General features: G+C 60.5%; 53 protein-coding genes and 1 pseudogene (1 of these 54 running past the window's edge). 27 read left to right on the forward strand and 27 right to left on the reverse strand.

Annotation, left to right across the window (positions count from 1 at the left end):
• Window positions 1-325 precede the first annotated feature (325 nt).
• From IB254_RS00005 to msrA, 4 genes are all read left to right on the forward strand, one after another.
• Window positions 326-1144, forward strand: coding sequence for a hypothetical protein (locus tag IB254_RS00005; RefSeq protein WP_192415559.1), 819 nt, complete (start codon window positions 326-328; stop codon window positions 1142-1144).
• 404 nt (window positions 1145-1548) lie between these two features.
• On the forward strand, window positions 1549-1860 hold the full coding sequence (locus tag IB254_RS00010) for a DUF6124 family protein (protein WP_192415561.1): 312 nt from the start codon (window positions 1549-1551) through the stop codon (window positions 1858-1860).
• Window positions 1861-2054: 194 nt separating this feature from the next.
• On the forward strand, window positions 2055-2420 hold the full coding sequence (locus tag IB254_RS00015) for a hypothetical protein (protein ID WP_192415563.1): 366 nt from the start codon (window positions 2055-2057) through the stop codon (window positions 2418-2420).
• A 114-nt stretch (window positions 2421-2534) separates the two neighbouring features.
• Window positions 2535-3041 (forward strand): peptide-methionine (S)-S-oxide reductase MsrA, encoded by a 507-nt coding sequence (gene msrA, locus IB254_RS00020; protein WP_008042771.1) that lies wholly within the window; start codon window positions 2535-2537, stop codon window positions 3039-3041.
• 56 nt (window positions 3042-3097) lie between these two features.
• On the opposite strand, the gene IB254_RS00025 is transcribed toward msrA, so the two are convergent.
• Window positions 3098-4537: a DHA2 family efflux MFS transporter permease subunit gene (locus IB254_RS00025; protein ID WP_192415565.1), complete on the reverse strand. Its 1440-nt coding sequence runs from the start codon at window positions 4535-4537 to the stop codon at window positions 3098-3100.
• 76 nt (window positions 4538-4613) lie between these two features.
• The gene (locus tag IB254_RS00030) at window positions 4614-5462 is read right to left on the reverse strand and encodes a type 1 glutamine amidotransferase domain-containing protein (protein WP_192415567.1); all 849 of its coding nucleotides are present in this window, start codon (window positions 5460-5462) and stop codon (window positions 4614-4616) included.
• Between the two features lie 121 nt (window positions 5463-5583).
• Between IB254_RS00030 and IB254_RS00035 the strand changes: the two genes are divergently transcribed.
• The gene (locus tag IB254_RS00035) at window positions 5584-6510 is read left to right on the forward strand and encodes a LysR family transcriptional regulator (protein WP_192415569.1); all 927 of its coding nucleotides are present in this window, start codon (window positions 5584-5586) and stop codon (window positions 6508-6510) included.
• A gap of 779 nt (window positions 6511-7289) precedes the next feature.
• Here IB254_RS00035 and katG read toward each other — a convergent pair.
• The gene (katG, locus tag IB254_RS00040) at window positions 7290-9542 is read right to left on the reverse strand and encodes a catalase/peroxidase HPI (protein WP_192415571.1); all 2253 of its coding nucleotides are present in this window, start codon (window positions 9540-9542) and stop codon (window positions 7290-7292) included.
• A gap of 422 nt (window positions 9543-9964) precedes the next feature.
• On the opposite strand from katG, the gene IB254_RS00045 reads away from it, so the two are divergent.
• Window positions 9965-11092 (forward strand): sensor domain-containing diguanylate cyclase, encoded by a 1128-nt coding sequence (locus IB254_RS00045; protein WP_008042064.1) that lies wholly within the window; start codon window positions 9965-9967, stop codon window positions 11090-11092.
• Window positions 11093-11431: 339 nt separating this feature from the next.
• Here IB254_RS00045 and IB254_RS00050 read toward each other — a convergent pair whose 3' ends face one another.
• The 11 genes from IB254_RS00050 to IB254_RS00100 form a co-directional block, all read right to left on the reverse strand.
• Window positions 11432-12739, reverse strand: a complete 1308-nt coding sequence (locus IB254_RS00050; protein ID WP_192415573.1) for an OprD family porin — start codon at window positions 12737-12739, stop codon at window positions 11432-11434.
• A 79-nt stretch (window positions 12740-12818) separates the two neighbouring features.
• A complete protein-coding gene (locus IB254_RS00055) occupies window positions 12819-13391 on the reverse strand; it encodes a PPC domain-containing DNA-binding protein (protein ID WP_008043099.1) in 573 nt (190 codons plus the stop codon).
• Window positions 13392-13516: 125 nt separating this feature from the next.
• Window positions 13517-15094: an aldehyde dehydrogenase (NADP(+)) gene (locus IB254_RS00060; RefSeq protein ID WP_192415576.1), complete on the reverse strand. Its 1578-nt coding sequence runs from the start codon at window positions 15092-15094 to the stop codon at window positions 13517-13519.
• A 31-nt stretch (window positions 15095-15125) separates the two neighbouring features.
• Complete coding sequence (locus IB254_RS00065; RefSeq protein WP_192415578.1) at window positions 15126-16085, reverse strand: amidohydrolase family protein; 960 nt, start codon at window positions 16083-16085, stop codon at window positions 15126-15128.
• A complete protein-coding gene (locus tag IB254_RS00070; protein WP_192415580.1) occupies window positions 16078-17037 on the reverse strand; it encodes an amidohydrolase family protein in 960 nt (319 codons plus the stop codon). Before IB254_RS00070 ends, IB254_RS00065 begins: the two co-directional genes overlap by 8 nt.
• Window positions 17038-17052: 15 nt before the next feature.
• The gene (locus IB254_RS00075) at window positions 17053-17511 is read right to left on the reverse strand and encodes a thioesterase family protein (protein WP_008033805.1); all 459 of its coding nucleotides are present in this window, start codon (window positions 17509-17511) and stop codon (window positions 17053-17055) included.
• Between the two features lie 40 nt (window positions 17512-17551).
• Window positions 17552-19450, reverse strand: coding sequence for a TRAP transporter large permease subunit (locus IB254_RS00080; RefSeq protein WP_008033807.1), 1899 nt, complete (start codon window positions 19448-19450; stop codon window positions 17552-17554).
• Between the two features lie 15 nt (window positions 19451-19465).
• Entirely contained in the window at window positions 19466-20509 is a 1044-nt protein-coding gene (locus tag IB254_RS00085; protein WP_192415583.1) for a TRAP transporter substrate-binding protein, read from the reverse strand.
• Window positions 20510-20664: 155 nt separating this feature from the next.
• Window positions 20665-21873: a CaiB/BaiF CoA transferase family protein gene (locus IB254_RS00090; protein WP_008033811.1), complete on the reverse strand. Its 1209-nt coding sequence runs from the start codon at window positions 21871-21873 to the stop codon at window positions 20665-20667.
• 1 nt (window position 21874) lies between these two features.
• Window positions 21875-22654: an enoyl-CoA hydratase-related protein gene (locus IB254_RS00095; RefSeq protein WP_192415585.1), complete on the reverse strand. Its 780-nt coding sequence runs from the start codon at window positions 22652-22654 to the stop codon at window positions 21875-21877.
• 73 nt (window positions 22655-22727) lie between these two features.
• Entirely contained in the window at window positions 22728-23867 is a 1140-nt protein-coding gene (locus IB254_RS00100; RefSeq protein WP_008033814.1) for an iron-containing alcohol dehydrogenase, read from the reverse strand.
• A 175-nt stretch (window positions 23868-24042) separates the two neighbouring features.
• On the opposite strand from IB254_RS00100, the gene IB254_RS00105 reads away from it, so the two are divergent.
• On the forward strand, window positions 24043-24966 hold the full coding sequence (locus IB254_RS00105) for a LysR family transcriptional regulator (RefSeq protein WP_008033815.1): 924 nt from the start codon (window positions 24043-24045) through the stop codon (window positions 24964-24966).
• A gap of 888 nt (window positions 24967-25854) precedes the next feature.
• Entirely contained in the window at window positions 25855-27201 is a 1347-nt protein-coding gene (locus tag IB254_RS00110) for a PQQ-dependent sugar dehydrogenase (RefSeq protein WP_192415586.1), read from the forward strand.
• A 50-nt stretch (window positions 27202-27251) separates the two neighbouring features.
• On the opposite strand, the gene IB254_RS00115 is transcribed toward IB254_RS00110, so the two are convergent.
• Window positions 27252-27761 (reverse strand): Lrp/AsnC family transcriptional regulator, encoded by a 510-nt coding sequence (locus IB254_RS00115; protein ID WP_192415587.1) that lies wholly within the window; start codon window positions 27759-27761, stop codon window positions 27252-27254.
• Window positions 27762-27961: 200 nt separating this feature from the next.
• On the opposite strand from IB254_RS00115, the gene IB254_RS00120 reads away from it, so the two are divergent.
• The 10 genes from IB254_RS00120 to IB254_RS00165 all read left to right on the forward strand — a co-directional run bounded on the left by IB254_RS00120 (window position 27962) and on the right by IB254_RS00165 (window position 37773).
• Window positions 27962-28978 carry a 1-aminocyclopropane-1-carboxylate deaminase gene (locus IB254_RS00120; protein ID WP_008045265.1) on the forward strand — a complete coding sequence of 339 codons (1017 nt, stop codon included), beginning with the start codon at window positions 27962-27964 and terminating at the stop codon, window positions 28976-28978.
• 510 nt (window positions 28979-29488) lie between these two features.
• Window positions 29489-29938 carry a transketolase gene (locus IB254_RS00125; protein WP_192415588.1) on the forward strand — a complete coding sequence of 150 codons (450 nt, stop codon included), beginning with the start codon at window positions 29489-29491 and terminating at the stop codon, window positions 29936-29938.
• A 52-nt stretch (window positions 29939-29990) separates the two neighbouring features.
• Window positions 29991-30410, forward strand: coding sequence for a hypothetical protein (locus IB254_RS00130; protein WP_225602216.1), 420 nt, complete (start codon window positions 29991-29993; stop codon window positions 30408-30410).
• On the forward strand, window positions 30407-33106 hold the full coding sequence (gene mdeB, locus IB254_RS00135; protein ID WP_192415589.1) for an alpha-ketoglutarate dehydrogenase: 2700 nt from the start codon (window positions 30407-30409) through the stop codon (window positions 33104-33106). The genes IB254_RS00130 and mdeB overlap by 4 nt, the downstream gene beginning before the upstream one ends.
• A gap of 40 nt (window positions 33107-33146) precedes the next feature.
• On the forward strand, window positions 33147-34391 hold the full coding sequence (locus tag IB254_RS00140; RefSeq protein WP_192415590.1) for a dihydrolipoyllysine-residue acetyltransferase: 1245 nt from the start codon (window positions 33147-33149) through the stop codon (window positions 34389-34391).
• A 125-nt stretch (window positions 34392-34516) separates the two neighbouring features.
• Window positions 34517-34717, forward strand: a complete 201-nt coding sequence (locus tag IB254_RS00145) for a YbdD/YjiX family protein (RefSeq protein ID WP_008033844.1) — start codon at window positions 34517-34519, stop codon at window positions 34715-34717.
• A gap of 156 nt (window positions 34718-34873) precedes the next feature.
• Window positions 34874-35380 carry a GNAT family N-acetyltransferase gene (locus IB254_RS00150; protein WP_192415591.1) on the forward strand — a complete coding sequence of 169 codons (507 nt, stop codon included), beginning with the start codon at window positions 34874-34876 and terminating at the stop codon, window positions 35378-35380.
• Window positions 35371-35775 (forward strand): NUDIX hydrolase, encoded by a 405-nt coding sequence (locus IB254_RS00155; RefSeq protein WP_192415592.1) that lies wholly within the window; start codon window positions 35371-35373, stop codon window positions 35773-35775. The genes IB254_RS00150 and IB254_RS00155 overlap by 10 nt, the downstream gene beginning before the upstream one ends.
• Window positions 35776-35884: 109 nt before the next feature.
• A complete protein-coding gene (locus IB254_RS00160; protein WP_192415594.1) occupies window positions 35885-37105 on the forward strand; it encodes a helix-turn-helix domain-containing protein in 1221 nt (406 codons plus the stop codon).
• Between the two features lie 35 nt (window positions 37106-37140).
• Complete coding sequence (locus tag IB254_RS00165; RefSeq protein ID WP_192415596.1) at window positions 37141-37773, forward strand: glutaminyl-peptide cyclotransferase; 633 nt, start codon at window positions 37141-37143, stop codon at window positions 37771-37773.
• Between the two features lie 30 nt (window positions 37774-37803).
• Here IB254_RS00165 and IB254_RS00170 read toward each other — a convergent pair whose 3' ends face one another.
• Together IB254_RS00170 and IB254_RS00175 are read right to left on the reverse strand one after the other, a co-directional pair.
• On the reverse strand, window positions 37804-38664 hold the full coding sequence (locus IB254_RS00170) for a CAP domain-containing protein (RefSeq protein WP_192415598.1): 861 nt from the start codon (window positions 38662-38664) through the stop codon (window positions 37804-37806).
• A 135-nt stretch (window positions 38665-38799) separates the two neighbouring features.
• Window positions 38800-39702 (reverse strand): LysR substrate-binding domain-containing protein, encoded by a 903-nt coding sequence (locus tag IB254_RS00175; RefSeq protein WP_192415600.1) that lies wholly within the window; start codon window positions 39700-39702, stop codon window positions 38800-38802.
• A gap of 107 nt (window positions 39703-39809) precedes the next feature.
• Here IB254_RS00175 and IB254_RS00180 point away from each other — a divergent pair, with 107 nt between their 5' ends.
• Together IB254_RS00180 and IB254_RS00185 are read left to right on the forward strand one after the other, a co-directional pair.
• A complete protein-coding gene (locus IB254_RS00180) occupies window positions 39810-41207 on the forward strand; it encodes an MFS transporter (RefSeq protein WP_192415601.1) in 1398 nt (465 codons plus the stop codon).
• A complete protein-coding gene (locus IB254_RS00185) occupies window positions 41204-42478 on the forward strand; it encodes a glucarate dehydratase family protein (RefSeq protein ID WP_192415602.1) in 1275 nt (424 codons plus the stop codon). The genes IB254_RS00180 and IB254_RS00185 overlap by 4 nt, the downstream gene beginning before the upstream one ends.
• On the opposite strand, the gene IB254_RS00190 is transcribed toward IB254_RS00185, so the two are convergent.
• The 3 genes from IB254_RS00190 to IB254_RS00200 all read right to left on the reverse strand — a co-directional run bounded on the left by IB254_RS00190 (window position 42462) and on the right by IB254_RS00200 (window position 44947).
• The gene (locus tag IB254_RS00190) at window positions 42462-42770 is read right to left on the reverse strand and encodes a hypothetical protein (RefSeq protein ID WP_192415603.1); all 309 of its coding nucleotides are present in this window, start codon (window positions 42768-42770) and stop codon (window positions 42462-42464) included. The genes IB254_RS00185 and IB254_RS00190 overlap by 17 nt on opposite strands.
• A 156-nt stretch (window positions 42771-42926) precedes the next feature.
• Complete coding sequence (locus IB254_RS00195; protein WP_017339266.1) at window positions 42927-43559, reverse strand: response regulator; 633 nt, start codon at window positions 43557-43559, stop codon at window positions 42927-42929.
• A 26-nt stretch (window positions 43560-43585) separates the two neighbouring features.
• Window positions 43586-44947, reverse strand: coding sequence for a cache domain-containing protein (locus tag IB254_RS00200; RefSeq protein WP_008024711.1), 1362 nt, complete (start codon window positions 44945-44947; stop codon window positions 43586-43588).
• Between the two features lie 352 nt (window positions 44948-45299).
• Between IB254_RS00200 and IB254_RS00205 the strand changes: the two genes are divergently transcribed.
• Window positions 45300-47357 (forward strand): carbon starvation CstA family protein, encoded by a 2058-nt coding sequence (locus tag IB254_RS00205; RefSeq protein WP_192415604.1) that lies wholly within the window; start codon window positions 45300-45302, stop codon window positions 47355-47357.
• Between the two features lie 14 nt (window positions 47358-47371).
• On the forward strand, window positions 47372-47569 hold the full coding sequence (locus IB254_RS00210) for a YbdD/YjiX family protein (protein WP_007900300.1): 198 nt from the start codon (window positions 47372-47374) through the stop codon (window positions 47567-47569).
• 136 nt (window positions 47570-47705) lie between these two features.
• On the opposite strand, the gene IB254_RS29410 is transcribed toward IB254_RS00210, so the two are convergent.
• The gene (locus tag IB254_RS29410) at window positions 47706-48146 is read right to left on the reverse strand and encodes a hypothetical protein (protein ID WP_225602217.1); all 441 of its coding nucleotides are present in this window, start codon (window positions 48144-48146) and stop codon (window positions 47706-47708) included.
• Between the two features lie 48 nt (window positions 48147-48194).
• The gene (locus IB254_RS00220) at window positions 48195-48434 is read right to left on the reverse strand and encodes a hypothetical protein (RefSeq protein WP_192416624.1); all 240 of its coding nucleotides are present in this window, start codon (window positions 48432-48434) and stop codon (window positions 48195-48197) included.
• 233 nt (window positions 48435-48667) lie between these two features.
• Here IB254_RS00220 and IB254_RS00225 point away from each other — a divergent pair, with 233 nt between their 5' ends.
• The gene (locus IB254_RS00225) at window positions 48668-49399 is read left to right on the forward strand and encodes a CPBP family intramembrane glutamic endopeptidase (RefSeq protein WP_192415605.1); all 732 of its coding nucleotides are present in this window, start codon (window positions 48668-48670) and stop codon (window positions 49397-49399) included.
• 112 nt (window positions 49400-49511) lie between these two features.
• Here IB254_RS00225 and chrA read toward each other — a convergent pair whose 3' ends face one another.
• The 3 genes and pseudogenes from chrA to IB254_RS00235 form a co-directional block, all read right to left on the reverse strand.
• Window positions 49512-50870, reverse strand: coding sequence for a chromate efflux transporter (gene chrA / locus IB254_RS00230; RefSeq protein WP_192415606.1), 1359 nt, complete (start codon window positions 50868-50870; stop codon window positions 49512-49514).
• Window positions 50863-50970: pseudogene (locus tag IB254_RS29415) on the reverse strand (chromate resistance protein); the annotation flags it as partial. The gene chrA and the pseudogene IB254_RS29415, both read right to left, overlap by 8 nt.
• A complete protein-coding gene (locus IB254_RS00235; protein WP_192416605.1) occupies window positions 50971-51888 on the reverse strand; it encodes a LysR family transcriptional regulator in 918 nt (305 codons plus the stop codon).
• Between the two features lie 356 nt (window positions 51889-52244).
• On the opposite strand from IB254_RS00235, the gene IB254_RS00240 reads away from it, so the two are divergent.
• The 3 genes from IB254_RS00240 to IB254_RS00250 all read left to right on the forward strand — a co-directional run bounded on the left by IB254_RS00240 (window position 52245) and on the right by IB254_RS00250 (window position 53845).
• On the forward strand, window positions 52245-52685 hold the full coding sequence (locus tag IB254_RS00240; protein WP_192415609.1) for a DoxX family protein: 441 nt from the start codon (window positions 52245-52247) through the stop codon (window positions 52683-52685).
• Between the two features lie 149 nt (window positions 52686-52834).
• Complete coding sequence (locus tag IB254_RS00245) at window positions 52835-53572, forward strand: SDR family oxidoreductase (RefSeq protein ID WP_192415611.1); 738 nt, start codon at window positions 52835-52837, stop codon at window positions 53570-53572.
• 15 nt (window positions 53573-53587) lie between these two features.
• Window positions 53588-53845, forward strand: a complete 258-nt coding sequence (locus tag IB254_RS00250; RefSeq protein WP_008039090.1) for an Atu4866 domain-containing protein — start codon at window positions 53588-53590, stop codon at window positions 53843-53845.
• A gap of 185 nt (window positions 53846-54030) precedes the next feature.
• Here the strand turns inward: IB254_RS00250 and IB254_RS00255 are convergent, their stop codons facing one another.
• Window positions 54031-55422: an aldehyde dehydrogenase family protein gene (locus IB254_RS00255; protein ID WP_192415613.1), complete on the reverse strand. Its 1392-nt coding sequence runs from the start codon at window positions 55420-55422 to the stop codon at window positions 54031-54033.
• A gap of 100 nt (window positions 55423-55522) precedes the next feature.
• On the opposite strand from IB254_RS00255, the gene ptrR reads away from it, so the two are divergent.
• A complete protein-coding gene (gene ptrR, locus IB254_RS00260) occupies window positions 55523-56404 on the forward strand; it encodes a putrescine utilization regulator PtrR (RefSeq protein ID WP_192415615.1) in 882 nt (293 codons plus the stop codon).
• A gap of 66 nt (window positions 56405-56470) precedes the next feature.
• Here the strand turns inward: ptrR and IB254_RS00265 are convergent, their stop codons facing one another.
• A protein-coding gene (locus tag IB254_RS00265) for an IlvD/Edd family dehydratase (protein ID WP_008024776.1) crosses the window boundary here: on the reverse strand, window positions 56471-57671 show its 3' portion. It continues 587 nt past the right edge of the window; the window shows 1201 of its 1788 coding nt (coding positions 588-1788); its start codon lies beyond the right edge, outside the window; the stop codon is at window positions 56471-56473.

Below are 57671 nucleotides of genomic sequence, written 5' to 3' on the forward strand. Positions count from 1 at the left end.
TTGAACGAGTAAAACAGTCGCTCCTGCCCACTCGATAACTGTCCCATCATGCTGCGTGCTTCCCTGCTGGCCAATGCAGATATTTTGCCGCAGGCCAGATAGGGGAGCTACTTTTTCAACAGAATCGGCCGAAAGCCGACCTAGCCAATGCTGTATGTAACTAGGCGTTTTTCGGCCGGAAATTGTCACGTACTGCCCAACATGATATCGCCGGATTTTTACATACAATCGAAGACCGCATAGGGGCGGATCCCCCTGAAAGAAGCCACCTTGGATGGCCAAGCTAGCTGCCAACAATTGAGATCTGGAACCTAAGGAGCGTCAGATGACTAGAACTACAGTTAACATCGTGCTTGATGGTCACGTCGATGATCTGTACGCACTCAGCTTGCTTTTTCCTAAGGGTGCGCATCCTAGTTTCCACATTGTGACTAAGCTGACCGGCGTGAAAGACGGACTGCTCGATCGTGTTCAAAACGCAGACTGTCGAGACACATTCCTGACGGGCGACGGTTGTTTGTCTCTGATCGAGGTAAAAGGGCCGCAAGAAATGGAGTGGGTTGCGAGTGAAATTCTTGCGGCACTTAACGGTTATGCCGTTCTCGCGGACAGTAATTATTGTCCCGTTATACCAGTCTCTGTGTCATGGGATGGGGCCACGTCTTCTGGCTGCGCGACCTTTGGATCAGCCAATGTAAACCGGCCTACTCGATGCATCAGTACCAACCGACATGATTTGATTCACCAACTAATGCATAGCCGTGTCGACTTCATGCAAAACAATCCGCTTGCCGCATACGCGGCCACAGTTATCGCTGGCCAGCCTTCTTGGGCTGATTACTATCGCTTGCTCGAAGATATCGCGGGGCATCGAGGAACGACGCTTGATAAGCTCACGAGAAGTGGCATTGCGGAACGGCGACCACTGGATGGATTCAAGATGGCAGCGAACAATCGCTTGTCCGGCCGCCATGGTGCATCAAAGCGGGATACGAGCCTTAAGCAAGATGACTTGATGACTTTAACGGAGGCACGAGAGTTCGTTCGTTCCGTTGTCACAGCATGGCTCGACCTCGAATGCGGTGGGCGATTGCCTAGAGATCGTGTCGATGGAGGACCGCTGCGTTTCGGCCTTGATGAATAGCTCGCTAGTCTGCGACTCCATCTTTGTTAAATGGGCTAGGTCGCCTTTTTTACTTTGCAAATCGAAACCGATTGCAGAGTTTTACACACTCTGGCCCGATAGAAGCTGAGAACTTACATCGGCCTTCGGGGATTTTCGACGGGCCAATGTACTTGCTCTTCGGAACACACCTCGCTAACCTGCCCCCGTCGCTGCCAATTCAGCGAACGGGTGTGGTAGCCCGGTTACTTCATAGACCCAGAACGCCTCAGGGCGTTTTTTTGTGCTGGCTGCTTTGTGGCGGCTGTGCATGGGAGGCTTCGGCCTGCCGGGTTTCTATGACCGGTCTACCACCCTGTGTACAGCCGTCTCCTTATTTTGCGTGGTAGCAAATTTGGAGAGGTCCACTTCATAGAGGCTCCACAATGATCAAAGAAACCCCGAATCCCCCCTATACGGATGACTGCACAGAAGTCGATTCCGAATCCCCACCCCGCAAACCCGCCGAGGCCGAGCGCCGCCCAAACCCGATCTTCGCCGTCGTCCCCACCGCAAGCACTGAAACCTTGTTGGTTCACGCGTGCGAAACACTCGCTTCTGCAAGCGTTATGGCCAGTGAGCTGGCGTTCATACTCGAAGGTCCCAAATGCAATTTGGCACTGGGCATTCAGCAAATGATTGCGTTAGCGGAATTGACGGTGAATCGGGTGCTGGATCAGGTTGACCCGCAGGAGTAGGCGAGGGCGTTGATGTAACGTGATGCGCCAACAGAAGCTCTGCCCCAATTAGTCGGGGCAGGGCTTTTTTTGTTTTTGGATTGAAGCCGCAGCATCAGAGATCGCCAACCCAGTGCCTTCATCCCTCGGAAAAGATTGAGTTAGGATCATCAAAGCCTAAAAACGGAACCTCTCAACCAAAGGACGCGACACTCATGGAAACCCCCTTTTCTCAAATCAGCGAGCGTTTGAACAATCGCCGATTTACCGTCGCGAATAACACTCAAGGGCTGTCCGGTGCAGGCACCGTGTTTCACTACCACGTCGAGGGGAATGCCATTTCGAGCACTTACCAGGGCGGACGGATACGCATCGGTCATCAAGTCGGGCGTGTGACAGGTCCCGATACCATTGAGCTGCTTTTTCAGTGTTTGACGGCGGATGGCGAGATGCTTGCCGGCTGGTCTCGTGGCACGGTGGGCGTTGATCACGCCGGGCGTACCACTCTGGCCTTTGTTTGGGGTTGGTTGTCGGGCGCGACGGGTGGAGGGGAGTCGAGCTACGTCGAGCTTACGGCGTAGCGGTTAAGGTTTATGATCATTGCGTCGACACCTGTGCGGCAGTTACTCCGACTCGTTCAACAGTCCGATCCGTAATCAATAACGCGCTACTTTCATTGAGGAGAATGACCGTTCATGACGACGCAAACCGAAACCGCCATCCTGGCCGGTGGTTGCTTCTGGGGTATGCAGGATTTGCTGCGACGTTACCCCGGCGTGCTGTCCACACGGGTGGGTTACTCGGGAGGCGATGTGCCGAACGCGACTTATCGCAACCACGGCAATCACGCAGAAGCCATCGAGATCGTGTTCGATCCGCAACAAATCAGCTATCGCCAGATTCTCGAGTTCTTTTTCCAGATTCATGACCCCACCACCCAAAATCGCCAAGGCAACGATGTCGGCGCGAGCTACCGTTCTGCGTTGTTCTACCTCAGCGATGAGCAGAAAGAGGTTGCCGAAGACACCGTGGCCGACGTCGAAGCTTCCGGCCTTTGGCCCGGCAAGGTGGTCACCGAAATCACCCCGGCCGGGCCGTTCTGGGAAGCGGAACCGGAACACCAGGATTACCTCGAACGGCTTCCCGACGGTTATACCTGCCACTTCATCCGACCCAACTGGAAATTGCCCAAACGCGGGTAATCAAGTACAGCGGCGGCTCGAATGAGCCGTCTCTGTTCAGCCGCTTTGAGGCAGGCTCAAACCCGCTTCAACACACTATCCCCCGCATCCTTGGGCAACCTGATCACATCAACCAACGCCAACAATCCCAACACCGCCACACCCACAAACGCCACTCGAAAGTCAGCCACCTGCGCCTGCAACTCATGGCCTTGCACCGACATCGACGCTCGCAACAACAACGCAGCAACCGTCACCCCCAACCCCATGGCCAGTTGAAAAAACAGGCTGAACAACGCCGACGCTTCGCTCATCCGCGCCTTGGGCACGTCGGCAAAGCCGATGGAGTTGTAGCAGGTGAATTGCATGGATCGCGACAAGCCGCCGATAAATAGCACGGCGGCAATCACGGCGAAGGGTGTCTGTGGGGTGAAGAAGGCACAGGCGACAATCGAGATAACGCCGATGACACCGTTGACCAGCAGGACTTGGCGAAAGCCATAACGCTGCATGATCGCCGTGGTGAACGGCTTCATCGCCAGGTTGCCGGCGAACACCGCGAGCACCAGCAGGCCGGCGTCGACGGGCGATAAGCCGAAGCCGACCTGGAACAGCAGCGGCAGCAAAAACGGCAAGGCGCTGATGGCCAGGCGAAAGAGTGATCCGCCGAAGAGGCTGACCCGGAAGGTGTTGATGGACACGGTGCCGAGCGGCAAAAGCGGGTGGGTGTGATGTCGGCAGTGGTGCACGGCCCACACGGCGAGGATCATGCCGGCGATCACTAGCGCGAATCCTGAGTACATGGCGTTGCCGTGCTGGCTGCCCAGCCATTCCAGACCGCCCAGCAGCGAGGCGCAGGCGCCGGCCAGCAGGGCGAAGCCTTTGCCGTCGAACGGGCGGACGTGTTCTTCGCGTCCTTCGGGCACCAGCCACAGTGCGGCAAATAACGCCAACGCACCGAGCGGCAGGTTGACGTAAAAGATCCACGGCCATGATGCGTGGGTGACGATCAGGCCGCCCACGATTGGCCCGAGAATGGGCGCTACCAGGCCGGGCCAGGTAATCACCGCGATCATTTTTACCAGGTCTTTTTTGTCGGTGTTGCGCAGCACGGCCAGGCGTCCCACCGGCACCATCAACGCGCCGCCGATGCCCTGGAGCACGCGGGCGAAAACGAACATTTCGATGTTCTGGCTGAGCCCGCACAGGAGCGAGGCGAGGGTGAAGACGATGATTGCGCCGGCAAACACCTTTCGCGCACCAAAGCGGTCGGCGATCCAGCTGGACAGCGGGATAAAGATCGCCACGGCAAGAATGTAGGCAGTGATGCCGACGTTCATGTCGACCGGCGTAATGCCGAATGCGCTGGCCATGGTGGGCAGCGCGGTGGCGATGACCGTCGCGTCGAGGTTTTCCATGAAAAAGGTCACCGCCACCACCAGCGCGATCAGCCGGGTTTGCAGGCGCAGGCCAGACTCGGCTGTGACACTTGAATCTGGCGTGGCGGGTGACTTCACCGATGTGATCCTTTTTCGAGGTCATTCAAACAAAAAACAACGCCACGAGTTTTACCATTCCGAGACCACTCAGTCTCTAGCTCCGAGGCTTGAGACGCTCGACGATGGCCTTGCCCACGTCCAGCGCGGAACCTGGGTTCTGGCCGGTCACCAGTTCGCGGTCGATGACGACGTTGGAGGTCCACGGCGAAGTGTTGCTGCGATAGACGCCGCCCGCTTGCTCCAGCGCCGTTTGCGGATAGAACTTCATCGCGCCGCCATTCAACAAGCCCTTGGCCAATTCCTCTTCCTGATTGCTGATGACGGTGAATTTGTAGCCGGCGTAGGTCCAGCCTTTGGTGGAGGCTTTGCCGCCGGTTTCGAGTTGTCGGGTGAACGCGACGGGATCGGCCAGAGTCGACAGCAGGGCAATCGGACCGTGGCAGACGAGGGCGGTGGTCTTGCCGTTGTCATGGAAGTTGTTCAGCAGTTTCCCCAGCGCGGCGCTGTGCAGCAGGTCTTGCATTGGCGCGTGGCCGCCGGGGACGTAGACGGCATCGAAATGCTCGTAGCCGATCTGTTCGACCCGCGCCAGGCTGATGACCGGCGACTCGCCTTTTGAAGTGACTTTTAGCTGATCCAGCAGCGCCTTGTGCGCCTGTAAGGCCGCCACGTCATTGTTGAAATACATCTTGTCGTTGGACGACTGGTCCAGTGTCGGCGCCTTGCCAGTCGGCGTGGCGAAGGTGACCGAGTGCCCGGCATCGAGCAGCAGTTTCACCGGTTGCATCAGTTCGTTCAGGTAGAAACCGGTGGCGAATACCTTCTGGTCCTTGAGGTCGAGGTGGTCGGAATCGGACAGCACGATCAGGACATTGCTGGCCTGTGCGTTGAAGGCAGCCGCGGAAATGGTCATGGCGAGGGCGAGTCGGGCGATAGGGCGCATGGGAGCTTCCGAACAGTGAGGTGATCGATCGGCGGTCGCCGGATCGTTGATTCACTATATTCATGCCTGTGTGGGCGATAAACTCGCTGCGAAGGAAAGCACTTGTTCTTTGGAGGTAAGAGTGACCCGCCGATTCGATTATCTCGCGGACGTTGAAGTGTTCGTCACCGTGGTGGAAAAGGGCTCGTTGAGCGCCGGGGCGGTGTTTCTGGCGACCACGCCGTCGGTGGTCAGCCGGGCGATTTCACGCCTGGAAGCGCGTCTCGGCGTCCAGCTGTTGCGGCGCACGACCCGGCGTCTGAGCCTGACCGAGGCGGGCCTGCTTTACCTTGAACAATCCCGCGCGGCGTTCGGGTTGATCGATGATGCCGAACGAACGATCCAGGGGCAGGAAGGCGAGTTGACCGGGCGTGTGCGACTGAGTGTGCCGACGACCTACGGGCATTACCGCTTGCCGCCATTGCTGTGCCGTTTTACCCGGCAGTACCCGCAAGTGCGCATCGAGTTGAGCATCAGCAATCGCAATGTGGACCTGGTGGCGGAAGGGTATGACCTGGCGATTCGTCTTGGGCAATTGCCGGACAGCGGCCTGATCGGACGCAAGCTGGAGGACGCAGGTTTGTGCCTGGTCGCCGCGCCGGACTACCTGAAACGTGCCGGCACGCCGCGCAGTGTCGACGAGCTGGCGGCGCATGCCTGCCTGCCGTTTGTGATGCCCAGCAGCGGCCGCGTCGGGCCCTGGCTGTTCCGTGAGCAGGGGGTTGATCGGGAGTGGATACCTGAGGCGAATGTGCAGGTGTCCGACGATGTGTTGGGTATTGTGTCCCTGGCCGAGCATGGGATGGGGATTTGCCAGAGCTACGATTTCATCGTCCGCGAGCGCATTCAAAGTGGACGCCTGGTGCCGCTGCTTGAACAGTCGGGCGGACGCTCCCGACCGTTCTCGGTGATCTATCCGCCCCATCGCCAATTGTCAGCGACCGCGCGGGCCTTGATCGACTTTCTGACCCGGGAAGTGGCCGAGCCAGCCGGCGAGCCGTCCCGGTAGGTGTCAGCGTACTTGATGAACCGCAGCGCCTGGATCGCCAGCAAGCTGGCTCCTACAGGTTCGGTGGTGTGTCAGGTAAACACCGATTTCTGTAGGAGCCGGCTTGCCGGCGATGGCGATCTCACGGACGCCATCGCCAGCAAGCCGGGCTCCTACAGGTTTTGCGTGAACCCTCAACCCCGAACACACCCACAATTTGTAGGAGCCGGCTTGCTGGCGATAGCAATCTCACGGACGCCATCGCCAGCAAGCCGGGCTCCTACAGGTTTTGCGTGAACCCCCATTCTCGAACACACCCACAATTTGTAGGAGCCGGCTTGCTGGCGATGGCGATCTCACGGACGCCATCGCCAGCAAGCCGGCTCCTACAGGTTGGGTGGTGTCTCGCCCGGGGCGATTTTGTTCTGATCCGTATTTTTCTGCGCTATCTGCATCTGTCATGTACCCGGCCTGCGCCCCACAATGACCGCACGGTCCGCAGTCGCGGTAGCCACTGAACCGCAAACTCATCATGTAGGAGGCCCCATGCCCAAGATGGCCATTTTTCTGGGTGGATTTCTGCTGTTAACCATTTTGATCGGTGCCTTGGCCACGATCTCTCCGACCTGATTCCTTCCTTCAATGCGCAATAAGCACAACGCCTCCACTTGGGAGGCGTTGTTGTTTCAGCGGTACCGTTTATTTACAAGAATCCGTCGATGAAACCCGTAACCTGTAGGAGCCGGCTTGCCGGCGATGGCGTCCTCACGGCCGCCACCGCTTCGCCAGCGAGCCGGCTCCTACAGGTCAAAACGATCCAGGTTCATCACCTTCGTCCACGCCGCTACGAAATCCTTGACGAATTTCTCCTTCGCATCACTGCTGGCATACAGCTCGGCCAAGGCCCGCAGTTGCGCATTCGAGCCAAAGACCAGATCGACCCGCGTCCCGGTCCATTTCACTTGGCCGGTTTTGCGATCGCGGCCTTCGAACTCCTGATTGGCGTCCGACACCGGCTTCCATTCCACCCCCATGTCCAGCAGGTTTTTGAAGAAGTCGTTGGTCAACGCCTCCGGTTGCTGGGTGAACACGCCGTGTCGGGTCTGTCCGACGTTGGTGTTCAACACCCGTAAACCGCCCACGAGCACAGTCATTTCCGGTGCGCTGAGGGTCAGTTGTTGCGCCTTGTCGATCAACAGGTGTTCGGCCGACACGCGGTAGCGGGTTTTCAGGTAGTTGCGGAAACCATCGGCGATGGGTTCGAGGAAGCCGAAGGATTCGACGTCCGTCTGCTCTTGCGAGGCGTCCGTCCGTCCCGGTGTGAACGGCACCGTCACGCTGTGGCCGGCATTTTTTGCGGCTTGTTCGACACCGGCGCTGCCGGCCAGCACGATCAGGTCCGCCAGCGAGATTTTCTTGCCGCTGTTGTTGAACTCACGCTGAATGCTTTCCAGTTTCGCCAGCACGCTCGCCAGTTGTTCGGGCTGGTTGGCTTGCCAGGATTTCTGTGGCGCCAGTCGCAGGCGTCCACCGTTGGCGCCGCCACGTTTGTCGGAGCCACGGAAGCTCGACGCTGCCGCCCAGGCCGTTGATACCAACTGCGAGACGCTCAGGCCAGAGGCGAGGATTTTGCCCTTGAGTGCTGCGACGTCACTGTCGTTGACCAAGGCATGGTCGACCGGCGGAATCGGGTCTTGCCACAACAGTTCTTCGTTGGGCATTTCCGGGCCGAGGTAGCGCGAGAGCGGGCCCATGTCGCGGTGGATCAGCTTGAACCAGGCGCGGGCGAAGGCATCGGCCAACTGATCCGGATTGGCCAGGAAGCGCCGGGCAATCGGTTCATAGATCGGGTCGAAGCGCAGCGCCAGGTCAGAGGTGAGCATGGTCGGGTTACGCCGCTTGGACGGGTCGTGTGCATCCGGAATGGTGCCGGCCCCGGCGCCGTTTTTCGCGACCCACTGGTTTGCGCCTGCCGGGCTTTTGCTCAATTCCCACTCGAAGCCGAACAGGTTTTCCAGGTAGTTGTTGCTCCACCGGGTGGGCGTGGTGGTCCAGGTCACTTCCAACCCGCTGGTGATGGTGTCCGGGCCTTTACCGGTGCCGAAGCTGTTTTTCCAGCCAAGGCCCTGGGCTTCGAGACCGGCGGCTTCCGGCTCGGCACCGACGTTGTCGGCAGGGCCGGCGCCGTGGGTTTTACCGAAGGCGTGGCCGCCCGCGATCAGGGCCACGGTTTCTTCGTCGTTCATGGCCATGCGGCCGAACGTTTCGCGGATGTCCAGGGCCGAAGCGACGGGATCGGGATTGCCCTCCGGACCTTCCGGGTTCACATAGATCAGGCCCATCTGCACGGCGGCCAGTGGGTTTTCCAGATTGCGCCCCTCATCGGTACGGCTGTCTTCATTTCTCCCTGGCTCGGCCACCAGTGGAACATCGCCGGGTGCTTGCACGGGTTTTTGCGCTTTGTCGTAGCGAACGTCACCGCCCAGCCATTTGTTTTCCGAGCCCCAATAAACGTCTTCATCGGGTTCCCAGACGTCTGCGCGGCCACCGGAAAAACCAAAGGTCTTGAAGCCCATCGACTCCAGCGCGACGTTACCGGTGAGGACGATCAGGTCGGCCCAGGAAATGTTGTTGCCATATTTTTGCTTGATCGGCCACAGCAGCCGGCGCGCCTTGTCGAGGCTGACGTTGTCCGGCCAGCTGTTGAGCGGGGCAAAGCGCTGTTGACCGGAACCGGCACCGCCACGACCATCACCGGTGCGGTACGTGCCGGCGGCGTGCCAGGCCATGCGGATGAACAGCGGCCCATAGTGACCGAAGTCTGCTGGCCACCAGTCTTGTGAGTCGGTCATCAGTGCAGTCAGGTCGCGCTTGACCGCCGCAAAGTCGAGTTTTTTGAACGCTTCGGCGTAGTTGAAGCCCTCGTCCATGGGGTCTGACAGGGACGAGTGCTGGTGCAGGATCTTCAGATTCAGTTGGTTCGGCCACCAGTCACGGTTGGTGGTGCCACCGCCTGCGGCATGATTGAACGGGCATTTCGATTCGTTTGCCATGTGCGAGCTACCTTTGGTCGTGTTCATCCGGCTATCGGGCCCGGGGCGGGCGTTAAATAGCAACGAGCGGAATCAAGGACATAGGCTGCAGGGCCAGCAGTTGGATCAACTGATTGTGGTGACCACACGGGAATTCTGAACAGCGGCAATCAGGTTGCCTGCGCGGTGGCCCACGGGTGGCCTAGTCAAGCTTCGGGCTCATTCCTGTCTCCTTTTCAGCGCTAATCCGGCCGGCTTATGGCGCCAGCGCAGACTAAGGTTAGACCTGAGTCGGGAAGTCAGCTAATAGGGCGAGTGTTGGGGCGTGATAGACGTACTCTTTCAATCTGGCGCCCGGAAACATTTCAAGGCCTCGGTTGTTTGCGCTACTGGCTGGGTGCCACAATACTTCTTTGACGAAGCATCATGATCAGGCGGATCAAATGGAAGGACTCGGACCCCGGTATGACCCGGATGCTTTGATAGCAGCGCAGGTACGCACTGATCGCCTGCACCAATTGTTCCATCAGTCGGTGACGGCGATTCCGGGCAGTGTCCTGGCGGCGATCATGCTGTGCCTGCTGTGTTGGGAGCGCTTCGATCACCACGTCATTTTTTGGTGGATGGGCATTCTGACGGCGTCGACCTCATTGCGCGTCTCGATGTTCATCGCCTATTTCCGCAGCGACAAAAGTACACGCACACCCGAGCAATGGGAGTGGAAATACTGGAGCACGCTGGTGTTATCTGCCGGTATCTGGGGCGCAGGCGCGTTGGCATTGATGCCCCCGGACGATATTCTGGCTCAGTCACTGGTCATGCTTTTTACCGTCGGGATGTCGGTCAGTGCGGTGTCCTGCTATTCGGCCTACCGATACATGACGTTGGTGTCCATTGGCCTGGTGTTGTTGCCGTGCACGATATGGCTGTTGTTCCAGCCGTCAGCGATGCAAGTCGGCATGGCACTGGCGGTGCTGGTGTTCGCCTCATTCGTGGCCAGCGCTACCCGCAAACTCTCCGATGCGGTGGAAACCGCCTTTCGATTGACCCGTGAAATGGAGCAGGCGCACCGCATTTCCAATCTTGCCGCGCAGACCGATGAACTCACCGGCCTGAGGAATCGCCGGGCTTTTTTCGAGCACGCCCAGCAGTTGCACAGTTACTGCAAAAACAATCAGCTGCCGCTGTGCGCCGTGATGCTGGATATGGATCACTTCAAACACATCAACGACACCTATGGCCATCAGGTCGGGGATCAGGTGCTGAGTCAGATGGGCCTGGTCATCAGCACCTCGTTTCGTGAAACGGATGTCTACGGTAGGCTGGGGGGAGAGGAGTTCGCCATCCTGCTCCCGGACACCTCGATTGAAGAAACCCTGAACATTGCCGAGCAACTCATCCGCTCGATTGCCGAATTGATGACCGGGCCGGTGCATTGCATAACGGCCAGCCTCGGTGTCGCGTCGATGGACGCCTCCGACCTTGATTTGCACAGCTTGATGAACAACGCCGACAAGGCCCTGTATCGAGCCAAGGCCCGTGGCCGAAACCAGATCGCCGTTTCCGAGTGATGCCGTGCAAGGCTTGGGACCTGGCGGTCATTCAAGCCAGCTAGCTCCTGTAAAGATTTTTCGGCAGGCCTGAATGATGCAAACAACACGCCCCCCTGTAGGAGCCGGCTTGCCGGCGATGAGGCCCGTGGGTTTTGCAGTGAATTCGAGGCCGCCATCGCCAGCAAGCTGGCTCCTACAAAGGTCTTGTGGCAGGTTGGAATAATGTGAACAACACGCCCCCTGTAGGAGCCGGCTTGCCGGCGATGAGGCCCGTGGGTTTTGCAGTGAATTCGAGGACGCCATCGCCAGCAAGCTGGCTCCTGCAAAGGTTTTGTGAAGGGCTCCGAACTCCCTCGGTTAAAGCAGCGGAATGCTGTAGTTCACGATCAAACGGTTCTGATCCTGATCACGGCTCGCTTCGCTGTTGGACTTGCCGTTGCGCCAGCCAAACCCGACACCCTTGAGCGCGCCGGACTGAATCGTGTAGTCCAGGCCGAAATCCCGTTCCCATTCCTTCTGGGTGTCGCCGGTGACGGTCTTGATGTTATCGCCGCTGAGGTAGATGACCGAAGCCTTCAAACCAGGCACACCCACACCGGCAAAGTCATACGCATATTGACCGAAAGACGTGCGTTCGCCCGCGCGGGTGAAGGTCTGGATCAGGCGATCGGTGTACAGGTAAAGGCTGGCGCCGCCGGCACCTTTATCGGGCAGGTTGCCCTGGCTGAGCTGGGTGAAGTTACTGCCGCTGGAAACGCTTTGATAACCGGCGGTAAGTGCATGGGCACCGGCGGTGTAGATCAGTGCAGCGCTCCAGGTCCGGTTGTCGATTTCGCCATCGGCGCCTTCGGTGTAGCCGCTGATCCGGTAGCCTGACGTGCCCGAACTGTTGGCGCCGGACGAATCGGTCTTGAAGTAGCGCAGGTCGGTTTTCAGCGATTGATTGTCCGAGATCGCCAGCGTGTGCAACAGGCCGAAAAACTGCTGGGTGTAATAGTTGTCGAGGTTGGCGTAGTAATACTGGGCGGTCAGGTCTTTGGTGATTTTCCAGTCGCCGCCGGCGAAATCGAAGGCGTTGCTTTCGCGGGTGCCGCCGGTGGCCGCGAGGCCTGTCCGGTCGCTTGAGCCACGGCCCGTCGCATGTTCGATGCGGCCACCCGTGAGGGTCAGTTCCTTGAACTCGCTTGAAGTGATCTGTCCGCCGTCGAATGTCTGTGGCAGCAGGCGCCCGTCGTTGGACACCAGGATCGGCAGTTTCGGCATCAGCGTGCCCAGGCGCAGCTCGGTTTTCGAGACTTTGACCTTGCCGGTCAACCCCAGCCGGCTCCATTCATCGACCGCACTGTTGTCGCTGTCCGACGGAATCATGCTGCTGCCGACGTGGCGTCCTTTGCCGCTGTCCAGCGTGATCCCCATCAGGCCGAGAGCATCGACACCAAAGCCGACCATGCCGTCGGTGTAACCCGACTTGAAGTCCAGCATGAAACCCTGCGCCCATTCCTCGGTTTTCGACGGCGCGGCCGGGCCGTCGCGGTTGTCGTTGTTGAAGTAGAAATTCCTCATCCCCAGGGTTGCCTTGCTGTCACTCAGGAAGTCGGCGTGGGCCTGGGTGCTCAGTGCAATGGCGCCCAGCGCCAGGGTTACAACGGTGTTCTTGTTGCTCATGTAAATCGCCCCTTTTTTTGTAGTTTTTGAATTCAGGAGGGTGGCTCCCGCCGTGACGGGCGGGAGCGTGATGCCTGGATCAGATACCCAGCACGTTGGCGCCGATGCATGGGTCAATGCCGCGCTCAAGGCGACGCTGGTGGACGATCACGGTGATTTCCATCGAGCCGGTGGTGACTTCGAAGTCGAGGATGTGGCCGCCATACGCCTGAAACGTGGCGTCACCGGCCACGCCATGCATATGGATCGAAGGCTGATCGTTTTTCCAGGCGACCGAGCCGGTGATGCTCGCCATCTCGACACCGTTCAAGAGCTTGGCGTCGAAGTCCTTCTTGTCCTTGTTCCAGAAACCGAACTTGACGTTGCCGAAGCCGATACCGGTGATGGACGCGCTGGGGATCTTCTCGGCGATGGCCAGTTTGGTCAGTTCCTTGAACGCGTTGTCGCCCGTGCGCAGGACCATGAGGTAACCGGTGGGGGTTTTGGTGTAGCGCGGTGTGGCTTCAGTGGGGCATTGCATCGGCGCGGTCGTCGCGGTGGGAGTGGTTTCGGCAAAGGCCAATTGAGCACCTGCAATGTTGATCATCACGGCGGCGGACACGGCCAGCATCAGTTTGCACAGGCGTTGTTTCGGGTGACGTTGGACTTGCATGAGACTTCCTCTGTTTTTGTTGTTGTGTGGGTGTTGCGGTTTTCGGGACGAGCGAATCCGACGCCTGTTGTTCAACAGGCGCGGAAGTTGTCGCTAAACGTGGGTGTTAGTTGAAGCCGTGTGACTTACAGCGCATCGCGGCTGCTGACGCCGTCAACCAGTCGGGCGATGCTCAGCGGGTTGCTGTTTTTCAGGGCCTCCGGCAACAGGCTGTCGGGGCAATTCTGGTAACACACCGGCCGCAGGAAACGATCGATCGCCAAGGTTCCGACCGAGGTGCCGCGTGCATCCGACGTCGCCGGGTAGGGGCCGCCATGCACCATGGCGTCGCAGACTTCCACGCCAGTGGGATAACCGTTGAACAGCACGCGCCCGACTTTCTGTTCCAGCAGGGCCAGTACATCGCCGAGGGAATCGAGCTCCGAATCCTCGGTAATCAGCGTGGCGGTCAACTGCCCGCGCAAACCGTGCAGTGCCTGCATCAACTCGGTGTGGTCGGCGACTTCAACGACGAGGGTGGTCGGGCCGAACACTTCTTCCTGAAGCAACTCATCGCCATTGATCAGCAGGCTCGCATCGGCCTTGAACACTTGTGGCCGTGCCTGATTGCCCTGTTGCTCGCTGCCGGCCAGGTGTGTGATGCCGGGGTGAGCGCGCAGGTTGTCGAGGCCATGGCAATAGCTTTTCAAGGCGCCGGCGTTGAGCATCGTTTGCGCCGGTTGTTCGCTCATCAATCCGGTAAACCGGTCGAGGAAAGCCGTGAATTCCGCCGAACGAATGCCCAGCACCAAACCGGGATTGGTGCAGAACTGGCCCGCACCCAACACCACGGAAGCGCTCAGCTCGGCGGCGATTTTTTCACCGCGTGCCTTGAGTGCTTCGGGCATCAGCAACACCGGGTTGATGCTGCTCATCTCGGCGAACACCGGGATCGGCTGAGGGCGCGCCGCCGCCATGTCACACAAGGCGCGGCCGCCACGCAATGAACCGGTGAAGCCGACCGCCTGAATGGCCGAATGCTTGACCAGCGCTTCGCCGACGCTGCCGTAGAGCAGGTTGAACACGCCTGCGGGCATCCCGGTTTTGCGCGCTGCGCGGGTGATCGCATCGGCGACGTAATCGGCGGTTGCCATGTGGCCGCTGTGGGCCTTGAACACCACCGGGCAACCGGCGGCGAGGGCGGAAGCGGTGTCGCCGCCGGCAGTGGAGAAGGCCAGCGGAAAGTTGCTGGCGCCGAACACGGCGACCGGACCGAGCCCGGTGCGGTACTGACGCAGGTCGGGACGCGGCAGTGGCTGACGGTCCGGCAGGGCACGGTCGATGCGTGCACCGTAGAAGTCACCCCGACGCAGCATCGTGGCGAACAGGCGCATCTGGCCGCTGGTGCGTGCCCGTTCACCTTGAATGCGCCCGGCGGGCAGGGCGGTTTCCTGGCACACCAGGGCGATGAATGTGTCATCCAGCGCATCGAGTTCTGCGGCGATGGCATCGAGGAACCCTGCGCGGCGGGCGGCCGACAGGTTGCGGAAAGTCGGGTACGCCGTGGCCGCGGCTTCGGCAGCGGCATTCACTTCCTCGGCTGTCGCCTGATGGAAGCGATAGGGCAGTGCTTCGCCAGTGTTGGCATCGTGGCTTTGCAGGGTGTGCGTGCCGTTGGCCGAGCGTGTGCCGGCGATGTAGTTGTGGCCTGAAACTTCAAACATGTTGGACTCCTGATGAGCTGTTCAAATCGGGTCAAGCGAGCCGGTAGATGCGTCGGGCGTTGTCATGAAACAGCGCAAGCCGATCTTCGAGAGAGCGGTCCCGGACAATGGTTTTGAAACCGTCGAACACTTCGCTGAGGCTGTTCACCACGCCATCGACCGGGTAATTGCTGGCAAACGCGCAGCGGCGGACGTCGAAAATCGATATCGCGTCGTTCACCAGCACGCGGTTCGCCTCGATCGGCCACGCCTTGCCGGGAATGCAGATGCCGGAAATCTTCAGCACGACGTTCGGTTCCTTTGCCAGCAGGGCGAGGTTTTCACGCCAGCCGGCCAGACCTTCTTCGGAGCGGTCGGCGGGCAGTGCGGTGTGATTGACCACGATGGACACGTCGGGAAAATCCCTGGCCAGTTCGGCGGCTTCCGGCAGATGCCACCACGGCGCCTGCAATTCGAAGTGCAGGCCGTTTTCGGCCAGTTGGGCATAGCCATCGCGCCAGCGCGGATCGCGCATCGAACCGGGGGCGATAAAATCTTCGCGCCAGGCCTCACGGCTTGTCACTGCCGGTTTGTGGCGTATGCCGCGCACCAATGGGTGATCGCCGTACAGGCGCAGCAGATCAAAAGCGTCTTCACGATCCAGCCAGGCCTGCGCGACCATGGCGCCCAGGGTGGACTCGGTTTTCGCCAACGATTCGACAAACCGCACTTCATCGGCCGGTGTCGCCGGGTCCCACTCACCCTCGATCACGACCGTCTGCACCACGTGATGACGGCCGGTCAGCCGGTGATAGTCGGCCGGCAGGAAATTGCGGCAGATCGACGAGTAATCGCCATAACGAAACGGTCGCAACGGCCGGTCGTTCAGCCACGGGTAGTAATGGTTTTCGATATCGAAATAGTGTTGATGCGCGTCGACGATGGGCAAATCCGCATCGTCGCCGCTGGCCAGAAAACGTGCGCGCCAGTCGATGGCCGACAGGTTATCCATGCTGCTCCTCCAATCGATAAAAGCGTCGAGCGTTGCCGGCGAACACCGCTTCCTGCACCGCACGGCCCATGGGGGCGAGCATCGCGGCCATGCCATCGGCAATCGTGTCGTAGGAAGCGCGCAGCCCGGCCACCGGAAAATTGCTGGCAAACATGCAGCGCTCGGGGCCGAAGATTTCCAGCGCGGTCAGGACCACAATCCGGTTGTCGTCATAATTCCAGGGCGAATCTTTAAGCCCGAACTCCGACAGCTTGATGTGCACGTTCGGCTGCAAGGCCAACGCTTCCAGGCCCTTGCGCCAGCGCGCCATGCCTTGTGGGCTGCGGTCCCAGGCGAAACCGGTGTGGTTGAGCGCAATGCGGATCTGCGGAAACATCGCCGCCACTTCCGCCGCTTCGACCAGGTGCCACGGCGGCACCCGCAGGTCCCACGACAGATCGTGCTCGGCCAGCCGCGAAAAGCCTTCCAGCCAGTTCGGGTCCTGCATGGTGCCCTTGGCCCCGGCCACCGACACGTCCGGCGATGCCGAGGTCACCGGTTTCGAACGGATGCCTTTCACCAGCGGCCTGGCGGCTTGAGCGGCGAGAATCTCTGCACTGTCTTCGCGATCGAACCAGGCATGGGCAACGATGGCATTCGGGAAGCCGTAACGGGCGTTCACGTGTTCCAGCCAGCGTGTCTCGGCGACTTGCTCGTCGCGCGCACGCTCGGCCTCGACGTGCACCGTGCCGACCAAGCGTTGATTTTCGGTCAGGGCGAGGAACTGTTCCGGCAGGAAATCACGGCACAGGCTGTGATAGTCGCCGAGGAAGAATTCCTCGTGATACTCGTCCTGCAACCACGGATAGCGCCCGTTGCCCAGGTCCCACAAGTGGTGATGGGCATCGACGACCGGCAGCGCATCCCCGGCCGCCAGGTTCGGCATGCCGTTGCGTTCGTGAAGGGTGATCATGACGGCGACCCTGACTCAGCGCGACGCGGAGAATTGCGAAGGGCTGAGCACGCCGTCTTCGACGTCGCCTGCGGCCGCCGCTTCGGCTTTGGCCTGGACGCGGCTACGCAGTTTGGCGACATTCACCACCACACGGGTATGCGCCGCCGTCGCCACCAGCTCGACGTCATCGCGCACTTCGACATTGAAGGTGACGCTGCGACCTTCGATGCGAGTGACCGTGGCGACAATGTTCACCGACATGCCCAGCAGCGTGGCGCCGACGTGACGGATATCGACCGCCGCCCCCACGGTGTTTTCACCCTCGTCGAGGAAGGTCAGCAGGTAATCGAGGCAAGTCTGCTCAATGTCGTCGACCAGGCGTGGCGTGGCGTAGATGCGCAAGTCTTCGCCCAGAAACGAAATGGTGCGTTGTTTGTCGACGATCAGTGGGCGCTCGGTGGCGGAGCCTGGGTGCAGAGTGGAGAAATTCATAAAAAACCTCGTGTTTGAGTGCTGACAGTCAAAGGTTGATTCAGGCAGACGGCAGGAAACCGATGGAAATCCACGGCACGGCGATCAGCACCGCCAGCGCGACGACCAGGGCGCCGAGATACGGCCAGACCCGGCGCATGGCGCCACTTGGGTCAACCTTGGCGATGGCGCACGCGGCGTAGAAACCGACGCCGAATGGCGGGGCGAACAAGCCCAGGCCCATGGCGAAGATTGCGACCATGGCGTAATGCACGTCGTTGATGCCCATGGCTTTGGCAATCGGGAACAGCAGCGGGCCGAACAGCACGATGGCCGGGATGCCTTCCAGGAAGCTGCCGAGTAGGATGAACGCCACGGCGGAGATGATCAGGAAGCCCATCGCGCCCCCCGGAACGGTCGCCATCACTTGCGCCAGCTGGTGCGAAAAGCCCGACTGGGTCAGCGCCCAGGCCATGGCGGTGGCGCTGCCGATGATGATCAGGATCGCGCCGGACAACGACGCGGTGCTGACCAGAATCGGATACAAGCGGCGCCAGTCGAAGCAGCGGTAGCACAGCAGACCGACGATGAAGGTGTAGGCCACACCGATGGCGGCGACTTCGGTGGCGGTGGCGACCCCTTCAACCACCGCAGTGCGGATCACGAAGGGCAGGGCCAGCGCAGGGATCGCGAGCAGCAGCGAGTGGCCGATTTCCTTGCCCGAGGCGCGTTTGCCGGTAGAGGCCTCGCCTTTGCGGTTCTTCCACCAGATGACGGCTGCCATCGCAATCGCGCCCACCACCGCCGGCATGAAACCGCCGGTGAACAGTGCGGAAATCGACACGCCGGTCACCGAGCCGATGGTAATCAGCACCAGGCTTGGCGGAATGGTTTCCGACATCGCCCCGGAAGCGTTAAGCATCGCCACCAGTTCGTTTTCGTCCTCGCCGCGCTTCTTCATTTCCGGAAACAGCGCCGGGGCGATGGCGGCCATGTCGGCCGCTTTCGAGCCGGAAATACCCGAGATCAGGTAAATGGCGCCGATCAGCACATACGACAAACCGCCGCGCACATGGCCGATCAGCGAGCACAGGAAACGGATCATCGCCCGCGCCATGCCCATGGCTTCGATCAGTGCACCCAAAAACACGAACAGCGGGATGGCCAGCAGGATCAGGCTCGCCATGCCTTCGTCCATCCGCCCGACCACCAGCGTGAGTGGTGTGCTGGTCATGGTCGACAGGTACGCCACCGTGGCCAGGCCGAACGCGACCATGATGGGGACGCCGATGACGATCATCGCCATCACGCCGACCATGAAGAAGATCACCAGGTTCCAGTTGCCCATCAGCAACATCGAGCCTTCGGCCACCCACAACAACGCGCCGAGGGATGCGAGCATCGCCACCGAGACCGAGAAGTCGATCAATCGTGCGCTGGTCAACAGCCGGGCGACGCAGGTCATCAACATCAGGCTCAGGCCGACGGCGATGGCGGATACACGAAAGGCGTTGGGGATTTCGAGGGCGGCGGTGGTGATGATCCACTCGTCGCTGACGTACTCCCAGGCCGGGGTGAACAGCAGCCCGATGAAGGTGATGACGATCACCGCGCCCAGGGTGTCGATGAACGCCCGTTTTTCCACGGGCAGCCGCGAGATGAACGAGGTCAGTCGCATGTGTTCGCCGCGTCGCATCGCTACCACCGAGCCAAGCATCGCCAGCCACAGGAACAACAGCGAAGCCAGTTCGTCGCCCCAGACAATCGGCTGGTTGAGCACATAACGCGAGAACACGTTGCAGAACAGCAGCGTGACTTCGATGACCACCAGCAACGCCGCGCTGCCCTCGGTCAGCCAGCGCAGACCGGTGTCCAACGCGCGGCCGAGACGAAACGTGGTTTGGTGTGGGCTGAGTCCTTCAGCGGGAGCAACATCCGTCATTGGCAGTTCATTTTTCATGACTTTGTCTCCGGCTTAGGACAGTTGACCCGCGTATTGCTCAAGCAAGCTCCAGGCTTCCGGGCCGTACTTATCCTTCCATTGGGTGTAGAAGCCTTTCGATTGCAGGTCTGTCCTGAACAGTGTGCGGTCGACTTTGTTGAAGGTGATGCCGTGGGCGGTCAGCGACGGCTCCAGGCTGGAGTTGAAGTCGATCACCTGTTGGCGCTGAACCAGCGCGGCGGCGTTGATCTGCCGGGAGACGATTTCCTGCACGTCCGCCGGCAGTTTCGGGAAAGTCTTGCCCGAGGCGACGATCCAGAAACCGCCCCAGATGTGGTCGGTCATCGAGCAGTATTTCTGCACTTCATAGAAGCGTGCGGCCTCGACCACCACCAGCGGGTTTTCCTGGCCGTCGACCACTTTGGTCTGCAAGGCCGAGTAGGTTTCGTTGATGCTGATGCCGGTCGGCGAGGCGCCCAGGGCGCTGAACATCGACGTCCACAGCGGGCTGACCAAGACGCGCAGTTTGAAGCCGGCGAGGTCTTGCGGCGTGTTGATCGGCCGCGTCGAACTGGTGATCTGGCGGAAGCCGTTGTTCCAGACTTTTTCCATCGGGATCAGGCCGACCTTCTCGGTCTTGGCGCGCACGTACTCGCCCAGCTTGCCGTCCAGCGCGGCCCAGACACTGTCGTAGTCCTTGAACGCAAACGGCATGCTTTCAATCGACATGGCCGGCACCAGCGTCGAGAGAATCGCACCCGGCAATGGAATGAAATCGATCGCCCCGGCGCGCACCTGGGACAGCATGTCGGTGTCGCCGCCCATGGCGCCGTTGGCGTACACCTGCAAGTCCACCGCGCCGTTGGTTTCGGTCTTGATCGCCAGCGAGGCGGCCTTCATCTGTTGGTTCAGCGGATGGGTGTCGGGCAGGCTGCTGGTGTAGCGCAGCACGATGGGTTTGGTCGCGGCGAAGACGCTGGAAGGCAGCAGGTTGGCGGCAAATGCGCCACCCACGGTGACGCCGGCAGACACTAGAAAGGATCGGCGGCTGACGGACTCGGTCAAGATACGGCTCATGATGTTCACCTATTGTTTTTGTTGTAGTTGTTCTAAAAAAACAGCTGCTTTCTGTAGGAGCCGGCTTGCTGGCGAAGGCGGTGTATCAATCACCATTGATGTTGGCTGACACGCCGCCTTCGCCAGCAAGCCGGCTCCTACAGATTTCCCATCGTTCAGGAGGCGAGTGCGACCACCGCCTGGGTGCGAATCAACTCGTCGATTTCGTTTTCCGCATACCCGCTTTCCTTCAGCACTTCGCGGGTGTGTTCGCCGAGCAGCGGTGCAGGGCGGCTGGTCGGTGGCGCGGCGTTGTCCATGTCGGAGAAGTGAATCGGCAAGCCCATGCCGCGCACTCGGCCTTCGGTCGGATGTTCGGTCTCGACGACCATGCCGCGTGCCTTGGTTTGCGGGTGGGCCAGCGCGGCGGCGATGTCGAGGACCGGCCCGGCAGGCAGGCCGAGGCTGTCGAACAACACCATCCATTCATCGGTGGTGCGTGCGACCAGCACTTCGTTGAGGATTTCCACCAGCGCCAGGCGATGCTCCATGCGCAAGGCGTTGCTGGCGAAACGAGGGTCGGCTTTCAATTGCGGAACGGCCAGCGCCTCGACCAGTCGCTCGTAGTTGGCCTGGTTGGCGGCGCCGATGTTGATCCAGCCATCCGCCGTGCGGAACACCTGGTACGGCGCGCTGGTGGAGTTGGCCGAACCCATTTTTGGCAGGATGGTGCCATCGGCGAAATACGCCGCTGCTGGCCAGTACATTTGTTGCAGGCCGGCTTCGAACAGCGAGGTGTCGACCATCTGCCCAAGGCCGGTTTTCTGTTTCGCGGCATACGCGGCGCAGATGCCGAGAGCGGCAAGGATGCCGGAGTTGATGTCGGCCACCGGCGAACCGGCCTTGACCGGCTCACGCCCGGCTTCACCGGTCATGCTCATCATGCCGCTCATGCCTTGGGCGATCAGGTCGAAACCGCCTTTCTCACCGAACGGCCCGCTGCGGCCGTAACCGGAAATCGCGCAGTAGATCAGCCCGGGGTTGAGGGTTTTCAGGGTTTCGTAACCGAGGCCGAATTTTTCCATGGTGCCGGCGCGGTAGTTTTCCGTGACCACGTCGGCGTCCATCAGCAGGCGGCGCAGAACGTCGCGGCCGCCCTCGGTTTTCAGGTTCAGGCCGATCCCGCGCTTGTTGCGGTTGACCACCATGAACGAAGCGGATTCACCGCTGGCCATGATCGGCGAGAAGCGGCGCGAATCATCACCGTCCGGGACTTTCTCGACCTTCACCACGTCGGCGCCCATGTCGGCCAGCATCATGCCGCACACCGGGCCGGACATGATGTGAGCCAGTTCTACCACGCGCATTCCTGTCAGCGGTCCCATGTTATTTGCCCTCGAATTGTGGTTTGGCTTTGGCGATGAACGCGTTCAGGCCGATCTGAAAATCGTCGGTGTCGTAGCAGGCGTAACTGCTGTCGATCTGCTCGACGGTGGGGGTGATGCCCGCTTCCAGTTGTCGTGCCGCCTGGCGATGCCAGCGGGTGACGAGCGGGGCGCCGTTAGTGATGCGTTTGGCGGTGGCGAGGGTTTCGGATTCGACTTCGGCATCCGGTACGACGCGGGTCACGAGGTTTTTCACGTAGGCGTCGTTGGCGTCGAGAATGCGGCCTTCAAGGAGAATCTCCAGGGTCGTCGAGCGTCCCGCCAGCGCCACCAGCCCGGCCATTTCGTCATAGGACATGACCAGCCCGAGCTTGCCGACCGGCGCGCCGAAGCGGCTGGACGTGCCACAGATGCGCAGGTCGCAGAGCGCGGCAATTTCCAGACCGCCGCCGACGCACACGCCGTGGATCATCGCGATCACCGGGTGCGGGCAGTCGACAACCGCGCGCATCGCCGCTGAAGTGATTTCGGCATAGTGTCGGGCCTGCGCCTGGTTGGCGCGCACGCTCGGAAACTCGCCGACATCGGCGCCGGCGGCAAAGGCCTGTTCGCCCGCACCGCGCAACACCACGCAGCGCACGCTGAGGTCGGCGGACAGTTCGGTCATGACGTCACCCAGGTCTTGCCACATGGACAGGGTCAGGGCGTTCATCTTTCCCGGATGACTGAGGGTGACGATGGCAATGGCGTCTTGCCGTTCGATAAGGACGGTGGGCTTCATGATTGTTCCGCTGCCGTCGGCGTTGCCGACGACGCGGTTGCCTCCTGATTTATTGTTGTTGGGCAGCGGCTGCTTACAGCGATTGTTCGAGCATCGACAGGTAGTCCGCCGAGGATGCTTCGCGCGGATTGGTCTTGTGGCTGTGATCGTGCAATGCGCCCTCGACGATGCCGGCGAACAGGCTTTCATCGACGCCGATCTGGCTCAGGCGGGTCGGCAGGCCCAGGCGTTTGGTCATGTCTTCGATGGCTGCGCCGATGTTCGCGTCGGCCTCAAGGCCCATGGCATGGCGCAGTCGTTCCAGTTTGCGCTCGTCACGGACAGTCGGGGCGTTGGCGTTGAAGTGCACGACCGCCGGTAGAAAAATCGCGTTCAAAGTGCCGTGGTGCAGTTTCGGATTGATGCCGCCCAAGGCGTGGGAAAGGCTGTGCACGCAGCCCAGTCCTTTCTGGAAGGCCAGCGCGCCTTGCATGGACGCGCTCATCATGTTCATCCGCGCTTCGCGATCACCGGGTTCGGCGGTCGCTCGTTCGATGTGTTCCCAGGCGCGCCACAGGCCGTCGAGGGCGATGCCGTCTGCGGCAGGGTTGAAGGCCGGGGCCATGAACGTTTCGATGCAATGCGCGATAGCGTCCATGCCGGTGGCGGCGGTGAGCATGGGCGGCAGACCGAGGGTCAACTCCGGATCGCAGATGGCCACGCGCGGCACGACATAGGGGGAGATAACGCCGACCTTGCGACCATCGTCGAGGATCAGGATGGCGCCGCGACCCACCTCGCTGCCGGTGCCGGCCGTAGTCGGAACCGCAATCAGCGGCGCGGTGGCCGAGGTGATGCGATCCAGTCCGCCTTCAATCACCGCGAAGCTTTGCAGAGGACCGTCGTGGGTGGCGCAGACCGCGACGCCCTTGGCCAGATCGATCGATGATCCGCCACCGACAGCGATGATGCCGTTGCACTCGCCGAGGTGGTATTGGGCCACGGCTTCACGCACGGCGTGCTCATTCGGATTGGGCGGGGTGGCGTCGAAGATTGTCGGTGCGCGGTCACCGCCGAGGGCAGCGATGACTTTGTCGACGATGCCGGCATTGCGCACGCCGACATCGGTGACGATCAGCGGCCGGGTGATGCCGGCGCGCTCGGCTTCGGCGGCCAGATGCTGCAGGCTGTCGTAGCCGAACTGGATTTTGGTGACGTAATTGATGAGTGACATGATTCACCACAAGTTATACAGGATTGTTATTGTTGCAACCGGTCTGGGGCAGGAGGGCTTTCGCGCTCTGGTCAAACCCATTGCATTGCCTGGCTGTGGGGTGGACTATAGGGCCGTCTTGGCCAGCCTCGATACTGACAACTTTCGATACCTCTATAACTTTTAGTTAATCCTGATGACGCCCTCACTGAACTCGATCATGTCCCGCCTGCACGTCAAGCAGCTTCGTTTGCTGATCGCCCTGGATGAGCACGGCTCCTTGCTGGGCGCGGCCAAACAGGTCGCGCTGACGCAGCCCGGCGCGAGCAAGGCGCTGCAAGAAATTGAAACCACTTTCGGCACCGCGCTGTTCACCCGCACTAACCGCGGGCTTGAGCCGAACGACGCCGGGCGTTCGGTCATCCGGTACGCGCGGTTGATCCAGACTGACCTTGCGCACCTGCGCGAAGAGATCATCGGCATCATGAGCGGCGAAGGCGGGCGCGTGTCGGTCGGCACCATCATGGGCGCCGTGCCGCTGCTGACCACGGCGATCAGCCGGGTGATTGCCGACAACCCGAAGCTGTCCATCGAGATTGTCGAGGACACCAGCGCTGCGCTGCTCAGCCAGCTCGATGCCGGGCGCCTGGACCTGGCGATCTGCCGTACCACCATCAGCACCACCCCCTACTTGTATGAGAGCTCGACCTTCGTCGAGGAAACCCTGGCAGTGATCGCCAGCACCCAGCATCCGTTCGCCTATGCCCGCCAGTTGTCGTTGAAAGACCTGGTGGATTACCGCTGGGTCGTCTATCGCGCCAACATGCCGATGCGGCTGTTGCTGGAGCGGGAGTTTCATGAGGCCGACCTGCGTTTCCCGGTGCATTTGCTGGAAACCACCTCGGCCTTCGCCACGCTGTCGCTGCTCCAGGAAAACCCGACCCTCGTCGCACTGGTGTCGACCGACGTAGCGAAGTTCTGCTCCGGCTACGGCTTCACCACCACGCTGCCGCTGCCGATCACCTCACGCAGCGAACCCTATGAACTGGTGTCGCGCAAAGGCGTCCCGGACTCGCCGGCGGCCAGGCTGCTGCGTGAGGCACTGCTGAATCCCGCCTGACTGCTGGCGATGGCGGCCTCGAAATCGATGCAAACCTTGCGGGCCTCATCGCCGGCAAGCCTGCTCCTACAGTGGATCGCGTTGCTCACCTTTCCCGTGCCCGCCACCAAACCCTTGTAGGAGCCGGCTTGCTGGCGATGGCGGCTTAGAAATCGATACAAAACCCACGGGCCTCATCGCCAGCAAGCCGGCTCCTACAGTGGATCGTGTCGTTCACCTTTTTCGTGCCCGCCACCCAACCCTTGTAGGAGCCGGCTTGCCGGCGATGGCGGCTTAGAAATCGATACAAAACCCACGGGCCTCATCGCCAGCAAGCCGGCTCCTACAGTGGATCGTGTCGTTCACCTTTTTCGTGCCCGCCACCAAACCCTTGTAGGAGCCGGCTTGCTGGCGATGGCGGCCTTGAAATCGATGCAAACCTTGCGGGCCTCATCGCCAGCAAGCCGGCTCCTACAGTGGATCGCGTTGCTCACCTTTCCCGTGCCCGCCACCGAACCCTTGTAGGAGCCGGCTTGCCGGTGATGGCGGCCTCGCAATCGATGCAAAACCCACGGGCCTCATCGCCGGCAAGCCGGCTCCTACAGTGGATCGCGGTTGTTCACCTTTTTCGTGCCCGCCTCTGAACCCTTGTAGGAGCCGGCTTGCCGGCGATGGCGGCCTTGAAATCGATGCAAATCCTACGGGCCTCATCGCCAGCAAGCCGGCTCCTACAGAGGGTTGTGTTGTTATGGGAGATAGTGCCCGGCATTGCGCGTTTGCATTCGTGCGATTCAGGCAAAATTGATTTGTGACAGGCGCGGTGTTTGAAACGAATCGGCGCCGCGATACTCGACGGGATTTTGCCTATTCCTAAATTGGCCCACGGATGGCCATTGCGAGGTTCGAACCATGACTGTCTCCCGCCGAATGGCGCTCTTGATGACCGCTGCCGCGTTGCTCACCGCTTGTGGTGAATCTTCCAAACTGCCGCCGCAGGCCAGTGTCGGCCCGAGCCCGCAGTTGCCTGAGCCCACGACCACGCTGATCCCGACGTTGAAGGTGTCCAAGGCCATTGGCTGGGCCGGCAGCGACAAGCCGAAAGCGCCCGCCGGTTTCACGGTGACGGCCCTGGCCGAAAACCTCGACCACCCGCGCTGGATCTACAGATTGCCCAATGGCGATCTGTTGGTCGCCGAAAGCAATCACCCGCCGATGCCTGAAGGCGCCACTGACGGTGGCAGCGGTCCGCTGGCCTGGGCGCGGCGCACCGCGATGGGTTTTGTGATGGGCCGTGTCGGCGCCGATGCGCCCAGCGCCAATCGAATCACCTTGCTGCGCGATGCCGACGGTGACGGTCACGCTGAACTGCGCACGGTGTTCATGAGCGGACTGACGTCACCTTTCGGCATGGCGTTGGTGGGCAACGAGCTGTTCATCGCCAACGCCGACGCCCTGGTCAAGGTGCCTTACAGCGAGGGGCAAACCGAGATCACGGCGACGCCGGTGAAAGTCACCGATCTGCCTGCCGGTATCAATCACCACTGGACCAAGAACGTGCTCGCCAACCCTGAGGGCACCAAGCTGTACGTCACCGTGGGCTCCAACAGCAACGTTGGCGAAAACGGTCTGGAGGCCGAAGAAGGGCGCGCGGCCATCTGGGAAGTTGACGTTAAAAGCGCCGACAAGCGTCTGTTTGCCAGCGGTCTGCGCAACCCCAACGGCCTGGCCTGGAAACCCGGTTCGAGCCAGTTGTGGACCGTGGTCAATGAGCGCGATGAAATCGGCAGTGACCTGGTGCCGGATTACCTGACGTCGGTAAAAGACGGCGCGTTCTACGGCTGGCCATGGAGTTACTACGGCAACCACGTCGACACCCGGGTTGAGCCGCCGCGCCCGGACAAGGTGGCCCAGGCCATCGCCCCGGACTACGCGTTGGGCACCCACGTCGCACCGCTGGGCCTGGCGTTCTCTGATTCGCGCGGCATGCCCAGCGCTTTCGCCAATGGCGTGTTCATCGGCGAACACGGCTCGTGGAACCGCAATCCGCAGGCCGGCTACAAGGTGGTGTTCATCCCGTTCAGCGACGGCAAGCCTTCAGGTTTACCGGTGGATTTCCTCACCGGCTTCCTCAATGCCGAAGGCGAAGCACAAGGGCGTCCGGTGGGCGTAGCGCTTGATCAGAGCGGAGCGCTGCTGGTGGCGGACGATGTCGGCAACAAGGTATGGCGCGTGGCTGTGGCCAAACCGGGTCAATAAAGCAGGATAGAGCCCGGTCACCGCGCAAGTTGCGCGGCTGACACGGGCTATCAAAGAGGTATCTGCGGCGTCGACACCACTTGGCGCAAGCCCATGAACGAACGAATCTGCCGCACACCTGGCAGGTACAACAATTGCTCCGCGTGCAGGCGGTTGAAACTGTTGCTGTCCTTGGTTCGTATCAACATGAAGTAGTCGAATTCCCCCGTCACCACATGGCATTCCATGCAGCCGGAAACCTTTTGCGCCGCCGCTTCGAAGGCAGCGAAGGATTCCGGCGTCGAGCGGTCCAGCACCACACCGATCAACACCACCATGCCGGCATCCAGCGCGTCATTGTCCAGCAACGCGACGATGCCCTTGATCAAACCCGCCTGCTTGAGGCGTTCGACGCGGCGCAAACACGCCGGCGCACTCAGTTTGACCTTCTCGGCAAGCGCCACATTGGAGATGGAAGCGTCGCGTTGCAGCGCCTTGAGAATGGCGCGGTCGGTCCGGTCCAGCGGGTGTGGCTCCGGGCTGGATGTGCCGGGTTTCCTGTGAGTATTTGTTGCGTTCATATTGGTTTCTACGCAATAAAAAGTTGTTTGAAGTGATAGTCAGCGATTTATGTTTCTTTAATGCATTGAAACTTGCAACACATATTTTTGGCTTTGTTCTTAATATTGAACTCATCGAAGCCCCTCTGAAAGAACCTGGAATGCAGCCTGTTTGCCTTTCGGTCTGGCGCTTGGATATCCAATAATCAAGGAGCAGAGTCATGAACCTGAATCGTTTCAAACGCTATCCGTTGACCTTCGGTCCTTCGCCCATCACCCCCTTGAAACGCCTCAGCGAACACCTGGGCGGCAAGGTCGAGCTGTATGCCAAGCGTGAAGACTGCAACAGTGGCCTGGCCTTCGGTGGCAACAAGACGCGCAAGCTCGAATACCTGATTCCCGAGGCCATCGAGCAGGGCTGCGACACCCTCGTGTCCATCGGCGGGATCCAGTCGAACCAGACCCGCCAGGTCGCTGCCGTTGCCGCACACCTGGGCATGAAGTGCGTGCTGGTCCAGGAAAACTGGGTGAACTACTCCGATGCCGTGTATGACCGCGTTGGCAACATCGAGATGTCTCGCATCATGGGCGCGGATGTACGACTGGACGCCGCCGGGTTCGACATTGGCATCCGGCCCAGCTGGGAGAAGGCCATGAATGATGTGGTGGAGCGCGGCGGCAAACCGTTTCCGATCCCGGCGGGCTGTTCCGAGCATCCGTATGGCGGTCTCGGCTTCGTCGGTTTCGCCGAGGAAGTCCGCCAGCAGGAAAAAGAACTCGGCTTCAAGTTCGATTACATCGTGGTCTGCTCGGTTACCGGCAGCACCCAGGCGGGCATGGTGGTCGGGTTTGCCGCCGACGGCCGTTCGAAGAATGTCATCGGTATCGACGCTTCGGCCAAACCGGAAAAGACCAAGGCACAGATCCTGCGGATCGCCCGGCACACCGCTGAACTGGTGGAGCTGGGGCGCGAAATCACCGAGGAGGATGTGGTGCTCGACACACGGTTCGCCTATCCGGAATACGGTTTGCCCAACGACGGCACGCTGGAAGCCATCCGCCTGTGCGGCAGACTTGAAGGCGTGCTGACCGACCCGGTGTACGAAGGGAAATCCATGCACGGGATGATCGAAATGGTTCGCCGTGGCGAGTTCCCCGAAGGCTCGAAAGTGCTTTACGCACACTTGGGCGGGGTGCCTGCGCTGAATGCCTACAGCTTCCTGTTCCGTAACGGCTGATCACAAACCTGCAGGAGCCGGCTTGCCGGCGATGGCGGCCTTGAAATCGATGCAGAACCCACGGGCCCCATCGCCAGCAAGCCGGCTCCTACAGTGGATTGTGTTGTTCACATTTACGTGTCTGTCACCGAACCCTTGTAGGAGCCGGCTTGCTGGCGATGGCGGCCTTGAAATCGATGCAAAACCAACGGGCCCCATCGCCAGCAAGCCGGCTCCTACAGTGGATTGTGTTGTTCACATTTTCGTGTCAGTCACCGAACCCTTGTAGGAGCCGGCTTGCTGGCGATGGCGGCCTTGAGATCGATGCAAAACCAACGGGCCTCATCGCCGGCAAGCCGGCTCCTACAGTGGATTGTGTTGTTCACATTGTCGTGTCTGTCACCGAACCCTTGTAGGAGCCGGCTTGCCGGCGATGGCGGCCTTGAAATCGATGCAAAACCAACGGGCCCATCGCCAGCAAGCCGGCTCCTACAGGAAAGGGGGCAACGTTCAATCGCCAGGAGTAGCGCCATGCATGCGATATCGCAATCCGCCGTCTGGATCAAGGAACCCTCGGCGGATGCCGGGGTGGTCATCGTGACCAGTGCCGCGTTGCCCAAATACATGATCGACCAGCTGCACGTGGCCATCGACGACTGGGATCAGGTGGCTTACCTGGCCGTCAAGCAATCCAGGGCATTGATGCTCGACTGGTTGCGGGTCGGGTCCAGCCCCGAGCAAGCGTGTGATGCCCGTCAATTGCTGCGCGGCGTGTGCAAAAGCAGTTTTTTGCTGGACGTCGAAGTCGGCACGGTGCCGGGCCTGACCTGGCTGGGATCCGTCTGCGGTCACTCGCTGCGCGTCGTCGACCTGGGAACTGTCGCCTCAACCCATGCGGCGATGGATCGACAGGTGGAAGCCGTTTTATTGGCGACCCGGAGTCTGGCGAAAAGCGTGCTGCAGGAGCGCTACGTCATTTAGCGGATGTCTTCGCCCGCTCAATCAAACACACCCAATAAGAAAGGCAACGCCTATGAGCCGATCTGCCGACCGTCGTAATAACGCCAGGAAATGGATGCGCGAGCCCTCAAGTGGCACGCGCGTTGTGGTGATCACTGCTGGACTGGGCAGTGAACATCTAGAGTTGATTCACCACAGTTTCAGTTGCTTTGAAAACATTGCACTGATGCAGGTTGATGTCGCGCCGATGGCCGCTGGAATGTTTGAAGCGCACACATCCGCCTGTGATTACTGCCTTGTCGTGGCTGGCGAACTGGATAAGCGCTTTTTACGCGATTTGCCCAAGCGCAGAATCAATATTTACCCGATAGCCCGGGATGCCCGGACCGAGCGCTCCGTCATCGAAGCGGTCGAGCAGGTCAAAAGCCTGGCCCGAGCAAACCCTCCACCGCGCATTGATACCGAATCAGCCTTTTGCAGGAGATGCCCATGAACCCGTCCGATCTTCATGCCCAGTTACCCGGCCAGACCACGGAAGATGCCGAGGAAATCGCTGAGTGGCGCGATGCCTTGCTATCGGTCATCGCCCACGGCGGCGCCGGGCAGGCCCGGCAGATCATGGACATGCTGGTGACGCTGGCCAGCACCTGCGAGATGAATTGGCGGCCCCGTCACGGCACGCCCTACATCAACACCATCAGCGTTGAGCAGCAACCGGTGTTCCCGGGGGATCTGGCGCTCGAAGAACGCCTGGCCTCGATCATGCGCTGGAACGCGTTGGTCATGGTGGCGAGAGCCAACCAGGCCTACGGGGAACTCGGTGGCCACATCGCCAGTTACGCGAGCGCCGCCGATTTGTTTGAAGTGGGCTTCAACCACTTCTTCAGGGCGCGCACTGAAACCAGCGGCGGCGATCTGGTGTTCTACCAGCCGCACTCGGCACCGGGGGTCTATGCACGGGCTTTTCTGGAAGGCCGCCTCGAAGAGAAGGACCTGCAGCATTACCGGCAAGAGATCGGCGCACGCGCCAATGGCGCCCGGGGGCTGTCGAGTTATCCGCATCCGTGGTTGATGCCGGACTTCTGGCAGTTCCCGACCGGCTCGATGGGCATCGGTCCGATCAGCTCGATCTACCAGGCGCGTTTCATGCGTTACCTGGAACATCGCGGCCTGCAAGACACCGCCGGGCGCACCGTTTGGGGGGTGTTCGGCGACGGTGAAATGGATGAGCCGGAAAGCATGTCGGCCCTGACGCTGGCGGCACGCGAAGGGCTGGATAATCTGGTGTGGGTGGTCAACTGCAACCTTCAGCGTCTGGACGGTCCGGTGCGGGGCAACGGTCGCATCATCGACGAGCTGGAGGCATTGTTCGGAGGCGCTGGCTGGAACGTCATCAAACTGGTCTGGGGCTCTGACTGGGACGGACTGTTTGCCCGGGATCACGACGGCGCGCTGGTCAAGGCCCTGTCCGCCACGGTCGATGGCCAGTTCCAGACGTTCGCCGCCAAGGACGGGCGTTTCAACCGCGATCAGTTCTTTGGCCAGAACGAAGCCCTGGCACATCTGGCCCAGGGCTTGACCGATGAACAGATCGACCGCCTCAAACGTGGCGGCCACGACGTGGTGAAGATTTTCGCCGCCTACCAAAGCGCGATGCGCGAGGGCAGAAAACCCACGGTGATTCTCGCGCAGACCAAGAAAGGCTTCGGCATGGGCGATGCCGGGCAGGGCAAGATGACCGTGCACCAGCAGAAGAAACTCGACAAGGACGCGTTGATCGCCTTCCGTAACCGTTTCAATTTGCCATTGACCGATGAACAGGCGACCTCGCTGAGCTTCTTCAAACCTGACGACGACAGCGCCGAAATGCGCTACCTGCATGAACGTCGCCGGGCATTGGGCGGCTATATGCCGTCGCGGCCCACCACGTCGACGCCCTTGGCCGTGCCCGACGTCAACAGCTACGCCGGGTTCGCCATTACTGCCGAAGGCAAGGAAATGTCCACCACCATGGCGTTTGTGCGGATGCTCAGCGGTTTGCTCCGGGATAAACAACTGGGGCCGCGCATCGTGCCGATCGTGGCCGATGAAGCGCGCACGTTCGGCATGGCCAGCCTGTTCAAGCAGATCGGGATTTATTCCAGCGTGGGCCAGCGTTATGAGCCGGAGGACATCGGTTCGATCCTGAGCTATCGCGAAGCCCTCGACGGGCAGATTCTCGAAGAGGGCATCAGCGAGGCCGGCGCGATCAGTTCCTGGGTAGCAGCCGCGACCAGCTATTCGGTGCATGGCCTGCCGATGTTGCCGTTTTACATCTACTACTCGATGTTCGGCTTCCAGCGCATCGGCGACCTGATCTGGGCGGCGGCGGACCAGCGGGCGCGCGGGTTTCTGCTCGGCGCCACGGCGGGGCGCACGACGCTGGGTGGTGAAGGTTTGCAGCACCAGGACGGCAACAGCCACTTGATGGCGGCGATGGTGCCCAACTGCCGGGCCTACGATCCGGCGTTCGCCGGTGAGTTCGCGGTGATCCTCGATCACGGCATGCGCCAGATGCTGGAACGTCAGGTCGACGAGTTCTACTACGTCACGCTGATGAACGAAAACTACCCGCAGCCCAACCTGCCCGAGGGTGTCGAGCAGGCAATTATCAAAGGCATGTACCTGTTCGCCCGGCATGAAGTCGAGGACGCACGCGGCAGCGTTCAGTTGTTGGGTTCCGGCGCGATCCTGCTTGAAGTGATCGCGGCGGCCGAGTTGCTGGCCAGCGACTGGAACATCGACAGCGAGGTCTGGAGCGTCACCAGCTTCACCGAGCTGGCCCGCGAGGCCCGTGAGGTGGAGCGCTGGAATCGCCTGCATCCCGGACAACCGACGCGGCGCAGCCACGTTCAGGAATCGCTCAACGACAAGGCACCGATCATTGCCAGCACCGATTACGTGCGCGCCTTGCCCCAACTGATCGCCAGCTACGCGCCGACACGTTACACGGTGCTCGGCACCGACGGTTTTGGCCGCAGTGATACCCGCAGCCGGTTGCGCGCGTTTTTCGAAGTGGACCGCCATCAGATCGTTTTGAGCGCCCTGACGTCACTGGTTCAGGACGGGCGCCTCGATGCCGGCGTGTGTGCCGAAGCGATTGCGCGCTACGGGATTGATGTTGACGCCATCGCGCCTTGGGACGCTTGAAGCCGGGCTTCAGGTCGAGTCGAATTTTCAGGAAATGGTCATGAAGAATGTGCATGAAGTGCAAATGCCCGACATCGGCGATGCCAAGGATGTCGGTGTCATCGAAATACCGGTCAAGGCGGGCGATGCAGTGGTCGAAGGGCAGACCCTGATCATTGTCGAGACCGACAAGGCGTCCATGGAAATTCCATCGCCGCACACGGGCGTGTTGCAATCGTTGGTGGTCAGTCTGGATGACAAAGTCAGCGAGGGATCGCCGATTGCCTTTATCGAGAGTGAAGGGCTATCGGCGGCGCCGGCACCGCGCATCGAGCCGGTTGCAACGGTCATAGAGCCTCAGCCGATTGCCTCGCCAGAGTTGCTCATCGAAGCGTTTGATCCGCCAACGGACTTGCCGCTGGCATCGCCGTCGGTTCGCAAGTTTTCTCGAGAATTGGGTGTTTCGCTCAAGGCCATTCAGGGCACAGGCCTGCGTCGCCGCATCACCAAGGACGATGTATTGGCCCATGTGAAAGGCGCACTGACGGTCACTGAAACCCGTGCCCAGCCGTTGGGCGGATTGCTGCCCTGGCCGGTGGTGGATTTTGCCAAGTACGGGCCGGTGGAAACCCGGCCACTGTCGCGCATCCGTAAAATCAGCGGGGCCAATCTGCATCGCAATTGGCTGATGATTCCCCACGTGACCAATCACGACGACGCGGATATCACGCAACTCGAACAGTTCCGCGTGCAGGTGAACAAGGAAAAGGCCGGCAGCGGGGTCAAGTTGACGTTGCTGGCGTTGTTGATGAAAGCCTGTGCGGGCGCGTTGAAAAAATTCCCGGAGTTCAATGCCAGTCTCAATGGCGACGAACTGGTGTTGAAAGGTTATTGCCACATCGGTTTTGCCGCCGATACACCCGAAGGGTTGGTCGTCCCCGTCATCAAGGACGTCGATCAGAAAGGGGTGCTGGCGATTGCCCGGGAAATGTCGGCGCTGGCTGAAAAGGCGCGGGCGGGCAAGTTGAGCGCTGCCGAGATGAGTGGCGGCTGCTTTTCAATCTCGTCGTTGGGCGGCATTGGCGGGACGTATTTCACGCCGATCATCAATGCGCCGGAAGTCGCGATTCTCGGGGTGGGCAAAAGCACGGAGCGACTCGCGCTGGAGGGCGGGCAGGTTGTGACGCGCAACATGCTGCCGTTGAGCCTGAGTTGGGATCATCGCGTGATCGATGGCGCGGCGGCGGGGCGTTTCAACGCCTATCTGAGCAGTGTGCTGGCGGATTACCGCAGGCTGGTTCTGTGAACGGGGGGACGGTTTGTCGGGTTCGTTCAGCCACTTGAACATACAAATTCCCCGGTCGCGGACACAATGCAGATACATGAGTGCGGTTTGATGAGGTCGTCCAACACCACAAAGAGGCTTTTGCCATGTTCCGCAAACTGCAGCTTGCCGCCAGGTTCCTCAGCCAGAGCACGCGCCTGATGGTGGGCGTTCCGGATTACGACAACTACGTCGCGCAGATGAAGCTGAATCATCCGGACCAGCCGGTCATGAGCTATTCAGCATTCTTTCGCGAGCGTCAGGAAGCACGCTACGGCAAACGCAGCTGCACGACGCGGTGCTGCTGAACGCCGATTGAACGGCGACTGCCGAACAGCCTCGTCCTCTCTGAGAGGGCGGGGCTTTTTGCGTTTCAGGGTCAGCAAACTGTCCGCATGCGGCCACTTTAATCCGGAGCCTGCAATCAGTAATCTGTCACCCCGACATTTGGATGGAGCCAAATCATGCCACTCACCCACCGCCCCGTACGCGCTGAAGATGTTCTGGCGATCTGCAACTTCCCGCAAACCCCTGAAGAACTGTTTTTCATGTTTCCGAAGGCGCAGTACCTGCTGACGGACGACCAGCTACTGGCATCGATTGCCCAGCGTTCTGATTCAACGGTGGTTGAAGAGAACGGCTCCGTGATTGGTTTTGCGAACTTTTACAAGTTCGAGCGTGAGGGCGTGTGCACGATTGGCAATGTGATCGTGTCCCCCAAGGCCCGGGGGAAAGGTGTGGCGAAATTTCTGGTGGAAACGATGGTGGGGCTGGCGATCGATCGTCACCGGGCCAGCGAAGTGCAGATTTCGTGTTTCAACGAAAACACCGCGGGGCTGTTGCTGTATCCGCAACTCGGTTTTGTACCGTTTGAGATCGAGGAGCGGCTATCGCCGGATGGTCGTCGGGTCGCGCTTTTAAATATGAGATTGCTCACCCAGGCCCGCTCCGCGGACATCCCATGCGCGTAGACAAAGCTTGCCCCGTCGTTATGCGCAACATCGAGCGGCTGGAGATTTTAGCGTTCCGGCATCCGCTGGCAGGTCTGCAACTGGTCAAGGGTAGCGTGGAGCCGGGAGAGTTGACTGGCACCGCGGCTGTCCGGGAGTTGTTCGAAGAGGCGGGTATCAGGGGCGAAGTAATACGGGATCTGGGCACCTGGAATTCGACGATCACAGGACACACGTGGGCGTTTCACGAGTGTCGCGTGGCGCAGAACCTTCCAGATGCCTGGCGTCATTTTGCAGCGGACGATGGAGGTCATGAATTCGCGTTTTTTTGGCATCCATTGGCGAGCAAGCCCAGTGACGAATGGCATCAGGTTTTCAAGGACGCTCTGGGGTTCTTGAGTCGGCGTCTTTGTTGAAAACAGGGCCCTTACAAACGCAAACAATCGCGCCCCTTACTCAGCTGCCGCGTGACTAGACTAACCAGGGTTATCGAACGGCAGGGGCGACAACCGTGGCGCTACTCTTATGGACTCATTGATCACAGCCGCAGCGCGGGCGCTCGCGGCGGGTGATCCGCTTGGTGCGCTGGACCGGGTGGCGTTGCGTGACGATGCGCCCGCGCTCGCGTTGCGCGGCATCGCCATGGCGCAGCTCGGCGATCTGGTTCGGGCGAAAGCGCTGGTGAAAAGCGCCGCGCGCGCATTCGGGCCGAAAGAGCCGTTGGCGCGGGCTCGGTGCGTGGTGGCCGAGGCCGAAATTGCGCTGGCTTCGCGTGACCTGGGCTGGCCAGTGAAGGCGCTCGAAACGGCACGCCTGACGCTTGAGGCCCACGGGGATCGAGTGAACGCCGCTCACGCGCGGTATCTGCAGATTCGGCGATGGGTGCTGATCGGTCGGCTCGACGAGGCGGACGTTTTGTTGGCCGCGCTGGATCCCGCACCGTTGCCGCCGGTGCTGCGCGCCGCCCATGAATTGGTAGTGGCGGGGATTGCCATCCGCCGCCTGCAATCGCAAACAGCCCGGCTCGCCCTGGCGAGGGCCGAACATGTCGCACGCGAGGCGGGTGTCCCGGCGCTTATCGGTGAAGTCGAAAACGCCGTTAACGTCCTGAATTCCCCGGCGGCGCGCCTGATCGCCCATGGCGAAGAGCGGCCGTTGTGGCTGGATGAAGTTGAAGCCGTGCTCGGGTCGACCGCGTTGGTGGTGGACGCCTGCCGTTATGCCGTGCGTGGCGTCGGCATGTCGGTTTCCCTCGCCCGGCGCCCGGTGTTGTTCACCCTCGTTCGTGCGTTGGCCGAAGCGTGGCCGGCGGACGTATCGAGGGAAACCCTGATCCGCCTGGCGTTCCGCCTGAAGCTGTCGGACGAGTCCCATCGAGCGCGCTTGCGTGTCGAAGTCGGGCGCTTGCGTGCGGCGCTGAAACCGTTGGCGGGCGTCATCGCCACTCAACGCGGGTTTGCGCTGGTGGCGCTGGTTTCATCTGACGTAGTGGTGTTGGCGCAACCGGTCGAAGAACGACACGCGGCGCTGTTTGCCTTGCTCGCCGACGGCGAATCCTGGTCAAGTTCAGCGCTGGCGTTGGCGCTCGACACCAGCCAGCGCACGGTGCAACGCACACTCGACGCGCTCGCGGCGGCCGGCAAAGTGCAGCCATTCGGACGTGGCCGGGCGCGGCGCTGGATGACCCCGCCGGTACCGGGTTTCGCGACGACCTTGTTACTCCCGGCGCCACTGCCGAGTGACTAGGATGAACGCCACGAACCCCTGAAGAGGTAACCGAGATGAAACACTCAACCGCAGAAATCCTCCGCGAATATGGCCCGTTCGCCGGTGTCGACAGCGTGCATGGCGTGACCTGGGACGGTGAGCGCGTCTGGTTTGCCAGTGGCGAAAAACTCATCGCCCTCGACCCGGCCAGCGGCAAGACCCTGCGTTCAATCGACGTCAGCGCCGATGCAGGCACGGCCTTCGACGGCCAGCACCTGTTCCAGATCGCCGCCGACCGTATCCAGAAGATCGACCCGCAGACCGGCAAAGTGCTCAACACCATCCCGGCACCGGGTGGCGGCAACGACTCCGGGCTGACCTGGGCTGAGGGGACGCTGTGGGTCGGCCGCTATCGCGATCGGAAAATTCACCAGATCGACCCCGAGACCGGCGCGATTTTGCGCACAATCGAGTCCAACCGCTTCGTCACCGGCGTGACTTGGGTTGACGGGCAACTGTGGCATGGGACGTGGGAAGGGGATGAAAGCGAGCTGCGCCGCGTGGATGCCAAAACCGGTGAAGTGCTGCACAGCGTCAAGATGCCGAGCGGAGTCGGCGTGTCGGGGCTTGAGTCCGATGGCGGCGATCAGTTTTTCTGCGGCGGCGGTGGCAGCGGGAAGGTGAGGGCGGTGCGGCGGCCAGCGTGACGCATCACGCTGGCCATGGTGTGACCGGCCTCAAGGCGCTCCAAACAACATCGTCCAGTAAACCCCTTCGTCACTGCGCGCGTCCGTCGCGTAGGCGGCGCCCACTTGGGTGAACAGCGGGCTCATCAGGTTGGCGCAATGTCCGGGGCTGGCGAGCCAGCCTGCCATTGCCTTGCTCGGTGAGCCTTGGCCTGCGGCGATGTTTTCGCCGATCTGGCGGCCACGGAATCCGGCAGCCCGCGCCCGGTCGGCAGGCATATCGCCGTCGGGATCTCGGTGTGCGAAGTAATTTCCGTAGGCCATTGCCTTGCTGTGGCCCTGCGCCGCTGCCCCGAGGCTGGCATTCCAGGCCAGTGGCCGGGCGGCGGCAAAGCGCTGGCGCCCACAGAGACGCGGTTTTGCCCGTGCGGCGTTGACCTGGGCGAGCAACGCCTTGCTGACGGCTCGCGCGTCGTTCATTTGACTGTCCAGCACCGGCCGTGCCAGCACCACTTGCCATTCGCTGCGGCTGCGGCTGACGCCGATATCGGCGTATTGGCTATCCAGCAATGCAGTGCAGTAATCGCTCTGCAGCAGGTCGAAGGCCTCTTCGGCATCTTGCGCGCCGACCACGCGCAGGCTACGCACGGTCACCGCCTGATAACCGGACGCTTTCAACCGGTCCCGCAAGCCGCCGCCGTAGCCGACCGGCAAGGCCAGATTCGATTTTAGCGCCAGCGGTGCCAAGCGTTGGGCGGGACGCCGCTCGCAGCGCTGCGGGTGGGCGCGGTAATCGTTAATGGCTTCCACCAGTTGCCGTTCCGCGCCGGCCTGGGCGGGGCGGGTGGTAATAGAAAGCACGGTAAACAGGCACAGCGAAGTCAAGCGCAAGGCGTGGGCGGTTTGGCGCATGGAGGGACAGCTCTGAAGAGTTGGCAGCGGTTAGGGGAGGAATTGGCGCCGCTGTAAGACTGGGGAGTTGAAACAAGGTTCACGGGGCAGGAGCGCATATTTACCGACGATTTCGTGTGTCCGACGGACGTACCTTCAAATGCCCCATCCCTCGCGCACCGCCGTGCGAATCCCTTCCAGCAACATGGCAAACGCCGGGTTGTCATTGTTCTCGCGCCAGATCAGATGCAACTCGCTCTGCACACCTTCCCCCAGGTCGATATCGCGAAACATCACGTTCTTGAACACCACGCTGCTGGCACACCGTGGCACCAGCGCCAGGCCCATGCCGGCGTTGACCAGCGCCAGAATGGTCAGCGACGAACCCAGCCACTGCACGTATTCCGGGGCGACGCGGGCCGAGCGCAGCATGCCGGTCAGCAGTTCGTTGAACGGTGGGTAGGCGGCGTGGGAGTACATTAGAAACGGTTGTGCATCGAGGTCTTTGACCGACACGGTTTCGGCGCTGGCCAATCGATGATGGCTGGGCACGGCCAGGACAAACGGCTCGCGCACCAGGCACTCGGTGGCATATCCCGGTTCCAGCAACGGCGCGCGGACGATGCCCAGGTCGATGCGGCGGGCGCGCAGGGCTTCGTGCTGCTGGTAGGTATTCATCTCCGACAGGTCGATTTTCACGTGCGGTTGCTTGAGGCGGGCTTCGGCGATGACCTTGGGCAGGAATTCATACACCGCACTGCCGACAAAACTGATGTTGACCGTGCCGATATCGCCCTCGGCAAAACGCCGGGCGGTGGCGGCGGCTTGCTGGGCACGTTCGAGCAGGTTCTGCGCCTCGATGAAGAAGGCGCGGCCAGCGGCGGTCAGGGCGACGCTGCGGGTGGTGCGGGTGAACAGCTCGACGCCCAGGTGATGCTCCAGCAGCTGAATCTGTCGGCTGAGCGGCGGCTGGGTCATGTTCAACCGTTCGGCGGCGCGCCGGAAGTTCAGTTCGGTGGCCACCGTGGTGAAGCAGCGCAGTTGGGTCAGTTCGAACATTGATCTAATCCAGGTATCAATCGAATGCCAAGTTAGATTAGACGGGATCAATGTCGGCGTCCATGATCGGCGCGTCCCTAAAAAAACAATGAACGGGAGTCGCCCCCTTGAATACCCTCCAGAGTCCGCCCGATCCAACTGTGCTCGCCCGCGCAGCGGCCAAGGTGAAGCGCCATGTGCTGCCGCTGTTCGTGGTGATGTTCATCGTCAACTACATCGACCGGGTCAACATCGGCTTCGTGCGCAGTCACATGGAAACCGATCTCGGCATTGGCGCCGCCGCCTATGGCCTCGGTGCCGGGCTGTTCTTCATCGGTTACGCAATCTTCGAAGTCCCCTCCAACCTGCTGCTGCAACGCTACGGCGCCCGCGCCTGGCTGACGCGCATCATGTTCACCTGGGGCGCAGCGGCCATGGCCATGGCGTTCGTTCGCGGCGAAACCAGTTTCTATGTGCTGCGCTTCATCCTCGGTGCGGCCGAAGCCGGGTTCTTCCCCGGCATCATTTATTACTTCACCCAATGGTTGCCGTCGACCGAACGCGGCAAGGCCATGGCGATCTTCCTCAGCGGCTCGGCCATTGCCTCGGTGATTTCCGGGCCGGTGTCCGGTGCGCTGTTGCACGTCAGCGGTTTCAGCCTGCACGGCTGGCAGTGGATGTTCCTGATCGAAGGCTTCGCCTCGATCGTGCTCTGCGGGTTTGTCTGGTTCTGGTTGCAGTCCCATCCGCGCCAGGCGAACTGGTTGAGCGCGGAAGAAAAGGACGCTCTGGTGGGCGCCATCGCCCTCGAACAGCAGACCCGCGAAGCGACGCAGACGGTCAAGCCGTCGATGTTCAAATTGCTCGCCGACAAGCAGATCGCACTGTTCTGTTTCATCTACTTTTCCATTGCCCTGACCATCTACGGCGCGACGTTCTGGCTGCCGAGCATGATCAAGAAAATGGGCAACCTCGGCGACTTCCAGGTCGGCCTGTTCAACTCGATTCCGTGGATCATTTCCATCGTCGCGATGTATGGCTTCGCCGCCATGGCCAGCAAATGGAAACACCAGCAGGCCTGGGTCGCCTTGACCCTGGTGATTGCCGCATTCGGCATGTTCATGTCCACCATTGGCGGGCCGGTTTTCGCCTTCGTCGCCATCTGTTTTGCCGCGATTGGTTTCAAGGCCGCCTCGGCGTTGTTCTGGCCCATTCCGCAAGGCTATCTGGATGCGCGCATCGCCGCGGCGGTGATCGCGTTGATCAACTCCATCGGCAACCTCGGCGGCTTCGTCGCCCCGACGGCGTTCGGTTTCCTCGAACAAAAAACCGGCTCCATCGAGGGCGGTCTCTACGGGCTGGCGGCCACCTCACTGGTGGCGGCGGTGGTGATCTTCTTTGCCCGCACCGCCCCGCGTGGTGATCCCGTTCGCGTGTTGAGCGGCCAACCTGCCGACATCGCAGTGCCAGAAAAATCAGTCAGTCATCAAGCCTTGAGCTCAGGTCCAAAGGGAGCAGCCTCTTGAAAATCAAACGAGTCACCGTCACCCCCATCGCTTTCCGTGATCCGCCGCTGCTCAACGCCAGCGGGATTCATGAACCGTTCGCACTGCGTTCGATCATCGAGATCGAGAGCGACAATGGCTACATCGGTCTCGGTGAAAGTTACGGCGATGCGCCGGCGCTGTTGATCCAGCAGCAACTGCAATCGCAACTGATCGGTCTCGATCCGTTCGACCTCAATCAACTGCGACGCATCGTCCAGGTCACCGTGGCGGCGAACAAACCGGCGAGCATTGCCGGCGCGGAACTGGCACCGGGCTCCCATGCCAGCAAAGCGGTGAGCAACGCGTATTCGGCGTTCGAAGTGGCGTTCCTGGATTTGCAGGCGCATTCGTTGAACGTGCCGTTGGTGGACTTGCTGGGCGGGGCGATTCGCGACGAGATTCCGTTCAGCGCCTACCTGTTTTTCAAGTACGCGCAGCATGTCGATTCACCCTACAAACCGGACAATTGGGGCGAGGCGCTGAACGAAGAGCAGATCGTTGCCCAGGCGCGGCGGATGATCGAGGCCTACGGTTTCAAGAGCATCAAACTCAAGGCCGGCACGCTGCCGCCGGAGCATGAGGTGTCGTGCATCAAGGCGCTGAAAAAGGCCTTCCCCGGTTACCCGCTGCGCATTGACCCGAATGGCAACTGGTCATTGGAAACATCGATTCGCATGGCTGAGTTGTTGAGCGATGACCTGCAATATTACGAAGACCCGACGCCGGGCCTCGACGGCATGGCCGAGTTGCACAAACGTACCGGGCTGCCGCTGGCGACCAACATGGTGGTCACCGATTTCGACGAGTTCCGGCGTAGTGTGGCGTTGAACAGCGTGCAGATTGTCCTCGCCGATCACCATTACTGGGGCGGGCTGCGCGACACGCAGGCGCTGGCGAAAATGTGCGACACCTTTGGTCTTGGCGTGTCGATGCATTCCAACTCGCACCTGGGCATCAGCCTGATGGCGATGGCGCATGTTGCGGCCGCAGTGCCCAATCTGGATTACGCCTGCGACACGCATTACCCGTGGCAGGAGCCGGATGAAGAAGTGATCAAGGGCGGCAAGCTGCCGATCGTCGATGGCTGCGTGAAAATCACGCGCGCGCCGGGGTTGGGTCTGGAACTGGATCACGATCAACTGGGCAAGCTGCATGACCAATACCTGACCTGTGGCATCCGCCAGCGCGATGATGTGAAGCAGATGCAGCGTTACAAACCGGACTGGAAGGCGGTCAAACCGCGTTTTTGAGCTCGGTCAGCAGGCGTTCTATCTGCGTCAGTTCCCAGGTGCTGAGCAGACTGACCGGGTCGGTGCCGTAACGTTGCCAATTGTCGAACAGGCCCTCGCGGCCGTCCGGGCTCTGGCAGCGTTGGCAGTGGCGCAAGTGGTTATCGTCGACGTCGAGGGTCAGTTGCCAACCCTCGATGTCGACTTGCACCAGGCCGGATGCGGAAGGTTCGCCTATCAGCCGCAGGGGACGAACCTCCAGGGCGGCGTCGCGCAATAGCTGGTAAATCTCGCGGGTGGTCAACGGTGGCACGGGTGTCTCCGGTGGCTCAGATAAAAAATCGGCAACAACATCCAACCTGTAGGAGCCGGCTTGCTGGCGATAGCGGTGGGTCAGCCAACCTGTTTTTTGCTGACCCACCGCCATCGCCAGCAAGCCGGCTCCTACAGGGGGGAGTGTTCAGCAGGCTTATGGGGAAATGATCCCATGGTCGATAGCGTATTTGACCAGCGCCGCCGGTTTGTCGATGTTGAGTTTGCGGCGGATGCTCAGGCGATGGGTTTCAACCGTGCGCACGCTGATGTCGAGGTCACGGGCCATTTCCTTGTTGTTCATCCCCTGGGCCATTTTGTACAACACCTGGCTTTCACGCGGCGTCAGCTCGTTGTCGGTACTTTTATCAGCAATGAGCCGCTGGGCAATTTCCGCGCTGTAGAACGTGCCGCCGCTGGCAATGGCTTCGATGGCGGCGATGATTTCCCGTGACGGCGCGTTCTTCAGCACATAACCGCTGGCACCCGAACGCACGGACTCGCTCACGTATTCATAATTGTCGTACATGCTCAGCACCAGCACTTTGAGCGACGGGTACTGGCTGCGCAGCAACCGGGTCAGCTCCAGCCCGTTCATGTCCTTGAGGCTGATGTCGACCAGCAACAGGTCAGGCTGGCAGCGTCCGACCATCTCGATGGCGTCCGCGCCATTCTCGGCTTCACCCACCACTTCCAGCGGGGCCATGACGGACAGCAGCGCCTTGATCCCGTCGCGAACCAGGGAGTGATCGTCGACCAGGGCGACGCGGATCGGGGAGGGCAGGTTTATCACGGGCATTCACTCTTGTTGTCTGATCAGCGTTTTGCGCCGGGCATTTTCATGGGCAGCAGCACGTCCAGCTCACTTCTTCCCGGCACCGAGATCAGCTCGAACCGGCCGCCAAAGTGCTCGACACGCTCACGGATATTACGCAGGCCGATGCCAGCATGGCCACGTTCGACCTGGGCGACGTTGAAGCCGATACCGTCATCGATCACCGTCAGCCGAATGGATTCTTCAGAACCGTGCAGGTTGATGGAAACATTTTTTGCCTGTGCATGGCGTTCAATGTTGGTCAGGCCTTCCTGCACAATGCGAAACAACGAAACCGCCGCGCCATCGACCAGATGGCAGTCGAATTCGTTGTCGTTATAGGTCACGGTGAGGCCGCTGCGTTGCTCGAATTCCTCGGCAAGTTGACCGATGGCCGCCGACAGCCCCAGGGTGTCGAGCAAGGATGAACGCAGGTCGTGGGAGAGGCTGCGCACCTCGCCAATCGCCTCGCCGAGTCGTTCCGTGGCCTCTCTTAAAATACTCAAACCCTTGTCTTGTCCATTCTCCAGCACATGGCTGGCAAGTTCGAACTGGAACTTGATGGAGACGAGCACCTGACTGATGCCGTCGTGCAGTTCACGGGAAACCCGCGAGCGTTCTTCCTCCTGCAAACTGACGATTCGCTGGGTCAGGCGTTGCAGTTTTTTGTCGGCCAGACGGTGCTCGCTGACGTTCAGTGTCATGCCACTGGCAAACACGAACAGCACCGCCACGAGGGCCACGGCGGCAATCGCCAGCATGGTTTTGCGGATGCCCTGGGCCACCTCGTCACGCGCCTGCTGGGTCGCGCGTTCGACGTCCTCAAGGTATATGCCGGTGCCGAGCATCCAGCCCCAGTGATCCAGCATCACCACGTAGGCGAGTTTGTCGGTGACCTGACCGGAAGACGGTTTGTTCCAGGCGTAGCGTTGAAAGCCTTCGCCCGATTGCGCACTTTTGAGCAATGCCTGAATCACCGGCAGGCCGTGCGGGTCCTTCATGTCCCACAGGTATTGGCCGACCAGTTCCGACTGTCGTGCGTGCATCAGGCTGCGACCTTCTCGGTCGTACACGAAGAAATAGCCATTGATGCCAAAGCTGAGTTTGCGCAGTTCTTCCAGCACGCGTTGCTGGGCGTGTTCGTCACCGTGGCCGTCGTCGTACAGCGGCGCGATCAGGCTTTGCGCCATTTCCACGTAGTTTTTCAGTTCGGCGCGCTTGCTCGCCAGGATGCTGTCTTCGATCAATTGCGCCTGTTGATCACCCACCTGGCGGTTCAGGGAAATCACCAGCCCGCAGATGACAGCGATCGCCAACACCAGCGGCAAAATCCCGAGCGCGACGATTTTGTGTTTGAGCTGCATCTGGGCTCCTGTCCGGATCGGGGGAAGGCGAAGGCCGGCATCATATGCCAAAGATGCGCACGTCCAGTAGCGCTGCTGGACGGAATGACCTGCAGCTTTCTGGACGACGCTGAACTGTAGGAGCCGGCTTGCTGGCGATGGCGGCGTGACTGATACACCGCGTCGCCTGGATCGCCAGCAAGCCGGCTCCTACAGGTTTTGCGGTTTCTACGTAGAACTACGTAGAGAGCGCGTACGTAGTAACGCGGATTTATTTGTAGACGGCATGCGCGGATATTGGGCCAGCTCCGCACAGCGGACACAATTATAAAAATTACCGCCGCAGTCACAAGCTGTCGGCAGGAGACACGCTATGCCCCGTCTGGCTAAACACCTCGCCTGGTTTGCCGTGGCTGTTCTGGGAGCGTTTGCGCTGAGTGTCGTGGCCCTGCGCCGCGGCGAAGCGATCAACGCCCTCTGGATCGTAGTCGCAGCCGTCGCCATCTACCTCGTCGCATACCGCTACTACAGCCTGTTCATCGCCAACAAGGTGATGCAACTGGACCCCAATCGAGCTACTCCCGCCGTACTCAATAACGATGGCCTGGACTACGTCCCGACCAACAAACACGTACTCTTCGGTCACCACTTCGCAGCCATTGCCGGCGCAGGTCCGCTGGTCGGTCCAGTGTTGGCGGCGCAGATGGGCTATCTGCCCGGCACGCTGTGGCTGATCGCCGGCGTGGTGCTGGCCGGTGCGGTTCAGGACTTCATGGTCCTGTTCATGTCCACCCGCCGCAACGGCCGCTCCCTGGGCGATATGGTCCGTGAAGAAATGGGCCGCATCCCCGGCACCATCGCGCTGTTCGGCTGCTTCCTGATCATGATCATCATCCTCGCGGTGCTGGCGCTGATCGTGGTCAAAGCCCTGGCTGAAAGCCCGTGGGGCATGTTCACCGTGATGGCGACCATCCCGATCGCGATGTTCATGGGCATCTACATGCGCTACATCCGTCCGGGTCGCATCGGTGAAATCTCGATCATCGGCGTGTTCCTGCTGCTGGGCTCGATCTGGCTGGGCGGGCAGATTGCCGCTGACCCGGTCTGGGCCAAGGCGTTCACCTTCACCGGCATTCAAATCACCTGGATGCTGATCGGCTACGGTTTCGTGGCTGCCGTGCTTCCGGTGTGGCTGATTCTGGCGCCGCGTGACTACCTCTCCACGTTCCTGAAAATCGGCACCATCGTGGCATTGGCGATCGGCATTCTGATCACCATGCCCGAGCTGAGAATGCCGGCACTGACCCAGTTCATCGATGGCACCGGTCCGGTGTGGAAGGGCGGTATGTTCCCGTTCCTGTTCATCACCATTGCCTGTGGCGCGGTATCGGGTTTCCACGCGCTGATCGCTTCCGGCACCACGCCGAAGCTGCTCGCCAGTGAAGGTCATGCCCGCTACATCGGTTACGGCGGCATGCTGATGGAATCCTTCGTCGCCATCATGGCCATGGTTGCGGCATCGGTGATCGATCCGGGCGTGTATTTCGCCATGAACAGCCCAGCGGCGATTGTCGGCGCGGATGCTGTTTCGGTTGCGCAGACCGTCAGCAGCTGGGGCTTTGCAATTACCCCGGAAGCGCTGCAAGCAGTGGCCAAGGACATCGGTGAAACCACCATCCTGGCCCGTGCCGGCGGTGCGCCGACCCTGGCGGTCGGTATCGCGCAGATCCTGCACCACGTCCTGCCGGGTGAAAACACCATGGCGTTCTGGTACCACTTTGCGATCCTGTTTGAAGCGCTGTTCATCCTGACCGCAGTCGATGCCGGTACCCGTGCCGGTCGCTTCATGCTCCAGGATTTGCTCGGCTCCTTCGTGCCGGCGCTGAAACGCACCGAATCCTGGACCGCCAACCTGATCGCCACCGCCGGTTGTGTGGCAATGTGGGGTTACTTGCTCTATCAAGGTGTGATCGATCCACTGGGTGGCATCAACACCTTGTGGCCGCTGTTCGGTATCTCCAACCAGATGCTGGCCGGTATCGCGCTGATGTTGGCGACGGTTGTGCTGATCAAAATGAAGCGCCAGCGCTACGTTTGGGTGACCATGCTGCCTGCGGTATGGCTGCTGATCTGCACCACCACCGCTGGCTTCATCAAGCTGTTCGACGCCAACCCGGCCATCGGCTTCCTCGCGCTGGCCAAGAAGTACAGCGATGCCTTGGCCAACGGCCAGGTACTCGCGCCGGCCAAGAGCATCGAGCAGATGCAGCACGTGATCTACAACGCCTACACCAATGCGACGTTGACCGCGCTGTTCCTGTTGGTGGTGTTCAGCATCCTGTTCTTTGCCCTCAAGGTCGGCATTGCCGCGTGGGGAACCAAGGAGCGCACGGATAAAGAAGCGCCATTCCAGGCCCTGCCGAATGCGTGATCGAGGAGTGCAGCATGTTCAATGACCTGAGTCGCCTCGGTAAATACCTCGGTCAGGCCGCGCGCCTGATGGTCGGCATGCCCGACTACGATACTTACGTCGAGCATATGCAGACCAAACATCCGGACAAACCGGTGATGAGTTACGAGGTGTTCTTCCGGGAACGCCAGGAAGCGCGTTACGGAAGCAAGGCCGGGCCAAAGTGCTGTTGACCCGGTTTTCGGGTTAACAGCAATCCCTGTGGGAGCTAGCCTGCTGGCGATGGCGGCTGAACATTCAACATCATTGTTGATTGACAGTCCGCCATCGCCAGCAGGCTTGCTCCCACATTGTTTTGCGCAGTAATTTTCAGGGTTTACGTTCGATGAGGGTTCGCCCCGGTTCATTGCGGCATACAAGCTTGTCCCGATAGTTGTCGCACAGCGATTTCAGCACATCACTCGCGCAAGCCCCGCTGATCCGCCGATCAATCGCAAAACCCGCCACGTCGCCCTTCAGTTGAATATTCACCCCCGACACCGTCTCCAATCGCTGTTTGATTTCCCCAAGCGTCCACGGCTTTGAACTGAACACAAGGCTGTCGGCCGGGTATTGGCGATCCAGGTACCAATAGATGCCGCCCAGCAGCGCAAAGCTTGTCGCCAGGCAAAGGAGGGGAGGCGGCAACTTTAGATGGATGTTGTCGTAGAGGATTTGCGCCAGTGTCTGCCAGAGCTTCAGTCGAAAGGACAAGCCAAGGCCGATGAGCAGTAAAATCGCGGCAAAGCCCAGGGCCGCAAACAAAGCCACCCGCTCAAGGTCCGACAGCTCTTCAAGGCATGTGAAGTTCATCGGGCTTCACCTCTGTGCTGGCGAGAAGTAAAGAACGCGCAGTTGAACATCCTTTCGGTAATTGATCTGGACATAGCCGCGACCTAGCTCAACGTCGCTCTCGGCATCCCACTTGAGGGTATGCGGCTCTTTTTTGCCGAGGAAAATCGCTTCCAGTTCGCCGCTGTATTTGTGTGCCACATCTTGAGTCAAGGCATCGAGCTGCTTGATCGGTGCTTCTGCTATTTGCACGGTTGCGCGGAACATTGAACTGTGCAAATGGCCGCACGTCCAAGCCATTAAGCCGGTTTGAGCATTTCAATGTTTCTGGAGGCGGGTGATGTCGAGGCGGGCGCTGATTCGGTTTTATGCGGTTTATCTGTCCGCTTTCCTGGTGTTCGGATTGGGCGTGGCCGCGGCGTCTCCCTGGATTGCCACTCACATTCTTCTGAAGTGGATGCTATAACCCGGCACTCGCCTCGACGCCAACGGACAGACACATGATTGAAGAGGGACTTTCGCTACTGATCGATTACGGCACTTATCTGCTGCCCGGTTTTAGCCTCTGTGCTCTCTGGTTCTGGCTGACGCCGAAGACGCAACCCGGTTTGCGTATTGCGATCCTGCTGCTGACCTTCGTCCTGCTGCGCGATGTGATGACACCGCTGCGCTTATGGTCCCTGAGTGGCGATGTGCAGATCGGCTTTGTTGCGAATCCGTTTGTCCTGGCCGTGCTGGGTGCGCTGTCGCTGGCGATCGTCGCCGCGCTGGCAAGGATCGCCCCGCAGCTTTGGCAACTCGTCGTCTGGAAGAAGGGCAATCTGGTCGCAGGGCTTGCGCTGGGTGTTGCGGCCGGGTGTGCGATCGGCGTTCCGCTGCGGCTCTATCAAGGCATCGGTGTAGGCGAAATAGCCGGTTACTGGCCCTGGTTGATGGGCATGGTCGTGCTGGCCTACGGCGGGAATGCGTTGGAGGAAGTGCTGTTTCGCGGGTTCCTGCAAGGTCACCTCGAACACCACACCTCTGCGATACGAGCCGCCTTGATCAGCGCTGTCGCCTTCTCGGCCTGCCATTCGTTTCTGGCACTGAGCGTCACCCGGATTGGCTGGCCGATTCTACTGTTCACGTTGCTGGAGGGGCTGGTCTGTGCTTTCGTCCGCATGCGCTACGGCGTGATCGCCGCCACCGCTGCACACGGGACGGCGATATTGCTCATCGCCGCTCCCATGTGATTGATCAGAACAATTCATCAGCTGGGGCTGATGCAGCAATTTCGGGTTTAGTCTGTTCAGGGCGTGGGTGAAGGCCATTTATGCGATTCACCCTCGCATTCCTTGCACCAGGCTAACGCAACAGATGCACGGTCAAACCGACGAGCGCGCAGGCCATCAGCACCTGAATGACGCCCCGCTTGAAGCGAAACAAGGCAACCGCCGCAGCGATCGCGATCAGCGCGGAGGGCCAGTCCAGGTTACCGCTGAAGCCTGTTGGCCAAAGCACGTGATAGCCGAAGAAACACGCCAGATTGAGGATCACTCCAACCACGGCGGCTGTTATCGCGGTAAGCGGTGCCGTGAACTTGAGTTCGTTGTGGGTCGACTCCACCAGCGGGCCACCCGCGAGGATGAACAGGAACGAGGGCAGGAAGGTGAACCAGGTCACCAACGAGGCCGCCACGGCCCCGGCCAGAAACACCTGATCGGCTCCGAACACCTGCGAGACATAGGCGCCGACAAAGCCGACAAAGGCCACGACCATGATCAGCGGCCCCGGTGTGGTTTCCCCCAACGCCAGCCCGTCGATCATCTGTGTCGGGGTCAGCCAGCCATAGTGTCCGACCGCGCCCTGGTAGACATACGGAAGCACGGCATACGCACCGCCAAAGGTCAGCAACGCGGCTTTGGTAAAGAACCAGCTCATTTGAGTCAAGGTGCCTTCCCAGCCGAATAGTAGGGTCAGGATGCCCATCGGCAATGCCCAGAGCGTGGCGCCGATAAGTGCGAGCGACGCCAGTTTCAACCAGTTAAAACGGGCATGCTCAGGGGTGGGGGTGTCGTCATCGATCAAGGCTGGCCCGAAGGATTTTTTGGCGGAACCATGGCCCCCGGTCCTGAACTTCTCGGGCGCCAGACGCCCTCCGACATAGCCGATCAAAGCGGCGCTCAGCACGATCAGCGGGAATGGAACGTTGAATGCGAAGATCGCGGTAAATGACGCCGCCGCTATCGCCCACAGCCAATTGTTCTTCAGTGCCCGAGAGCCGATCCTGTGTGCCGCTTGCACCACGATGGCCGTCACGGCGGGCTTTATCCCATAGAAGAGCCCGGCCACCACGGGCATTTCGCCGAGCGCGATGTACATCCACGACAACGCAATCAGGATGAACAGCGAGGGCAACACAAACAGTGCGCCCGCAATGACTCCTCCCCATGTCCGATGCATCAGCCAGCCAATGTAGGTCGCCAACTGCTGAGCCTCAGGCCCGGGCAGCAACATGCAGTAGTTGAGGGCATGCAAAAATCTGCGCTCCGAAATCCAGCGCCGCCGTTCTACCAACTCCTGGTGCATGATCGAGATTTGTCCTGCCGGCCCGCCGAAACTGATGAAGCCGAGCTTTAGCCAGAACCAGAACGCCTCACGCAAACTGACCGGCTGAGGCCTCGACAGATTCTCGTCAACTTCCAATGTGGAAACCTTACTCATCGGGTTGTTCCTCTTTCACAATTTCGGTGAGCAGGCCGTCGAAGATGGCGCTTGCAGCAGCGAGCAAGTGGTCGTCATGGGTAATGGTTTCACGCAGCCCTCAAGCGGCGCTATCCAGCACCGAGCCTTGTTGTACGAACCGGTCGATCAACCACCTTGCCGCAGGACCCGGTGTCAGGTCCGTACGGTAGATGGCGTCGAAGGAATATTTGCCGCTTTTGAATTCCGGTATGTTCAATTGCACGAGCCGGCCGCTTTGCAGATCTTCCTGGACCATCGGCGCCGGCATGTTGCCCCAACCGATGCCTTCACGCAGCAGCATGTGCTTGGCACCCAGGTCCGCCAGGCGCCAGGTGCGGTTACTGAGCACGGCGAAATCCTTGCCTTTGGTCAGAAGCGAGCGATCGGACAACACCAATTGCGTGAACTCTCGCCCGGCGCCCGGCACATTCGAGTCGCTTGAAGCCAGTGGATGATTCGGGGCTGCCACCGGAATCAACTCCACGCTGCCGACGCCAATTCTTTCGATACCGTCGATGCCTTCGTTCATCGGCCCACTGACGCCGACGATAGCACCACGGTTGATCACCAGTTCCGTGACGGCACCGAGCGCTTCCATATGCAAGTGCAGGGCTACCGTAGGGAATTCTTCGCGAAAGGATTTGAGTGCGTCGACCACGCGCTCCGGGGGAAGCATCACATCGAGCACCACGTGGACTTCGGCTTCAAGCCCCTGAAGCAGCCCTTTCACTTTGGCGCGTAAACCATGAATGCCGTTGGCTATGGTCCGGGCTTCGGCCAGAACGGTACGGCCGGCGTCGGTGAGCTGCGGTTTGCGTGTGGTCTGACGGTCAAACAGCGACACGCCGAGCTGCATTTCCAGGTTGGCAATCGAGTAGCTGATGACCGAAGTGGCTCGATGCAGCTTTCTGGCAGCCGCTGCAAAACTGCCAACTTCAACGACCGTCAGGAACACGCGCAGTTGGTCCAGTGTCGGTGTTCCGGGATCAGAAATCATGCGTGTTTCCTCGAACGTAATGGCCAATATTATCCCGGTATTGCTAACCGTTTCATCAGCCTGGATTGCCTGCCCGGCTTGCGCTTTCAACCCGACCCACACCGCGTCGAAAGGGGCACTGGCGCAGTTGACCCGAACCCAGGCGCTGACCGCGAGTGTGCGCTTCCAGACCTGTTGCAGAGGTTCGCTCAACGATTTGCACGATTGAACTTCCTGTTGATGGGGGGAGTTACTTGCCTATTTATTCGAATCTAATGATCTAAATTAGTCGGCTATTCAGATGAGATGGCGAGGCGCAAGATTTCTTCACAGCAGCGATTCATGGCGAGTCGCACAAACTTTGAAGGAAAGACCTCATGACTGATTCTGCAAACATCGCTCATTCCACCGGCTCTGAACAGAGTCGCCGCGACGTGACCCAAGCCTCGGCTTCGTTGATCGGCCGCGTACTGCTCAGCGCAATCTTCATTCTCTCCGGTTTTTCGAAACTGGCCGCACCCGCGATGATGGTCGGCTACATCAGCTCCGTGGGTCTTCCGCTTCCGGAACTGGCGCTGGCGTTGGCGATCATTGTCGAAGTCGGTGGTGGCCTGGCACTGATCGCCGGTTACCGCACTCGCACCGTTGCCGCTGTACTGGCCGTGTTCAGCGTATTTACCGCACTGGCTTTCCATAACGCACTGGGCGATCAAAACCAGTTCATCCACTTCTTCAAGAACATCGCGATGGCCGGTGGCCTGCTGCAGGTCGTGGCCTTCGGTGCCGGTCGCTTCAGCCTCGACGCTCGCCGTCGTTGAACCGGTAAGTCGCAGCCCGTTATCCCGACAGGATCAGGCAAGTTGTCAGAAGGATCTGACTAACTGGCTGCCCACCGTTATCCCTAATCTGGACTGGCAGCGAGACACCGCTCTCGCGTCACCAGCCACTCAAGTGAGGGATTAGGGGCATGTCGAATATCTCGAAAAAAGTCGTTCTGATTACGGGCGCGAGCAGCGGAATAGGCGAGGCGACAGCGCGCCTGTTGGCCGGTAGCGGTGCACATGTCGTGCTCGGGGCACGTCGTACGGAGCGCCTCGAAATGCTCTGCGCGCAGATCAATTCCAGCGGGGGAAATGCCCACTTCCAGGCATTGGATGTCACCCGTCTGACCGACGTACAAGCGTTCGTGGATTTTGCGTTGAATCTGCATGGCCGGGTCGACGTATTCGTCAATAACGCCGGGGTCATGCCGCTGTCGAAACTCGAGGCGCTGAAGGTCTCTGAATGGGATCAGATGATCGACGTCAATATTCGCGGCGTCTTGCACGGTATCGCGGCAGGTTTGCCATTGATGCAAAAACAGAAATCAGGCCAGTTCATCAACATTGCATCGATTGGCGCCTACACCGTCAGCCCAACGGCGTCGGTCTATTGCGCGACGAAGTTTGCAGTGCGCGCCATATCTGAGGGATTGCGTCAGGAGGTCGGCGGGGACATTCGTGTCACGGTGATTTCACCCGGCGTAACCGAGTCCGAGCTGGCCGAGAGCATTTCCGATGAAGGCGGTCGTGCCGAGATGCGCGAGTTCCGCAAGATCGCCATCCCGGCAATGGCCGTCGCTCGCGCTATCGCTTACGCCATCGAACAGCCTGCCGATGTGGACGTCAGTGAGCTGATTGTCCGCCCGACTGCCAGCGCGTTCTGAACAGAGGACTTGAACATGACGGTAAAAAAATCCGCTGATCAGGACAAGTACGTCGGTATGTGGGTCACGGCAGACGGACTCATCCGCCATGAGCTCTTGCCGGGTGGCCGATACGATGAAGCCCGGGGCCGGAAGGCGAGTGCCTACCAGGGGCGGTATTGGCTGGAAGGTGACCACATCGAGTACGTCGATGACACCGGGTTCACGGCTGATGGCGACTTCCGCGACGGGATTCTGTACCACGCGGGCATGATTCTTTATCGCGAGGTGTAGAGGCCTGGCAGCGCGATGCCAAGGCCTGCCACGGCGGCCTTGCGCAGCGGCGTCGCCACGTGCACCCGTCCGCTGGGCTCGTTGCTGCCCGTCATTAGCTGCCGCTTAAAAGCGGTAGATTCTTGATGCCTTGAAGGCTCCACAAAATTCACCTGGAGCCAGCTTTCAAGGCTTCATCCCTGCACTTAGTGACGATCCAGCCACACCGTCTGCGCGTTGCAGAATTCCCGCACGCCGAAGTGCGAAAGCTCGCGACCAAAACCGCTCTTCTTCACGCCGCCGAAGGTGACGCGCGGATCGGAGGCGCAGTAACCGTTGATGAACACGCCACCGGTTTCCAGTTCGCCGGCCATCTGTTGGGCACGTTCTACGTTGCCGGTGTAGATAGTCGCAGCGAGGCCGAATTCACTGTCATTTGCCAGTTCCAGCGCGTGGGCGGCATCGCGTGCGGTGATGATCGACGCGACCGGGCCAAACAGTTCCTGCTTGAACGAGGTCATCTGGTCGGTGACATCAGCGAAAACCGTTGGCTCGTAGAAGTTGCCGGGGCCTTCTGCTTTCTTGCCACCCAGCAACAATGTCGCGCCTTCTTCCAGGGTATCGCGCACTTGTTGATCCAGTTCATCACGCAGATCAAAGCGGGCCATCGGGCCGACGTACGTGGTGGTGGCGAGTGGATCACCGACCACCAGTTTGCGCGTGGCTTCGACGAACTTGCGTGTGAACTCCGCGACGATGCCTTGCTCGACAATCAGGCGTTTGGCCGCTGCGCAGACTTGCCCGGTGTTTTGATAGCGGCCAATGACGGCGGCTTTCACCGCATCGTCAAGGTCGGCATCGTTGAGCACGATAAAGGGGTCGGAACCACCGAGCTCCAATACACATTTTTTCAACGCTGCACCGGCCTGCGCGCCGATGGCCATGCCGGCCCGCACGCTGCCGGTGAGGGTCACCGCTGCAATGCGTGAATCTTTGATCGCCGTGGAAACGCCGTCCGGCGTGACGTTGATGACTTCGAAAACCCCTTTAGGGAATTCGGCTTGCTTGAAGGCGTCCAGCAACAGGTAAGCGCTGCCCATCACGTTCGGTGCGTGTTTGAGCACGTAGGTGTTGCCGGCGAGCAGTACCGGAACGGCGCCGCGCAGAACTTGCCAGATCGGGAAGTTCCACGGCATTACCGCGAGAATCGGGCCGAGCGGGCGGTATTCAATGCGTGCTTTCCCGCCCTCAACCAGTGTCGGTTCAGCGTTGAGCATGGCCGGGCCGTGCTCGGCGTACCATTCGCAGAGCTGCGCACACTTTTCGATTTCGCCACGGGCCTGACTGATCGGCTTCCCCATCTCCAGGGTGATCATGGTTGCCATCGCTTCTGCGTTGTTGCGCAAGACGTTGGCCAGGGCGATCAGCCGTTGCGCGCGTTGCGCCACCGGTGTGCCGCGCCAGACACGAAACCCGGCCGCAGCGCGTGACAGTGCGGATTGCAGCGCCGCATCGGATTCAAAAGGGTAGTGGCCGATCTGCTCGCCGTTGGCGGGGTTGATCGAAATGGCATGGGTGAGGCTGGAAACGTTGGTCATGGCACCGTCCTGCGGGGTGGGGATGGGTTCAGACTACGGTGGCATTTGTTTTCTGGAAACTGAATAATACTGATCGTACCGTTCATGTTTGGAGAATGACTTGGATCTGGTTCAGCTCGAAATTTTCAAAGCTGTCGCCGAGCACGGCAGCATCAGCGTGGCCGCTCAGCATATCCATCGGGTGCCGTCGAACCTGACGACGCGGATCAAACAACTGGAGCAGGATCTGGGCGTGGACCTGTTTATCCGCGAAAAAAGCCGCCTGCGGCTGTCGCCGGCCGGTTGGAGTTTTCTCGACTATGCCCGACGCATCCTCGACCTGGTCCAGGAGGCCCGCGCGACGGTTGCCGGGGAAGAGCCACAAGGATCGTTTCCCCTGGGGTCGCTGGAGAGCACGGCGGCGGTGCGCATTCCTGGGTTGTTGGCCGCCTATAACCAGAAGCACGCCAAGGTAGAACTGGCCTTGTCCACCGGTCCTTCCGGAACCATGATCGACGGCGTGCTCTCGGGTCGATTGGCTGCTGCGTTTGTCGACGGGCCGGTGCTGCACCCGGCACTGGAGGGGGTGCCGGCCTTCGAGGAAGAAATGGTGCTGATCGCGCCGCTCAACCATGCCCCGATCCACCGCGCGCAAGACGTGAACGGCGAAAACATCTACGCCTTCCGTTCCAATTGCTCTTATCGCCACCACTTTGAAAGCTGGTTCGCCAAGGACGCCGCAGTGCCCGGCAAGATTTTCGAAATGGAGTCCTATCACGGCATGCTGGCTTGTGTCAGCTCCGGTGCCGGCCTGGCGCTGATGCCGCGCAGCATGCTCGAAAGCATGCCGGGCTGCACCACCGTGAGTGTGTGGCCGTTGTCTGAGTCCTTTCGCTATTTGCGAACCTGGCTGGTGTGGCGCCGGGGTACGGTGTCGCAAAGCCTGACCATGTTCGTGCGTTTGCTCGAGGAGCGATGCGCAGCGGCGGACCTGCTGACTTGAGCGAATCGCGCCGCCATCGATCAGCAGATTCTGCCCGGCCGAAACAGCAGGGCTGCGCAAAAAGCGTCAGTGCGAATGACGCGGCTCGCCGCCACTTCGAGCGATGACCCGCATATGAAGGGTGGCTGGCTCCAGGCATCCGCCCGTCGATAACTGTCCAACCAATTGCCGGTACAGCTCTTGCCACGGCGTTTGGGACGCGGGGATGTTTGGCGTCCACTCGGCGCGACGGCGGGCCATTTCGGCTTCGTCGACCAGCAGGTTTACCGATCTTGCGTTGAGGTCCACGCGCAGGCGGTCGTTGGTTTTCAGCAGCGCCAAACCTCCGCCGACAGCGGCTTCCGGGGACATGTTGAGGATCGAAGGGCTGGCCGAGGTGCCGCTCTGGCGACCGTCGCCCAGGCACGGCAGAGAGTCGATGCCTTGTTTGATCAGTGCTGCCGGTGGCGCCATGTTCACCACTTCGGCGCTACCGGGGTAGCCCACGGTGCCGGCACCACGAATCACCAGGATGCAACGCTCGTCGATTTCCAGCGCCGGGTCGTCGATTCGGGCGTGATAGTCCTCCGGTCCTTCGAACACAATTGCCCGTGCTTCAAAGCTGTTTTCTGCGCCTGGCTCGGATAGATAGGTCTTGCGGAACGCCTCGCCGACCACCGACATTTTCATGATTGCGCTATCGAAGAAGTTGCCGCTGAGAACGATGAAGCCCGCGCGATGTTTGAGAGGGGTCTCGAAGGGATAGATCACGTCAGCGTTGCTGGTCAGACTGCTGCTGACGATTTCGCCGATCGTCTTGCCGCTGACCGTGGCGCAGTCTTCGTGCAGGCGCCCGGCTTTTTGCAGTTCATGCATGACCGATGGCACGCCGCCCGCGCGATGGAAACCTTCGCCCAGGTATTTGCCGGCCGGCATGCAATTGACCAGCAGCGGCACATCTTCGCCAATCCGTTGCCAGTCATCCAGGCTCAACTCGACGCCCATGTGCCGGGCGATGGCGATCAGGTGCGGAGGGCAGTTGCTTGACGCGCCGAGCGCCGACGCGACGGCGATGGCGTTTTCGAAGGCTTCGCGGGTCATGATGTGTGACGGGCGTACATCCTGCATCACCAGTTCGCAAATGCGCTTGCCGGTGGCGTAGGCCATTTGACCGCGCTCGCGGTAGGGCGCCGGAATACTCGCGCAACCCGGCAACGACATGCCCAGCGCTTCGGCCAGTGCGTTCATCGACAGTGCGGTGCCCATGGTGTTGCAGTGACCCACCGAG

Origin of the sequence: Pseudomonas sp. PDM03 (assembly GCF_014852385.1) — a bacterium.
Classification (GTDB): Bacteria; Pseudomonadota; Gammaproteobacteria; order Pseudomonadales; family Pseudomonadaceae; genus Aquipseudomonas; species Aquipseudomonas migulae.

Bases quoted from the DNA above. Each gene is read 5' to 3' on its own strand.
- IB254_RS00030 (WP_192415567.1), bottom strand. From the start codon at position 5,462: ATGCGCCCTATCGCCCGACTCGCCCTCGCCATGACCATTTCCGCGGCT.
- IB254_RS00065 (WP_192415578.1), bottom strand. From the start codon at position 16,085: ATGGATAACCTGTCGGCCATCGACTGGCGCGCACGTTTTCTGGCCAGC.
- IB254_RS00075 (WP_008033805.1), bottom strand. From the start codon at position 17,511: ATGAATTTCTCCACTCTGCACCCAGGCTCCGCCACCGAGCGCCCACTG.
- mdeB (WP_192415589.1), top strand. From the start codon at position 30,407: ATGAACCCGTCCGATCTTCATGCCCAGTTACCCGGCCAGACCACGGAA.
- IB254_RS00150 (WP_192415591.1), top strand. From the start codon at position 34,874: ATGCCACTCACCCACCGCCCCGTACGCGCTGAAGATGTTCTGGCGATC.
- msrA (WP_008042771.1), top strand. From the start codon at position 2,535: ATGACGACGCAAACCGAAACCGCCATCCTGGCCGGTGGTTGCTTCTGG.
- IB254_RS00110 (WP_192415586.1), top strand. From the start codon at position 25,855: ATGACTGTCTCCCGCCGAATGGCGCTCTTGATGACCGCTGCCGCGTTG.
- IB254_RS00120 (WP_008045265.1), top strand. From the start codon at position 27,962: ATGAACCTGAATCGTTTCAAACGCTATCCGTTGACCTTCGGTCCTTCG.
- IB254_RS00010 (WP_192415561.1), top strand. From the start codon at position 1,549: ATGATCAAAGAAACCCCGAATCCCCCCTATACGGATGACTGCACAGAA.
- IB254_RS00165 (WP_192415596.1), top strand. From the start codon at position 37,141: ATGAAACACTCAACCGCAGAAATCCTCCGCGAATATGGCCCGTTCGCC.
- IB254_RS00210 (WP_007900300.1), top strand. From the start codon at position 47,372: ATGTTCAATGACCTGAGTCGCCTCGGTAAATACCTCGGTCAGGCCGCG.
- IB254_RS00085 (WP_192415583.1), bottom strand. From the start codon at position 20,509: ATGAGCCGTATCTTGACCGAGTCCGTCAGCCGCCGATCCTTTCTAGTG.
- IB254_RS00060 (WP_192415576.1), bottom strand. From the start codon at position 15,094: ATGTTTGAAGTTTCAGGCCACAACTACATCGCCGGCACACGCTCGGCC.
- IB254_RS00100 (WP_008033814.1), bottom strand. From the start codon at position 23,867: ATGTCACTCATCAATTACGTCACCAAAATCCAGTTCGGCTACGACAGC.
- IB254_RS00145 (WP_008033844.1), top strand. From the start codon at position 34,517: ATGTTCCGCAAACTGCAGCTTGCCGCCAGGTTCCTCAGCCAGAGCACG.
- IB254_RS00250 (WP_008039090.1), top strand. From the start codon at position 53,588: ATGACGGTAAAAAAATCCGCTGATCAGGACAAGTACGTCGGTATGTGG.
- IB254_RS00140 (WP_192415590.1), top strand. From the start codon at position 33,147: ATGAAGAATGTGCATGAAGTGCAAATGCCCGACATCGGCGATGCCAAG.
- IB254_RS00225 (WP_192415605.1), top strand. From the start codon at position 48,668: ATGATTGAAGAGGGACTTTCGCTACTGATCGATTACGGCACTTATCTG.
- IB254_RS00235 (WP_192416605.1), bottom strand. From the start codon at position 51,888: ATGATTTCTGATCCCGGAACACCGACACTGGACCAACTGCGCGTGTTC.
- IB254_RS00200 (WP_008024711.1), bottom strand. From the start codon at position 44,947: ATGCAGCTCAAACACAAAATCGTCGCGCTCGGGATTTTGCCGCTGGTG.
- IB254_RS00175 (WP_192415600.1), bottom strand. From the start codon at position 39,702: ATGTTCGAACTGACCCAACTGCGCTGCTTCACCACGGTGGCCACCGAA.
- chrA (WP_192415606.1), bottom strand. From the start codon at position 50,870: ATGAGTAAGGTTTCCACATTGGAAGTTGACGAGAATCTGTCGAGGCCT.
- IB254_RS00045 (WP_008042064.1), top strand. From the start codon at position 9,965: ATGGAAGGACTCGGACCCCGGTATGACCCGGATGCTTTGATAGCAGCG.
- IB254_RS00205 (WP_192415604.1), top strand. From the start codon at position 45,300: ATGCCCCGTCTGGCTAAACACCTCGCCTGGTTTGCCGTGGCTGTTCTG.
- IB254_RS00090 (WP_008033811.1), bottom strand. From the start codon at position 21,873: ATGGGACCGCTGACAGGAATGCGCGTGGTAGAACTGGCTCACATCATG.
- IB254_RS00245 (WP_192415611.1), top strand. From the start codon at position 52,835: ATGTCGAATATCTCGAAAAAAGTCGTTCTGATTACGGGCGCGAGCAGC.
- IB254_RS00160 (WP_192415594.1), top strand. From the start codon at position 35,885: ATGGACTCATTGATCACAGCCGCAGCGCGGGCGCTCGCGGCGGGTGAT.
- IB254_RS00055 (WP_008043099.1), bottom strand. From the start codon at position 13,391: ATGCAAGTCCAACGTCACCCGAAACAACGCCTGTGCAAACTGATGCTG.
- IB254_RS00005 (WP_192415559.1), top strand. From the start codon at position 326: ATGACTAGAACTACAGTTAACATCGTGCTTGATGGTCACGTCGATGAT.
- IB254_RS00070 (WP_192415580.1), bottom strand. From the start codon at position 17,037: ATGATCACCCTTCACGAACGCAACGGCATGCCGAACCTGGCGGCCGGG.
- IB254_RS00125 (WP_192415588.1), top strand. From the start codon at position 29,489: ATGCATGCGATATCGCAATCCGCCGTCTGGATCAAGGAACCCTCGGCG.
- IB254_RS00155 (WP_192415592.1), top strand. From the start codon at position 35,371: ATGCGCGTAGACAAAGCTTGCCCCGTCGTTATGCGCAACATCGAGCGG.
- IB254_RS00050 (WP_192415573.1), bottom strand. From the start codon at position 12,739: ATGAGCAACAAGAACACCGTTGTAACCCTGGCGCTGGGCGCCATTGCA.
- IB254_RS00105 (WP_008033815.1), top strand. From the start codon at position 24,043: ATGACGCCCTCACTGAACTCGATCATGTCCCGCCTGCACGTCAAGCAG.
- IB254_RS00130 (WP_225602216.1), top strand. From the start codon at position 29,991: ATGAGCCGATCTGCCGACCGTCGTAATAACGCCAGGAAATGGATGCGC.
- IB254_RS00220 (WP_192416624.1), bottom strand. From the start codon at position 48,434: ATGTTCCGCGCAACCGTGCAAATAGCAGAAGCACCGATCAAGCAGCTC.
- IB254_RS00015 (WP_192415563.1), top strand. From the start codon at position 2,055: ATGGAAACCCCCTTTTCTCAAATCAGCGAGCGTTTGAACAATCGCCGA.
- IB254_RS00170 (WP_192415598.1), bottom strand. From the start codon at position 38,664: ATGCGCCAAACCGCCCACGCCTTGCGCTTGACTTCGCTGTGCCTGTTT.
- IB254_RS00095 (WP_192415585.1), bottom strand. From the start codon at position 22,654: ATGAAGCCCACCGTCCTTATCGAACGGCAAGACGCCATTGCCATCGTC.
- IB254_RS00080 (WP_008033807.1), bottom strand. From the start codon at position 19,450: ATGAAAAATGAACTGCCAATGACGGATGTTGCTCCCGCTGAAGGACTC.
- IB254_RS00255 (WP_192415613.1), bottom strand. From the start codon at position 55,422: ATGACCAACGTTTCCAGCCTCACCCATGCCATTTCGATCAACCCCGCC.
- katG (WP_192415571.1), bottom strand. From the start codon at position 9,542: ATGGCAAACGAATCGAAATGCCCGTTCAATCATGCCGCAGGCGGTGGC.
- IB254_RS00240 (WP_192415609.1), top strand. From the start codon at position 52,245: ATGACTGATTCTGCAAACATCGCTCATTCCACCGGCTCTGAACAGAGT.
- IB254_RS00115 (WP_192415587.1), bottom strand. From the start codon at position 27,761: ATGAACGCAACAAATACTCACAGGAAACCCGGCACATCCAGCCCGGAG.